Annotated in this window: 40 protein-coding genes, 5 tRNA genes and 3 pseudogenes (2 of these 48 only partly in view); 24 read left to right on the forward strand and 24 right to left on the reverse strand. The window is 41.5% G+C overall.

Annotated elements, in window-relative coordinates:
- A tRNA-Ser gene (locus DXC10_RS16350) sits at positions 1–52 on the forward strand (it extends 78 nt beyond the left edge of the window).
- Between the two features lie 539 nt (positions 53–591).
- On the opposite strand, the gene DXC10_RS11775 is transcribed toward DXC10_RS16350, so the two are convergent.
- On the reverse strand, positions 592–2196 hold the full coding sequence (locus tag DXC10_RS11775) for a RagB/SusD family nutrient uptake outer membrane protein (RefSeq protein WP_101543197.1): 1605 nt from the start codon (positions 2194–2196) through the stop codon (positions 592–594).
- Positions 2197–2218: 22 nt separating this feature from the next.
- A complete protein-coding gene (locus DXC10_RS11780) occupies positions 2219–5254 on the reverse strand; it encodes a TonB-dependent receptor (protein WP_233519927.1) in 3036 nt (1011 codons plus the stop codon).
- 550 nt (positions 5255–5804) lie between these two features.
- Between DXC10_RS11780 and DXC10_RS11785 the strand changes: the two genes are divergently transcribed.
- From DXC10_RS11785 to DXC10_RS11795, 3 genes are all read left to right on the forward strand, one after another.
- Positions 5805–5892, forward strand: a tRNA-Ser gene (locus DXC10_RS11785).
- A 177-nt stretch (positions 5893–6069) separates the two neighbouring features.
- On the forward strand, positions 6070–7407 hold the full coding sequence (locus DXC10_RS11790) for a hypothetical protein (protein ID WP_145998978.1): 1338 nt from the start codon (positions 6070–6072) through the stop codon (positions 7405–7407).
- 81 nt (positions 7408–7488) lie between these two features.
- Positions 7489–8175 carry an MIP family channel protein gene (locus tag DXC10_RS11795; protein ID WP_101543200.1) on the forward strand — a complete coding sequence of 229 codons (687 nt, stop codon included), beginning with the start codon at positions 7489–7491 and terminating at the stop codon, positions 8173–8175.
- Positions 8176–8241: 66 nt separating this feature from the next.
- Here the strand turns inward: DXC10_RS11795 and DXC10_RS11800 are convergent, their stop codons facing one another.
- The 8 genes and pseudogenes from DXC10_RS11800 to DXC10_RS11835 form a co-directional block, all read right to left on the reverse strand.
- Entirely contained in the window at positions 8242–9153 is a 912-nt protein-coding gene (locus DXC10_RS11800) for a DMT family transporter (RefSeq protein WP_101543201.1), read from the reverse strand.
- Between the two features lie 77 nt (positions 9154–9230).
- A complete protein-coding gene (locus DXC10_RS11805) occupies positions 9231–10004 on the reverse strand; it encodes a LytTR family DNA-binding domain-containing protein (RefSeq protein ID WP_101543202.1) in 774 nt (257 codons plus the stop codon).
- Positions 9997–11022: a sensor histidine kinase gene (locus DXC10_RS11810; protein ID WP_101543460.1), complete on the reverse strand. Its 1026-nt coding sequence runs from the start codon at positions 11020–11022 to the stop codon at positions 9997–9999. The genes DXC10_RS11805 and DXC10_RS11810 overlap by 8 nt, the downstream gene beginning before the upstream one ends.
- Positions 11023–11068: 46 nt before the next feature.
- On the reverse strand, positions 11069–12355 hold the full coding sequence (locus DXC10_RS11815; RefSeq protein ID WP_101543203.1) for a TolC family protein: 1287 nt from the start codon (positions 12353–12355) through the stop codon (positions 11069–11071).
- A gap of 2 nt (positions 12356–12357) precedes the next feature.
- The gene (locus tag DXC10_RS11820; protein ID WP_101543204.1) at positions 12358–15390 is read right to left on the reverse strand and encodes an efflux RND transporter permease subunit; all 3033 of its coding nucleotides are present in this window, start codon (positions 15388–15390) and stop codon (positions 12358–12360) included.
- Complete coding sequence (locus DXC10_RS11825) at positions 15387–16439, reverse strand: efflux RND transporter periplasmic adaptor subunit (protein WP_117737919.1); 1053 nt, start codon at positions 16437–16439, stop codon at positions 15387–15389. Before DXC10_RS11825 ends, DXC10_RS11820 begins: the two co-directional genes overlap by 4 nt.
- A gap of 117 nt (positions 16440–16556) precedes the next feature.
- Positions 16557–19676, reverse strand: a pseudogene (locus tag DXC10_RS11830) (ATP-binding protein).
- A 153-nt stretch (positions 19677–19829) separates the two neighbouring features.
- Positions 19830–20534: a NigD-like protein gene (locus tag DXC10_RS11835; RefSeq protein ID WP_101543207.1), complete on the reverse strand. Its 705-nt coding sequence runs from the start codon at positions 20532–20534 to the stop codon at positions 19830–19832.
- Positions 20535–20710: 176 nt separating this feature from the next.
- On the opposite strand from DXC10_RS11835, the gene DXC10_RS11840 reads away from it, so the two are divergent.
- Positions 20711–21259 (forward strand): RNA polymerase sigma factor, encoded by a 549-nt coding sequence (locus DXC10_RS11840; RefSeq protein WP_101543208.1) that lies wholly within the window; start codon positions 20711–20713, stop codon positions 21257–21259.
- The gene (locus tag DXC10_RS11845) at positions 21260–22579 is read left to right on the forward strand and encodes an outer membrane beta-barrel protein (RefSeq protein WP_117737920.1); all 1320 of its coding nucleotides are present in this window, start codon (positions 21260–21262) and stop codon (positions 22577–22579) included.
- Between the two features lie 70 nt (positions 22580–22649).
- Here DXC10_RS11845 and pflA read toward each other — a convergent pair whose 3' ends face one another.
- Together pflA and pflB are read right to left on the reverse strand one after the other, a co-directional pair.
- Positions 22650–23375 carry a pyruvate formate-lyase-activating protein gene (gene pflA / locus DXC10_RS11850; RefSeq protein WP_117737921.1) on the reverse strand — a complete coding sequence of 242 codons (726 nt, stop codon included), beginning with the start codon at positions 23373–23375 and terminating at the stop codon, positions 22650–22652.
- 129 nt (positions 23376–23504) lie between these two features.
- Positions 23505–25733 (reverse strand): formate C-acetyltransferase, encoded by a 2229-nt coding sequence (gene pflB / locus DXC10_RS11855; RefSeq protein ID WP_101543211.1) that lies wholly within the window; start codon positions 25731–25733, stop codon positions 23505–23507.
- 421 nt (positions 25734–26154) lie between these two features.
- Between pflB and DXC10_RS11860 the strand changes: the two genes are divergently transcribed.
- The 12 genes and pseudogenes from DXC10_RS11860 to rhuM form a co-directional block, all read left to right on the forward strand.
- Positions 26155–26239 (forward strand) — tRNA-Ser (locus DXC10_RS11860).
- Between the two features lie 274 nt (positions 26240–26513).
- A pseudogene (locus DXC10_RS11865) lies at positions 26514–27269 on the forward strand (phage integrase SAM-like domain and Arm DNA-binding domain-containing protein); the annotation flags it as partial.
- A gap of 621 nt (positions 27270–27890) precedes the next feature.
- Positions 27891–28250 (forward strand): hypothetical protein, encoded by a 360-nt coding sequence (locus tag DXC10_RS11870; RefSeq protein ID WP_101543212.1) that lies wholly within the window; start codon positions 27891–27893, stop codon positions 28248–28250.
- Between the two features lie 3 nt (positions 28251–28253).
- Entirely contained in the window at positions 28254–28466 is a 213-nt protein-coding gene (locus DXC10_RS16245; RefSeq protein ID WP_145998979.1) for a hypothetical protein, read from the forward strand.
- Complete coding sequence (locus DXC10_RS11875; RefSeq protein WP_101543213.1) at positions 28450–28995, forward strand: RNA polymerase sigma factor; 546 nt, start codon at positions 28450–28452, stop codon at positions 28993–28995. The genes DXC10_RS16245 and DXC10_RS11875 overlap by 17 nt, the downstream gene beginning before the upstream one ends.
- 4 nt (positions 28996–28999) lie before the next feature.
- A complete protein-coding gene (locus tag DXC10_RS11880) occupies positions 29000–29329 on the forward strand; it encodes a hypothetical protein (RefSeq protein WP_101543214.1) in 330 nt (109 codons plus the stop codon).
- A gap of 21 nt (positions 29330–29350) precedes the next feature.
- Complete coding sequence (locus tag DXC10_RS11885) at positions 29351–29794, forward strand: hypothetical protein (protein WP_101543215.1); 444 nt, start codon at positions 29351–29353, stop codon at positions 29792–29794.
- Positions 29795–29803: 9 nt separating this feature from the next.
- Entirely contained in the window at positions 29804–31225 is a 1422-nt protein-coding gene (locus DXC10_RS11890; RefSeq protein WP_233519935.1) for an SUMF1/EgtB/PvdO family nonheme iron enzyme, read from the forward strand.
- A gap of 22 nt (positions 31226–31247) precedes the next feature.
- Entirely contained in the window at positions 31248–32612 is a 1365-nt protein-coding gene (locus DXC10_RS11895; protein WP_101543217.1) for an SUMF1/EgtB/PvdO family nonheme iron enzyme, read from the forward strand.
- A gap of 36 nt (positions 32613–32648) precedes the next feature.
- Complete coding sequence (locus DXC10_RS11900; RefSeq protein ID WP_101543218.1) at positions 32649–32996, forward strand: Spy/CpxP family protein refolding chaperone; 348 nt, start codon at positions 32649–32651, stop codon at positions 32994–32996.
- A 106-nt stretch (positions 32997–33102) separates the two neighbouring features.
- Positions 33103–34098 carry an esterase family protein gene (locus DXC10_RS11905; RefSeq protein ID WP_158557852.1) on the forward strand — a complete coding sequence of 332 codons (996 nt, stop codon included), beginning with the start codon at positions 33103–33105 and terminating at the stop codon, positions 34096–34098.
- Between the two features lie 50 nt (positions 34099–34148).
- Positions 34149–34369: pseudogene (gene rhuM, locus DXC10_RS11910) on the forward strand (RhuM family protein); the annotation flags it as partial.
- 306 nt (positions 34370–34675) lie between these two features.
- On the opposite strand, the gene DXC10_RS11915 reads toward rhuM, so the two are convergent.
- The 8 genes from DXC10_RS11915 to rho all read right to left on the reverse strand — a co-directional run bounded on the left by DXC10_RS11915 (position 34676) and on the right by rho (position 46221).
- Positions 34676–36319: a B12-binding domain-containing radical SAM protein gene (locus DXC10_RS11915; RefSeq protein ID WP_101543220.1), complete on the reverse strand. Its 1644-nt coding sequence runs from the start codon at positions 36317–36319 to the stop codon at positions 34676–34678.
- Between the two features lie 246 nt (positions 36320–36565).
- Positions 36566–36639, reverse strand: a tRNA-His gene (locus tag DXC10_RS11920).
- 90 nt (positions 36640–36729) lie between these two features.
- Positions 36730–37872, reverse strand: a complete 1143-nt coding sequence (locus DXC10_RS11925; protein ID WP_117737922.1) for a CapA family protein — start codon at positions 37870–37872, stop codon at positions 36730–36732.
- Entirely contained in the window at positions 37869–38762 is an 894-nt protein-coding gene (gene folD / locus DXC10_RS11930) for a bifunctional methylenetetrahydrofolate dehydrogenase/methenyltetrahydrofolate cyclohydrolase FolD (RefSeq protein WP_101543222.1), read from the reverse strand. The genes DXC10_RS11925 and folD overlap by 4 nt, the downstream gene beginning before the upstream one ends.
- A 153-nt stretch (positions 38763–38915) precedes the next feature.
- Positions 38916–40238, reverse strand: a complete 1323-nt coding sequence (gene ffh, locus DXC10_RS11935; RefSeq protein WP_101543223.1) for a signal recognition particle protein — start codon at positions 40236–40238, stop codon at positions 38916–38918.
- 94 nt (positions 40239–40332) lie between these two features.
- Positions 40333–42288 (reverse strand): HAMP domain-containing sensor histidine kinase, encoded by a 1956-nt coding sequence (locus DXC10_RS11940; RefSeq protein ID WP_117737923.1) that lies wholly within the window; start codon positions 42286–42288, stop codon positions 40333–40335.
- Positions 42285–44102 carry a HAMP domain-containing sensor histidine kinase gene (locus DXC10_RS11945; protein ID WP_233519946.1) on the reverse strand — a complete coding sequence of 606 codons (1818 nt, stop codon included), beginning with the start codon at positions 44100–44102 and terminating at the stop codon, positions 42285–42287. Before DXC10_RS11945 ends, DXC10_RS11940 begins: the two co-directional genes overlap by 4 nt.
- A gap of 151 nt (positions 44103–44253) precedes the next feature.
- Positions 44254–46221 carry a transcription termination factor Rho gene (rho, locus tag DXC10_RS11950; RefSeq protein ID WP_101543226.1) on the reverse strand — a complete coding sequence of 656 codons (1968 nt, stop codon included), beginning with the start codon at positions 46219–46221 and terminating at the stop codon, positions 44254–44256.
- A 234-nt stretch (positions 46222–46455) separates the two neighbouring features.
- Here rho and DXC10_RS11955 point away from each other — a divergent pair, with 234 nt between their 5' ends.
- Positions 46456–47289 carry a 4Fe-4S binding protein gene (locus tag DXC10_RS11955; protein ID WP_101543227.1) on the forward strand — a complete coding sequence of 278 codons (834 nt, stop codon included), beginning with the start codon at positions 46456–46458 and terminating at the stop codon, positions 47287–47289.
- Positions 47290–47453: 164 nt separating this feature from the next.
- Here DXC10_RS11955 and tilS read toward each other — a convergent pair whose 3' ends face one another.
- Complete coding sequence (tilS, locus tag DXC10_RS11960; protein WP_117737924.1) at positions 47454–48734, reverse strand: tRNA lysidine(34) synthetase TilS; 1281 nt, start codon at positions 48732–48734, stop codon at positions 47454–47456.
- Positions 48735–48881: 147 nt separating this feature from the next.
- Here tilS and feoB point away from each other — a divergent pair, with 147 nt between their 5' ends.
- The 3 genes from feoB (at position 48882) to DXC10_RS11975 (ending at position 51688) form a co-directional block, all read left to right on the forward strand.
- Entirely contained in the window at positions 48882–51353 is a 2472-nt protein-coding gene (feoB, locus tag DXC10_RS11965) for a ferrous iron transport protein B (protein ID WP_101543229.1), read from the forward strand.
- A complete protein-coding gene (locus DXC10_RS16575) occupies positions 51350–51565 on the forward strand; it encodes a hypothetical protein (RefSeq protein WP_101543230.1) in 216 nt (71 codons plus the stop codon). Before feoB ends, DXC10_RS16575 begins: the two co-directional genes overlap by 4 nt.
- Positions 51566–51616: 51 nt before the next feature.
- A tRNA-Cys gene (locus DXC10_RS11975) sits at positions 51617–51688 on the forward strand.
- 80 nt (positions 51689–51768) lie between these two features.
- Here the strand turns inward: DXC10_RS11975 and DXC10_RS11980 are convergent.
- Genes DXC10_RS11980 through DXC10_RS11990 form a run of 3 tightly spaced genes read right to left on the reverse strand, consistent with a single transcriptional unit; the run spans position 51769 to position 55386 of the window.
- On the reverse strand, positions 51769–52953 hold the full coding sequence (locus tag DXC10_RS11980) for a porin (RefSeq protein ID WP_117737952.1): 1185 nt from the start codon (positions 52951–52953) through the stop codon (positions 51769–51771).
- A gap of 18 nt (positions 52954–52971) precedes the next feature.
- Positions 52972–54033 (reverse strand): L-asparaginase 2, encoded by a 1062-nt coding sequence (gene ansB, locus DXC10_RS11985; protein ID WP_117737925.1) that lies wholly within the window; start codon positions 54031–54033, stop codon positions 52972–52974.
- 42 nt (positions 54034–54075) lie between these two features.
- On the reverse strand, positions 54076–55386 hold the full coding sequence (locus DXC10_RS11990) for an anaerobic C4-dicarboxylate transporter family protein (protein WP_101543232.1): 1311 nt from the start codon (positions 55384–55386) through the stop codon (positions 54076–54078).
- Positions 55387–55722: 336 nt separating this feature from the next.
- Here DXC10_RS11990 and DXC10_RS11995 point away from each other — a divergent pair, with 336 nt between their 5' ends.
- Together DXC10_RS11995 and DXC10_RS12000 are read left to right on the forward strand one after the other, a co-directional pair.
- Positions 55723–57156, forward strand: a complete 1434-nt coding sequence (locus tag DXC10_RS11995; RefSeq protein WP_101543233.1) for an aspartate ammonia-lyase — start codon at positions 55723–55725, stop codon at positions 57154–57156.
- A 190-nt stretch (positions 57157–57346) separates the two neighbouring features.
- A protein-coding gene (locus DXC10_RS12000; protein WP_101543234.1) for a TlpA disulfide reductase family protein crosses the window boundary here: on the forward strand, positions 57347–57671 show its 5' portion. Its footprint extends 203 nt past the window's final position; the window shows 325 of its 528 coding nt (coding positions 1–325); the start codon lies at positions 57347–57349; its stop codon lies off the right edge, out of view.

A 57671-nucleotide genomic window follows, 5' to 3' on the forward strand; every position in this document is an offset into this window, starting at 1 on the left:
TTGAAAACCGTTGTGCTGCGAGGCACCCGGGGTTCGAATCCCTGTCTCTCCGCTGAAACCTAAAGACATTAGGTAGCCAATCTAAGACAAGTCCCGTAAAATCAATGTTTTACGGGACTTTTTCTATTTGGTCGGCAGACAACCGAAAGACATGAAAATGCCCACTTTTGACAAAGTTCCGTTACTAAATCGTTACTGAAAAACAACCCATGAAAATAGTCATAATATAAGCAAAAATAAGTAAATGAGAGAAATAAAACTCTGCATTTTTTGCATTTATAAAATTTCACATCTATTCTTCATCCATTGCCACCGCCAATACAAATAGCAGCTACACCCTCTTTTAAATAGCAGTTACAAGCCAACTTCATACCTTTTGAGGTTTCCGGAACAAGCGGTTTCGGGCAGACAATCACAACACGGTCATCCGTGGACGGATTTTTGCCGCCATTCTCCGTTTTATACTGTCCTATCTGTTTCGGAATACGATATGAAGCATTGATTTTATGGGTAAATAACCGGATCTCAATAATTTGAAGTACCGGAAGAAGAGGCTTAACAGCCTCTTCTTCCGGCGTGGGGATGTTGGGTTTACAAATTGGGGTTCAGTATAGAATCTTCGTAGGGGTAGGGTGAATACATACGGCTATCATCCCATGTACCACTGACAGATACAGCTTCGTTTCGCATAATGCCGGGAGCCACTTCGATCATCGGGTTTTCTTTACGGTATTCAAAATGATCTTTGAAACGGTACATGCGGAACATGTCACGTGCACGGGTGGCCAGTCCGGCCCAGTAGTATCCTGCTATCTCCCAACCATGTTCGTTATAAGCAGCTTCGGCAAGCTCATCGGGAGTCATGGAGATACTGTAAAGATTGGATAATTGGCCGTCGGCACGGTTACGCACATGATTTAACACATCTACCGCCTTAGAGGTGACTTGTCCCGAACGGCCGATAGCTTCGGCATACCAGCAGTAAACTTGTGAAAGGCGGATCACTTGGATGGTCTTTTCGCCAAACTGTGGCAGAGGGGTAGGATTGGTATAGTCAAACTCTGTACCTCGTTCTGTACCTTCCACGGTTTTCATAAATACCGGCGCCACTACTTCGCGTGAAGGAGGATCGGTGTCGTACCACCAATCGTGTAGTTCACCATCGGCCAACATAATTTTAGGAAAATAAGTGGCATCTTTGCGGGGACCTTCGGGGAACTCTTTCCAGAATTTGATCTCTCCATTAGTATCACCCCAACCTGCTTGTTTCTGGTCTAACAAGAAGTCGGCCAACGGAGTCATCTGTGGGGTACGGTCGCGGTTATAGTAGATACCGAGCAATACTTCAGGATTGGCTGCGCTCCACTGAACGGAGTATACTTGGTTGTATTCGTCCAACAGGCGGTAATAGTAAGTCCCATTCTCTACACCATTTATTACCTCTTCGGCTTTATCCGCTGCCAGTTTATAGTATTCGGCTCCTTTGTTGAGTGGCCATCCGGCCATACACATATACACATAAGCCATAGTAGCTTTCACCGCTGCTTGGCTGACAGCGATATTCACTCCGTTCCGTGCATAAGGTTCGGAATCATACATTACAGGACAACCGGCTTCGGCGATTTTCAGGTCGGACAGAATAAGTTTGTATACCTCCTCAACCGGAGTAAGAGTGGCATTGTAATTGATTTCTTCTTCCAACATTACAGGTACGGCTCCCCATGTAGTTACCAGATAAAAATAGGAATAGGCGCGCCAATAGTGTGCCTGGGCAATGGCGCGGGTAATTTCTTCCTTACTGGTGTCTGGGGTACGGTCAGCATTATTAATAATAAAGTTAGCAGCTTTGATTACTAAGTATCGCTGTTCCCACATACTGACGAGCCATGAATTGTTGTCCGTCACGTTATATTGATCATGTTCACGCAAAGGCTGTTTGTTACTGGCGGGATGAGTAGACAGATCGTCACCTGCCAAGAAGTTTGTGCCACAATAATTATTCTGGGCTTGTGAGGTAGCTACCACAGAGTAGAGTGCGTTGAGAGAGGCAGCCAAATCTTCTTTATTACTGAAGAAACCTTCGGTAGTAAGCTGTCCGTATGGCTTTTCGTTGAAAAAGTCCTCGCAGGCTGTCAGACTAAAAGCTACAGCAGTTGCCAGTAGGGTGGCTTTAATATGATGAAAATTTGTTTTCATGTCTGTATGCTATTATAGGTTATTAAAATCTAAGTTTTACAGCGAAGGTAAAAGTACGTGGTACAGGGTAGGCACCATAATCCAAGCCATCGTAGCCGGTATAAACTTCAGGATCCATACCCTTATATTTAGTCAGGGTAAATACATCCTGTGCGCTGACTGTTAGTTGGATACCGGCAATTTTGGTCGCGCGGCGCGGGATGTTATAAGACAGGCTGATGTTTTTCAGCTTCACGAATGAGGCATCTTCCAGCCAGAAGTCGGAATTGGCATAGCTTTTATTATCAGTGTTACTGATACTGGGGTAGAGCGCTTCGGCTTTATTATCTACATAATCCCAACCCCGGAAGTAAGCGTCACGAAGACTGATGAAGCGTGACACACCACTCATTGAAGCAGTGGTGAAACGGCTTATATTTAATCGGTTATATCCTGTAGCTGCATTGAAGAATATATTCAGTGTCCAGTTTTTCCACGATAAAGTGTTGTTCCATCCCAATGTCCATTTCGGACTGGATTGCCCTTTGATAACAAGGTCGGCTGAAGTAGGGGTTGTGGTCAACGAACCGTCCGCTTTCTGATAGAGGTTAGCTCCGTTTTCATCAAATCCTTTCCATTGGTACACGTAGAATGATCCCAATGGATAACCCGGTTTCATGATTTGCATGGCTCCGCCCAGATCACTATAATTGGCACTCAGTACGAAGTCGTTACCTGCCAGGTCTATTACTTCGTTCTTTATATATGAAGCATTGAAAGAAGTCTCCCATACCAGAGTACTCTTGACAGGAAAAGTGCTGAACGAAAATTCCACACCGGTATTGTTCAGTTTGCCCTGGTTCACCCAATACGATCCGCCACCATTGTAACGAGGTACTTGTTTTTGGAAAAGTAGATCTACTGTGCGCTTTTTAAACCAGTCTACTGTAATGTCTATGCCCAGTAGGCTTACGTCCAGACCTATGTCATATTGATATGTCTTTTCCCATGTCAGTTCGGGAGTGGCAAACTGGTTACCCCAGTAACCTGTATAGCCGGTGGTGGTACCCCATCCATAGCTAGTACCCGACAACATTCCCAACGTACTATATGCCGAAATGGCCTCGTTACCCGTTACACCATAACTGGCGCGTAATTTCAGTTGTTTTAGTATTTTTTGATTAGCCATAAATTTTTCTTTGGCTACATCCCATGCCACGGCAGCCGAAGGGAACCATCCCCAGCGGTGGTCTTTTTGGAACTTTGACGAACCGTCGGCACGGAGAGCGGCGGTCAAGAAGTAACGTTTCTTATAGTCATAACTGGCACGTATGATACCCGATGCAAGCGAAGCTTCTGTATATGAGTTGCTTTCACTTCGTACAGCGGCATTGCTTATATTCCAGTAACCTACACTTTCATTATTCAGGTTCGAACCACTGGCACTCAGACCGGTATCTATGGTACGGCTGATCTCCCACACTCCCGTGGCAGTCAGCGAATGGTCACCCCACTGTCCTTGGTAAGTCAAGTTGTTGGTGTTTTGCCAGTAACGGTGCAGGCTGCTACTGTTACTCATACTGTTGATGGCTCCGGGGGCTATCAACTTGGAACTGAAAGAGTAAGAGGGACTATGATCGTAGTCGTAACCTCCCTGTATGTTGAATGTCAATCCTTTAGCAATTTTAAAGAGTAGATTTAGGTTGGCGTTTACATTATAACTATACGAATCGCTGTAATTTTCCATTGCCACACCGTAAGGATTATTTCCCGTACCGATATTGTAGGGGTCGTTGTTATAAATACCTGTTTCAGGATCACGTAATTCCATGGTGGGTGAAAAATTCAGTACGTGGAACCAGCTGGGTGCACCGTTTTCTTGATGGATAATGGCTGTATTCAGACGGGCGGACAAAGAGAGCCACGGACGAATGTCGGCGTTTATATTGGCGCGGAAACCATAACGCTTGTATTTGGAGTTGATGGTGACGGCCTGTTGGTCCAGCACATTACCCGAAAGGAGGTACTTCACCTTTTCCGTTCCACCGGATATGCCTACATTATAGTCTTGGCTTAAGGCAGTACGGGTCATTAAATCTAGCCAGTTGATACCTTTTGTACCATTGCGGTAGGCTTCCATATCTTCTGGAGAGATGGTCTGCGAACCACGGATGTCATTTAATGCCTGGGCGTACTCGTATGCATTGAGTAAATCATAGTCTTTCCGTACTGATGACAATCCTATCTTAGCGTCGAAAGTCACTCTGGCCCGTCCTTCCTCTCCACTTCGGGTAGTGACGAGGATGACACCATTGGCTCCGCGCGAACCATAAATGGCTGTGGACGAAGCATCTTTCAGGATTTCCATGGACTGGATGTCCTGAGGATTTAGTCCGTCCAGCCCACTAGACGAAATAATTCCGTCGATTACATACAACGGATCACTACTTTTGTTGATAGATGTGGTACCACGGATACGTACTTTGGCTCCTGAACCGGGCATGCCGCTGGTGGAAGTAACTTCTACGCCAGATGTACGTCCCTGTAAGATTTGTGAGACATTGGTCACAGGCTGACTTTCAAAACTACGCGTACCGACAGTGGATACGGATCCGGTCAGGTCACTTTTTTTCACTGTACCATAACCCACCACTACCACTTCTTCCAATAGTTGGTTATCCTCTTTTAGAATGATATTATAGAACGGAGTTTTACGGCTTACACGCGTCTCTTGTGGATTGTATCCGATGTATGAGATGACAAGAATACTTCGGGGTTCCACTTCCAGTGTGAATTTTCCATCTACATCGGTTACAGTACCTGTTTCAGGATGCCCTTTCACCACTACTGTGGCACCAATGATACTTTCACCATGTTCATCACTGACGAAACCTTTTACAATTTTTTTACCATCTGGAGTTAACTCGCCCCCCGTATCGATGGTAGCAGCACTTTCGATGGTTGTTTCTACATTCCCTTGTAAGGGTGACGCCATTTGTGCGGATAGGGGGGTAGATAAGAATAATAGAATATAGATACCCGTTACCCATATCCTTTTTCTTTGTGTTCTTTCTCTCATATTAGTAATATTTTAAAACAAAATCTGTATGAGAAAAAAGCAAGAACTGTGCCGAAAGTAGGTATTATGTATATATGATATTGATTAATAGTGTTTTATCCTGTTAGGGCATATAGGGATGTTGTGGAAAAGTGTGGAAAAAAGTGTGGAAGTTGTGGAAGAGAGTGTGGAATAATCTGGAGACTTGTGTGGAATTGGTCATAGAAGTCGTATTTAAGAGATATCGGATAGGTATCAAATAAGGCTGGGGTGTGGTTGTTCATAGATTTAAACGATTATCATTATGTTTTCTGAACTTAAAACTTTATACTTGCCACTTAAAACATCCGGGTGTTTTACCTTACAACATGGGGATGTTTTCGTCAACAACATCCGGATGTTTTGGGGCAATACATCCGGGTGTTTTAAATGTCGGATCATAATAAGTTGACTGTTGAGGCTTAGTTCTTTCTGTACTGTTTTATGGGAAAAGCCTGACTTTTATTAGGAAAAAAGGAGTGATGATTTGGATATCTCAAAAAGATGTCTTACTTTCGCGCTCCGAAAACAAGGAGAGATGCTCGAGTGGTTGAAGAGGCACGCCTGGAAAGCGTGTATACCCCTAAAGGGTATCCGGGGTTCGAATCCCCGTCTCTCCGCAAAATAAATCTGATAAAATTGAGACAAGAAACTGTAATAAAGGTTCTTGTCTCTTTTTTTTTAGGCTTAAGATAGATTTTGATGAAGAAAAATTGTACTTTTGTATATAGATGAAGAGTATATACATAAATGCTCTTATGGATTTCGGAAATAAAACACATAAAAATAATCATCCAATGAAAAACATTCTTTTCTTTTTGTTTTTGGGCATGTCATTTTGGGCTCCACAAATTGTATGTGCCGGAGATAATTCTTCTCTGAGAAATCAGGTTATACCTATTGCACCTGAAGTATGGCAATGTAAATCACCTCAAGATACTTTTTCCAAAGAGGTGAAATATCTTTTGCGGCAAAATAATAAGTATTTGTTGAATATGTGGTATAATGATGTAAAACATTTCAACGATCAGAAGGGGCAATATTTGGATTTTGGAGGAAATACCGAACATTTCATTCGTCCTATCTCTCATGCTGCCTTTACGTTGGCTGTATGCATAAAACTTAAAGTTTATGATGCGAAAGTAATAGGAGTGACTGAAAAGGGAGCGTTGGATATACTTTGTCGTCTGGTTCGTTCTGTTGCTTACAGGCATAAGGCGAATTCTAATGAAAAAGGATGGGGAGATCAATGGCAAAGTGCATTATGGGCTTCTCAGGTGGCCGAAGCAGCTTGGATGGTTTGGGATAAGCTGTCTGATGACGATCGTGAATTGGTATGCCGTATGATGGTGCATGAAGCTGATCGTTTCTTGAACTATGATATTCCTTATTATCGCGATAAAGCTGGAAATATTATTTTTAAGGGTGATACAAAAGCAGAAGAAAACGCGTGGAATTCAAACATACTTACTATAGCTACAGCTATGATGCCTAAAGCGGCAAATTATAATCGGTGGATGAAAAAGAATATAGAGCTTCAACTTTCGGCTTATGCTACACCTGACGATATTCATCGGGATACAGTGATAGATGGTATTAAGTTGAATGATTTTCTACAAGGCAGTAATGTAAATCCTGATGGAACGGTGATCAACCATTCTATTATTCATCCCGATTATATGGTTGCTTTTATGCACAATGCTACAAATACTTGGGTTTATAATCTGGCACGTTGTAAGCCTTTACAGTCTTCTGTTTATAATGGAGAACTTCTTTATCATACTCTTACCGAGCGATTGTTCAATGGTAAAACTATCTATCAAAAGACCGATGATGGGCATGCATCTTCTCTCATGTACTATCCTGAAGGTAATGATTGGGGAACAGGACGGCAAGAAAATTACTGGTTGATGGATATTATGGCTCATATTTTTAGCTGGGATACCGGTCTTTCAGTCAAAGCTATGGATTGGGCTAAGGCCAGAAATCAGCGAATGTTGGAAATGATGCAACGCAGTACTACCGGAAAGTTCTATCAAGAAAAGACTGAAAATAGTTTTGCATCACGCGAGGAATGGTTTGGTGCACAGATAGCCTGGGGATACTTGGGATGGTGGCTTTATAATTGTATGTAGCGGTATCAAGATTGTTTTCTTGTTTTTATCCTTTTCATTATCTATATTTGTAATATCTTGTTTAATTAAAATACTAATAATATGAAAAAGTACATTGCGGAAATGGTTGGAACCATGGTTCTGGTATTGATGGGATGTGGTAGTGCGGTATTTGCAGGTAGTGCGGCAGGGGCGGTAAGTGCAGGGGTAGGTACTCTGGGAGTTGCTTTCGCTTTTGGTTTGTCTGTAGTAGCTATGGCGTATGCCATTGGTGGAATTTCTGGTTGTCATATTAATCCGGCTATCACATTGGGCGTTTTCTTGTCAGGGAGAATGACAGGAAAAGATGCGGCTATGTATATGATATTTCAGGTAATTGGAGCAATCATCGGTTCGGCCATTCTTTTTGCGTTAGTTTCAACCGGAGGTCATGGAGGGCCTACTGCTACAGGTTCTAATGGCTTTACTGATGGAATGATGTTGCAGGCTTTTATTGCGGAGGCTGTATTTACATTTATTTTTGTGTTAGTGGTTCTTGGTTCAACGGATGAAAAGAAAGGTGCAGGCGCTTTTGCTGGTTTAGCGATAGGTTTGACTCTGGTATTGGTGCACATAGTCTGTATTCCTATTACAGGAACTTCTGTTAATCCTGCACGTAGTATTGGCCCGGCATTGTTTCAGGGAGGTACAGCTCTTTCTCAATTGTGGTTATTCATTGTAGCTCCGTTTGTTGGTGCTGCCTTAAGCGCTATTGTGTGGAAAATACTGGCAGGAGTGGAGAAAAAGTAGAAAAAGTATATTTTCATAATTTAGGAGTAAAATCCGCTCCTAAATTATGAAAGTATTAGAAACGTTTTATTTTTTTGTAGCGAAATGTCTCACTATATCCGTTCCTTTGAAATAAATAATCAGTGAGCAAACGATAATTATCATACCTGTCACGGTACTGAAAGTGGGATGTTCGTCCGCCAGCATCATCCAGCTTAATATAGCGCCGAGTATCGGATTGATAAGACGGCACATGTTGATATCGCTGACTTTAGCTCCTTTGCTTTGGAGTGCCATGAACCAGAAACTAAAGGCAAACACGGATATAAATACCAGGATGCCGAGACTGATATAGAAACCGATAGGTTTTCCGATAAAAGTGTGATAACCTTCTGTGCTGAGTCCGACAACATAGATAAGGACACCGCCAAAGAACATTTGTACGGCGTTCAGGAAGATGGGATTTACTTTCCCTTTCTCTTCGGACACGGAGATGGCGGAATATCCTTGAAAAACAATACTCAGAAGTAACAGGACAATACCTGTGATACCTTTCCAATCCAAAGGCTTACCGTCACTTCCCATTCCTACGATGAGTAGTAACCCTACGAGACTGACGATGAGGCTGACTATCTTGTGACCGTTCAATTTATCATCACTTGCCAAAAGGTGGGCTAACAGAACATTGATGAGTGGGGTCATGCCCATGATGATGGAGGATATGGCTCCACTGACGAAATCTACACCGAAATAAAAAGCGGTGTAACCCATAAACATGTTAATGAAGATCAGGTTGAGGAACAGTTTTTTATGTTGCTTGATTTCCTGCCACATCCCTTTGTGCCAGGTATAGGCGAACAACAAAATGCCTACGCTGATGAAACGGATACCTGCGAAGTTCATCGGGGTAAAATCATAACTTAGTCCTTGCTTGATAAACGGGTTGACAATAGCCCATAATATAGACGCCAGTATAGCGTATAAAAGTCCTTTTTTCATATTTATTGATAGTAGTTTTGCAAAATGAGTTGCAAAGATACGTCTTTCTCATGAAAAAGGTGCTCTTTCTCATTAAATTAGAAATTAAGCCACCGTTTGAAGGCGGAAAGTTTTTCTTCGCTAATGGTTATCTTACCCTTGAATGGTGGACGGACGGTGACGGACAGTTTTCCATTGAAATATGGTTCTGCATGGTCTATAGCATCAATACAAAGGATGATTTGCCGATTGGCACGGAAAAAGCGGTCGGGATCGAGCTGCTCCATCAATTTGTTGAGTGAAAGCTCGATGATGTGTTCCTGATTACTGTGGGTAACGGCGAAAGTCACTTTATTTTCCGAATAAAAATAGGCGATGTCACTGACTTGTAAAGACCAGAAACGATCTATGCCATAGATAAGAAAGCGAGTACGGTATTGTTTCTCTCTGGATTGAAGAGCTTCCAGAAGGATAGGCAGGTATTCATCGGGACGGATGCAGCTTTTTTCTTGCTGACTTTCGTATTTCAAGATGGCATCAGATAGGCGTTGTTCATCTACGGGCTTCAGTATATAATCGATACTGTTGACAGTAAAAGCACGGACGGCATACAGATCGTATGCGGTAGTGAAAATAATGGCAGAAGTAGGATGTGCCGCAGAGAGGAAATCAAACGAATTCCCGTCGGCAAGCTGGATATCCAGAAATATAAGGTCGGGGTGGGGATGAGCGGCAAACCAGTCGATGGCTTCTTCCACGCTACCCGGCAAAGTGGTAATGTTCCACTCCGGACGCAAACGGGTAATCATGGAGTGTAACAGGCGTGCTGCGGGTATTTCGTCTTCAATGATGACTATATTCTGTTTATTCATATAATAAAGGTACTTTTACGGTAAATATTCCGTCTTTGTTTTCGATTATGATATCTTTACCAGATATCAACTTACATCGCTTGGCAAGGTTTTTCAGACCTACACCTGAAGAGACTACACTCTTTTTGGGATGTATGGAATTACTGACTATCAGGTATTTGTTTTCGATATGGATAGTGATAGTCATCGGTTTACTTTGTGTGATAGAATTATGTTTGATGACATTTTCTACCAACAGTTGTAAAGTGAGGGGAGGTAATGCGCTATCCGTATATTGGGCAGGAATATCGCTTTGACAAATAAGGCAATTACCTAAACGAACTTCGTGCAGAAAAAGGTAAGAACGCATAAATTCCATTTCTTCGGTGAGAGTAACTGAATTTTTATCTTGGCATTGCAATACGTAGCGGTAAACACTGGACAGGTGTTTAGTGAAATGTACTGCATTAGCGGGATTGTATTCTATTTCGGCAATAAGCGTGTTCAGGCTATTGAACAAAAAATGCGGGTTCAGTTGGTTTTGTAGGGCAGTGTATCGAGCAGTGTCGTTTTCGGATTGTAACAAGGCTGTCTTTTTTTGTAATCGTAGAGTGCTCTGGATGGAACGGTTGGCAAGTAATAATCCTAGTATAACCAACTCTACCAACCAGACTACTATCAATAGTCGCCACCCGTTGTTGGGAAAGAGAAAAGGCTCTGATACTCCGGCCAGTATCTTGGCGCACACAAGCAGGCTGTAATTCAGTAACAGGAACAATAGCATTACCACTAAATAAATAACGGGTATTTTCCACCGGGAACGGAGGTTTACGGCATATTGTGTGTTGACCCATGAACTGAGACGGAGCATGGCATACCCCAATACATTGAAAGCCAGGATAAAGAAAATGAATGCACCACGCGAGTAAAGTGCATCGGCTATACGAGGGGTCAGGTTGGTGTAGTTCACCAACAGGAAATAGGAGAAAGCTCCCAATCCTGAAAACAGAATACCGTATATCAAATTACTCCATTTCATATTCATTCTTCTTTTTCCTGACAAATCTATAATATTTTGCGGGATATCAATACTTATGCAAAGCTTTTATTAGGTCGGAATAGTATCCTTGTGCAGAAACTTTGGCTTGTACATAGTTTATTTGTGATGCCTGGCGGTAGGTTTGCGCCTCGATGACATCGATGACGGATGTTTTTCCTTCTTCATAACGTTCCAGGGCTTTCCGTTCGTTTTCACGGGCTTTTTCCAGTGAATTACCTGTAAGAGATACTTGTGATATGGCTTGTAATAAGGAAGTATGAGCTGTTTGTACTTCCAGATTAACGTTATCGGTTATTTTATTCAGGTAATCATTAGCCATACCTACTTTCCAGGAAGAAGCACGTTTCTCATTACGGCGTTTCCCCCATTCGAAAAGAGGAACAGATAGCTTGGCATAAATGGCATAGTTGGGATCGAGATCACTTTTGAAATTATAACCCGGGGAGGAATAAGTACCATCCGCACCGATGTAGAGTTGAGGTTTGTATTTGGAGTCTGTGAGCTTACCGGTGCTTTCAGCTATCCTTATTTGGTCATGGGCTATCCTTATTTCGGGACGGTTACTGCCATCTGTAAGTAATAAGTCCTCGGATAGAGAGATGTTGGGAACAGTATCTTCTATCTGGGTTTCAGCTTTGAGCTCAACTCCTATCAGTGAGTTGAGTGCCATGCGTCCGGTATCGAAATTGCTTTGTGCCTGTAATACTTGGTATTGGGCTTCATTTAATTTGACTTCTGCCATAAGCAGGTCTTGCGGGTCTGCAAGGCCGACCTCTACACGTTCGCGGATGGTTTTTACCAGTGAAGCTACGGAATTACGGTATTCTGTGGCGATGCGGATTAGCTCAAAGCGGGCTACGGCATTCCAATATTGCATATCTGTTTGGTAACAAACAGATGATTGGAGTAGTTCTGCCTGATGTACGTTCATGGACTGTTGATACTTTGCCAGACGAATCGTTTCGAGGATACGTCCACCGGTATAAAGGGGTTGCATCAGTGAGAGAGAAGCACCGTATTTCATGTCGCGCCCTTCAAAAGTGAGAGGGTGCCCGGTTTGAGGGAGATTCAAGGTCAATTCTATGGGATTTCCGGTATATTGGAAATTGGCCTCACCGGAAAGCTTAGGCTTTAAGTCGGCTTTGGCAGATTTAATCAGCTCCATACTGGAGGCGATATTCTTGTCTGCTGCTTGTAAATCGTGATTATACTCCAGTGCCATAGTCCGATATTTCTCCAGCAAAGAATTTTGCTGGGAAAATACGGACGGGACACACAAGAAGAAAAAGAGTAAAATATATATATGTTTCATACCTATTTTATTTTTACTTTATAGAATAAGACGTATAATGCCGGAGTGACGAATAGGGTCAGTAGTGTGGCAAATGTGAGACCGAATATGATGGTAGCCGCCATACCACCGAAGGCGATATCGAAGAGTAGAGGTATCATGCCCAGAATGGTGGTGGTAGCTGCCATCAATACCGGACGCGTACGCGAAACAGTGGCTTCTATCACTGCTTTATAGGGCACTATTCCTTCACGACGTTGTACATTGATTTCGTCTATCAGTACAATCACGTTTTTGATAATCATGCCGAGCAATCCTAGCCATCCGGCTATGGGGAAGAAACCGAAATCAAAACCGGTGAGTAGCATGCCTATGGCAACACCGATAAGTGACAGCGGCAAGACGCACAGGATAATGACCGGTTCTCGGAAGTTACCGAACAAAGCTACCAATATTACGATGAGCATGAGAAATGCCAGCGGAAAAAATTTGGCAATAGCCTGCATTGCTTCTGCTTGGTCCTTGAACTGAGAATCCCAGAAAAAAGTATAACCTTCGGGTAAAGCCATGGTTTCAATTTCCTTACGGATTTCTCCATGTACCTCTGCCATGGTATGTCCGGGTTTTACGCCGCACATAGCTGCCATACTGAGCTGGCGGTTATAGGTACGTATCTGTGGAAATTCCCAACTCGTCTCAAGACGTTCCGTTACTTGTGACAACGGAGCGGAACGTTCACCGTTCCATACGGAGAAGTCGCCGAGGGAAGTGGCATCCGTGATATCATATCCTTCGGATTTCAACAGGACAGGTACTTTCTTCTCGTTGTCACGGTAAATACCGATTACCGTTCCGTCACTGATGGATTTGACGGACTGCATCATTTGGGCTTTGGTGATACCCAGTTCTCCGGCTTTTACGGGATCGTAAACCGGGCGCAGCATCAATGACATATTACCCCATTCATTGCGGGCGTCCGCCACTTTGGGATTACGTCGCATGATCTCAATGGCCTGTCCTACTAGAGAGTCCAGTACGGCAGGATCGGGTCCCAGGAAACGGGCTTCGATGACAGCTTCCGTCAAAGGACTCAATTCGAATTTGTTTACCTTGATGAGTGGTTCGGGGAATTTCAAACGGATGGAATCTTGCAACATCGCATTGAGCTGGCGTGACTGTTTGGAAGTGTGGCACTTCACCAAAAGTTGTGCATAGTTGGATTGTGGCCCGAATGAGACATTGGACAAGTAGTAACGGGGAGGGGTTCTGCCTACATAGGTAGATACCATTTCCGTTTGTCCGTGTTGACGGATATACTCTGCCATCTCTTCGGCCAACTTGTCGGTTTCATTGATATTGGTACCCTCGGGAAGCCATACGTCTAAGGTGAAATATTGCTTATCCAACGCCGGTACGAACACTTTCGGGATGAATTTGAAACTCCATGCGGAAAGTATCAGTAATAGTATCAGGCAGCCTACAGTGGCGTAGCGATACTTGATGACCTTATGTAACGTGCGGCGGAACATATTGTAGTATTTCCCGTCAAAAAGTGCGGTTTTCAGTTCTTCGGGGCGGGGACGACGTACAAACTCCTGAATGAAGAAAGGGGTTTGCGTCAATGCGAACACCCAACTGAACATTAGGGAAACCCCGATAACTACTACTAATGAAGATAATAATTCGCCTGTGATGTGAGGAGAATAATAAATAGGCAGGAAGGTGAGTATGGCGATAACCGTTGCTGCCAGTAGCGGTAGTGCCGTAGAGGAACAAGCGCGCATGATGGCGACACGCTTCCTCATGCCCCGTTGCATATTGACTAAGGCGGAATCGGAGACGACAATCGCATTATCGACCAACATACCCATGGCGATGATTATGGCGGCAAGAGACATACGCTGTAAAGCAATGTCTGTACAAAGCATTACAATCAAAGTGGCAAAGATGGAGAATACCAGGCCACTACCTATCAGAAGCCCGTTCTTGAACCCGATGAAGAATAAAAGAATGGCGACAACGGTCAGGACGGAAATGATAAGATTTAGAATAAAACCTTGGTTGGCTACTGCCGATTCATAACCCTGATCGTAAATGGAAACCAGTTCGTAACCTTCGGGCATATCTTTGGATAATTGGCCGATGCGTATTTTGACGGCTTCTGCCATATCCACAACATTACCGGTGGGCACGGTTGAAATTGCTATGCCTATGGCAGGCTGTCCGTTGATACGCATCAGGTTGGAAGCAGGAATCTGGTAACTTTCTTCAATCTGCGTGATGTCTGCCAGACGGAAATGTTCGCCTGTATGTGATACGATAGTCAGGTTCCGGATATCATCCAATGAATAGAAACTTCCCGTAGACTCTATACGGACACGATTAGGACCCACATCTATTCCTCCGGCATCCACCACTTTGTTTTGAGCTTCGAAAGCATGGATGATATCAGCTGTAGTGATGCCACTGCGTGCCATGACAGAGGGACTGATGGAGATATCTATTGTAGGGGTTTGTGTTCCATATATTTCAACTTTCGCAACATCTTTGATTTTCAGAAGTTCGTTTTTGATAATTTTAGCATGGTCTTCCAGTTCACGATAGGTGTGTCCATTACCTGTCAGCCCGTAGAATACGCCCAATACGTCACCAAAGTCATCATTGACAACGGATGGACCTGCTCCGGCAGGTAATTTACTTTGTACATCGTTTACCTTCCGGCGCAGTTTATCCCACAGTTGCTGCATTTCGTCGGCACGGATTTCTTTCTTTACAAAGACGGTAATCTTTGACAATCCGGCACGATTTTCTGTTTTGAGATAATAGAGCTCGCCCATAGATTGGATGGACTCTTCGATTACATCCGTTACCTGTGACTGTACTTCGGAAGGGGAAGCACCCGGATATGGAGTCAGTACCAATGCTTGCTTGATGGTGAAAGGGGCGTCTTCCAATTTCCCCATTTTGATGTACGAAAACAGTCCACCTGCCAAGACCAATATCAATAGCAGGGTGGTGACTGCTTTCTTCTGTAGAAAATATTTAACCGGTTTCATGAGTTTTTCTGTTTAGTAAGGATGGTTACTTTTGTACCGTCTGATAAGAAGCGGAGTCCACTTGTAGCGATAGTCTCCCCTTCGTTCAGGCCGGTTGAAATTTTAGCCTTACCTTCCGGCAAAAGTTTATCGATGGTTACTTTTCTACGCTCGGCTTGTGCGGTAGAGGTAATTACCCAAACGTAATTACCTATTGAAGGACGGTGGCAGAGTGCTTCCTGGGGGATGCAGACCCCGGTAGCACCCTCTGTTTGCGGCATGCTCAGCATCGCTTTGCCGGACATGCCTGCCAGCAGTTCACCGTTTTCATTGGGTAACATAGCCGTAAGCAGATATGAAAGATTATTACGGGTAGTTCCTTTGGATATTTCAATGATTTTTGCACGGTAGATTTTATCGGGCAGAGCATCGAAACGGATTTGTACGTTGTCCAGTGACCGTGTGGCGTAAGCAATCTCTTGAGGTACATAAATCTCTATTCTCAACTGATGGATATCTATTAGGGAAAGTATAGGTTGAGCGGCTTTGACGTCTTGGAATTTCTCAATGTAGACTTCGCTTACATATCCGTTGAACGGAGCTGTCAGACGGGTATCTTCCAATTCATTGACTGCCGTTTCAAAAGCCATTTTAGCTGAAATATAATCAGCTTTGGCTTTCTCATAGGCACTGGCTGAGATATTTTCTTTTTGATAGAGTACTTGAATACGCTCAAATTCAGCTTTGGCTTGATTATAGACTGCTTCTGCCTGTTCTTTTCTGATCTTGAAATCACGTGGGTCTATTTCAGCGATAATACTGCCCCGGTTGTATCGGTTACCGGCATATACATCGAAATGGTCGATGGGGCCGCTAACTCTGAATGATAATTCAGACGTTCGGAACGGTTGGGCAATAAATGGAAATTCTTTTTGGCTCTCCTGTACGGAGGCAATGGCTTTTGTTGTATAAACTTGTAGGTCTTGTTCATTTTTCGTATCCTTACCATTGCAGGCACTAAATACAAGGACAAGACTGGACAGTAGAATGAAATGTTTTTTTGTTTTCATATCCCATTTTGATTTTCGCCAAAATTAGAGAGACTATCGAAACCTTATCGGAAAAAAATCTCTGAACCCGGAAAATAGAAAACCTAGAAAGGTGAAACGGGATATGAAATACAAATGTTACATAAAGATGATGTGCCGTTTCAACATATTTGTTACTTGATTTTTCAGTTGGTTGGCATTGATAGGTTTTGCCATGTAGGCGTCAAAACCATTTTCCATAACCTTTTGCTCGTCTGAAGCATATGCAAAAGCTGTGACGGCGATGATAGGTATTTGAGTGGAGTACTTACGTATCTCTTTGGTTGCTTCATATCCATCCATCACCGGCATGTTGATATCCATTAAGATGAGTTGTGGATCATATTCTCTGAATAGTTCTACCGCTTCTTGTCCATTCCAAGCATGTACCAGATCATAATCTTTCTTTAGAATCGATTCTATCAGGCGATAATTACTATTATGGTCTTCGGCGACGAGAATAGTGATTTTTTGTTTCTTTATTTTTATCGGTTCGACTTTTAACTCTTCCTGTTGATAATCGGTGACCGGGACATAAGGGAGAGTAAACCAGAAGGTAGATCCTTCATCAGGTTTGGAATTCACCCCGATATCACCACCCATGTTTTGGACAAGGGTTTTACAGATGGAAAGTCCCAATCCGGTACCTTGGGCAAAGGTATTCAGTTTGACAAAGCGGTCGAAGATGTCTTCCTGCTTCCCTTCGGGTATTCCACACCCTGTATCGGAGACATAAAAGAAGAGAGTATTGTTATCCCGTTTTTCGTAACCGAAACGGATACTACCTTTTTCGGTAAACTTGATAGCGTTGGTTACTAAGTTGATGATGAGTTGTGACAAGCGATTTCGCTCGGCATGAATATGTAATTCCGGTATTTTGGTTTCAAAGGAGAGGGTTACTTCTTTTTCGGCAGATAGTTTCAGGCGGAGTGAACTTTCCAATTCTATCATTACTTTGTTCAATTCAAAATCAGAATAAACAAACTCCATAGTACCTGCCTCTATTTTAGAGAGATCAAGAATGTCACTGATGAGTTGCAATAACAGAGTATTGTTGTTTTCAATGATACTGATATATTCTTGTTTTTCTTCTTCAGCTTCTGTGGATGCCAAGATACCGGAAAAACCCACGATAGCATTAAGTGGTGTACGGATTTCGTGGCTCATATTGGCAAGGAAAGCGGATTTGAGCCGATTGGACTCTTCTGCACGGGTTTTAGCTGAAATCAAGTCCGTCTCCATTTTCTTCCGTTCGTTGATGATTAAGGAAGATCCTACTAAAGTCAAAGGGTTACCTTTTTCATCATAGCTTTCTATGGCAGCCTGAGCTTCTACCCAGTCAACATGTTTGATGCCGTTGAGGCGGTTAATCACACGATATTCTTCTTTCACTTTAGAGATACGCCCGGCTATCAAGTCGGCATAGGCTTTTTTTACTTTAGGAAGATCTTCTTTGTATATTTTGGAGAAATATTGGCTGTCATCCACTGAAAGTTGTTCTTCATTAATTTCTACATTGGCATTACTCAGTTCAATCGGTTTGTTTACATCGCAAAGAATAGTGTGGTTCTGTATATTCCACTTCCAAGGAACGATATTGGCTACTTCGAGGGCCATTGAGAGTTTATGGTTGATAGAACGAAGTTGCTTTTGAGTATTGTGGAGTTCTGTACTATCCAGACAAAATACATCCATAAAACGCCCGTTTCCGTTGGCATTGACTACTATATCGTAGAAGATGTCAATATCTTTGTAATAATAGGAGAATGTGATGGAACGTTTTTCCTGCAGGGCTATATTCATAAAATGCAAGAATTGCGGCATGGAATCGGGGAACATCTCACTTCCCCGTCTGCCGATGATATCTTTACGTTTGAAGAATTTTTCTTCAAAATGTTTGTTTACATCAGTACATTTGGTATCAATAATTTTACCTTCTTCATTTTTTATCAGTTCTTCGGATATATAAAGAATGGGCATATTATTGATAAGGCCATAATATTTTGTGGTAGTTTGCAATTCTTTTTGCTGGATACGCTTCATCCTTTCAAGTACGCGGAGACGATGATATTGGAAAATAAGCAGCAAAAGTATGATGATGCATGTGGCTCCTATTATTATATACTCATATTTTTCCCAAAAAGTAGGAGGGGCATTGTAGAAAACCGTATTTGGGGGGCAGCGTTTGGGGTCTAGATTACGTTGAAGCAGTGATTGGTAATTGAATGTCGGGGCTGCATCAGTGGCATGATAGAAAGGTATTTCACGGGCTTATTTCCCATGTAATATCTCATTGATGGAATTGAGAAGATGATTGATGTAATTTTCTTCATTGTAAATGTATCCACCTACTATTCCTCCTTCTTCGTCAATTCCTATTGTTTTGGAAGAAAATAAGGGTACGGGAGAAGTGGCTATGATACGGTGGGAGTTGGTGGTCATTATTGCATTTCCGTCAAAGTCTTTTTTACGGAGCCAGGATGAAAACAAGACACCGGTAGTTTGGGTGTCTACTTTGTTCAGGATACAGAAAAGGCTGTCTGTACTGGTTTCCTTGGCTGAAATAAAATTATATTCCAGTGTAGGATATTTCTCACGGATTATTTTTGACAGGTCATAATCATTTTGCTGGCAGATATAGGTCTCGTCTCCAATATATAGAATTTTATTCATTTGGGGAATAAGCTGTTTCATGAGCTTTATATTTTCTTCCAGAAAAATATTGGCGTGTATCATGGTCATATTTAGTTCTCCCTGCATATTGATAAGGGGGATACGTTGTTCTTCGCTGAGAGCGTGTCCCATACCGATAATGTCTCTGGAACCTGTATAATCGCGTTCACCGCATAAAACCATCGGGATATCAGGCCACACCCTGTTCAGGTCATCGCATAAAATGAAACTTGCGCTTCCTATAAATACGATAAGACTCGGAACATGGGTGGAAAGTTCGTTACATATGTTTTCTTCGAAGGATTGTAGTTTGCTCGTATCTTGCGTAAGCATTTTTAAATGCGCTGTGTATATTCCAATCTTGTTATTGCGAGCCACCATGTTGACTATCGGGGTGATGAGATGAGTACTCCATGGATTGGAATCATTATAGGTATTGATGATGAGTATATAATCAATACTATTGTCTGTGTCTTTCCCCTGTGAAAAGGATGTATTTAGTAATAGGCAGAATATAAGAAACGCTACTTTATAGATAACCTTCATGTCGTTCTTTGGTAATTTTGGTGTTTTGAAACAAAGGTATATATAAATAGTCGAACAGGCAAAAGGTTATGGATGTTTATATATCCAAAGCAGGACGATATGTTTTATCGTCCTGCTTTGGGGGAATGTTAGGGAGGAGTGCTTCCCGCCAGTTTACATTTCTTTGTCCTTCAAATTTACTGTGATGTAGCGCTCGCCATCATATAAGCTTCTGACACGGATATTTAGTCCTTTTTTGCCTTCCAGTTGGTTGGCTATCTTGTCTAACTTGAAAGAAACAAGTCCGGTACCCAATAAACGTTGTTCGTCTTTATATGCATTATGGCGGAATTCAAGGGTAATGTAACCCTCTTTATCATTTTTACCATCAGAGGCTTCATTTATGACCAAATTCAGCATGTGCTTTTTCTCCGGATTGTCATTATGAAATAGTTGATACTGAATATTCAGATAGTCTCCCGTAATCCACAAGTTTGTTGCATTGATACGGTCATCACCGATGCTATCGGCTTTTTCTTCCGGCATGGAGTAGATATCTTTAGTCAGTATATTTTCGATGTGGTTTATTTGGGCGTTATAGTCATAACCGTCCATTTTTTCATCTAACAGGTTGAAGTAAATAAATGCACGTTGACCTTCTGTCAATGCGTAATTGTTAATGTACGCAGTATCGCTCGGATACATCTTGCTTCCATCATCCAGGGAGAAATAATAATCCTTCCCTTCAATAATTCTTATTGTACCGATGGTGAGTGATGAACGCTCTCTGTCATCCCAATCATCCAGACATGATTGCAACAAGGGCATTGTAATGACTAAAAGTAGAAATGCGTTAAGAGTTATTTTGAATTTCTTCATAAGTAGAGGTTTTGTTAATTAATTCAGTCTTAATTCTTGTATGAAGAAAATGCAGTCAAAATGTAAATACTGCACAATAGATTGTTAAAGAAACCAAAGTGTGAAATTCTTATCTCTTTGATGCAGTATTTTTGTTCCCGTTGCATTTATAGGATAAACACGTGTTAAAAGGAAGAATGGAAGAACAGGAACTGGCAGAACGGTGTAGGCAAGGAGATAATCTTGCCCGCAAAGAACTGTATGAGCATTATGCAGGGCGTATGTTCGGTGTCTGCCTTCGTTATGCGGGTGATCGTGAAACGGCGCAGGATCTGATGCATGACGGTTTTTTGAAACTTTACGATTCCTTTGATAAATTCACTTGGAGGGGAGAAGGGTCTTTGCGGGCATGGATGGAGCGTGTGATGGTGAATACGGTTTTGCAGTATTTGCGGAAGAATGATGTAATGAATCAGTCGGCTGCGTTGGAAGATGTCCCCGAGGTGTATGAAGAACCTGATGCGTCGTCAATGGACAGTATCCCTCAAAAAGTATTGATGCAGTTTATCAGTGGACTTCCTGCCGGTTACCGTACCGTATTCAACCTATATATTTTTGAAGAGAAATCTCATAAGGAGATAGCCCGATTGTTGGGAATTAATGAGAAATCGTCTGCTTCACAGTTGACACGTGCTAAGGCTGCTTTGGCGGTAAAGGTGAGAGAGTGGATGAAAAAGAATGGATAAATGAAAGAGCGTATGGAAGATGAATTGTGGATGCGAAAGATAAAAGAACGGTTAGAAGACTATTCTGAACCATTACCTGTTTCCGGATGGGAGCGGCTGGAGAAGGAATTGACTGTATCTAAACCTCCTTTGGCAGAGAAAAGGCGTATCATTCCTTTCCGTCGGTGGGCAGTAGCTGCTGCGGCTGTATTATTGGTGGCTGTATCTTCTATCAGTTTATGGTTACTGCAAAGTCCGGTGGGGGATGAGGTGCGCAACGCGGCAGTTCCTTCATTGGCTATGCTTCCTGATAAATTGCCGGAAAATCGGTTGCCGGATGTACAGGCAAATTCATCGGAACCAGCTTTTCACAGCAGTGAAAATAAATCATCGGCAGGTATGGGGCGTCATTCTTTGATGGCACAGCAAGTAAGTGTGGCGGATAAGACGGAGGAAGAAATGGATTTACAGGTCCCGGCAGTAGAAAATATGGTGAAGGCAGATAAAGAAGAGGTAGTAGAAGAGTCTGTTGGCCGGAAAGAAGAGACGGCTATGTCGCAAAGGGAGAAGGGAAGAAAAGAAAAAGTAATGCACCGTAGTCCGTATGGAAAAGATAAGTTATTCTTACCGGTTGAAAAGAAGGGTACTAAATCGCGTGGATGGTCTGTGGGTTTGTCAGTAGGTAATACAGGTGGATTGGCCTTGGGAGACAATGCAATGGGAGAGAATATGCTACAGAATAGTCCCGGTAGTGGTTTTGGTGGAAAAATAGACTTGTCTTCAACGGCTAACGGAGTTTTGGCTATTCCTGAGGGAGAGGAATTGATTTTTAAGGATGGGCTACCATATCTACAGAAACGTGCCACTCGGATAGCCTCTATTGATCATAAGCAACCATTGAGTTTCGGCTTTTCCGTAAGAAAAGGATTGGTGAAAGGTTTTTCTGTGGAAACAGGTTTGACATACACTTATCTTGCTTCGGATATCAAGTATGAGGATAGTTCGGAAAAGGTGAATCAGAAGTTACATTATATCGGTATACCTTTACGGGCAAATTGGAATTTTATAGATAAAAAGTCTTTCACGATGTATGTTGCTGCCGGTGGTGCCATGGAAAAGTGCGTATATGGAAAAATTGGCAGTAAGGATGAAACAGTGAAACCTCTACAATTTTCAGTGATGGGAGCTGTCGGTGCGCAATATAACATAAGTAATAGAGTGGGTTTGTATGTAGAACCGGGAGTGGCTTACTTTTTTGATGACGGTTCGCAAGTACAGACGATACGAAAAGACAATCCGTGTAACTTTACGTTGCAGGGAGGAATAAGATTGACGTATTGATTCTTTTTGTTATTCTTGTAGGGGGAAAATGATTTTAACAACGTACAGATTGTAATAAATAATTCCCCCTTTAGTTAACAATAACCTTTTCAAAGTATTCTTTGAATAGTTTCTCTGCTTTTTCCAATTGTCCAGGAGTGTTTTCCTTAACTTCTTTTAGTTGGTATTTCCAACCCATTACTTCATATTTGTGTACTCCTAAACGATGATAAGGAAGTATTTCTATCCGTTGTATGTTTTGATACTTTCCAAACTGTTCGCCCAACGCACGGATGTCTTCCTCAAAATCGCTGTATCCCGGTACTAAGACATAACGTATCCAGAAAGGGCGATTGTGTATTTCCAGCCAAGTAGCTGTACGTAACGTTTGCTCGTTACTGCGACCGGTCAATACATGATGACGTTCGGGGTTGAATTCTTTGATGTCAAGTAATACTAGATCTGTCAATTTAAGCAATTCTTCAATTTTTTCGTTCCAGACCCCCCCATTGGTGTCCAGGCAAATATGTATACCATTGGATTGTAAATCTTTGAATAGAGGTATCAGCGCCTCTGCCTGCAAAGTCGGCTCACCACCGGAAAATGTGATCCCTCCCTTCTTTCCGAAAAATGCCTTTTGGCTGATTGCCATTTGTAGTATTTCATCGGCAGGTGTCGGGGTGCCGCCTTTTACATCTATCGTATCCGGATTGGCACAATATAGACAGCGGAAGGGACAACCTTGCAGGAAAACAACAAGTCGCAATCCGGGACCGTCGAAAGTACCCATCGATTCGTATGAATGAACTTTAATCATAATCGTATCATATAAATATGAATGTATTAAAAGAGGACACGGATTACACGGTCTTACTCCGGATGTGTTTATTCAATCCGAGAAATCCGCATGATCCGTGTCCGATGAATTATACTCTCAACTTAATTGTTACATGCTTTCGTGGAAGCTGCGGCTGATAACCTCCAGCTGATGTTCGCGACTCAGTTTCACAAAGTTTACAGCATAACCAGAAACACGGATTGTGAGTTGCGGATACTTTTCAGGATGTTCCATTGCATCTTCCAGCATTTCACGGTTCAACACATTTACATTCAAGTGGTGTGCACCCTTTGTGAAATAACCGTCCATCATCGTTACCAAGTTTTCAACACGATCTTCTGCCGTAGGACCGAGTGATTTCGGGACGATAGAGAACGTGTTGCTGATACCGTCTTGTGAATCACGGTAACGCAGTTTGGCTACTGAACTCAATGAAGCGATAGCACCGTTCTTGTCACGTCCGTGCATCGGATTGGCACCCGGTGCAAAAGCCACGCCTTTGGCACGACCGTCGGGAGTAGCACCGGTTTTCTTGCCGTACATTACATTGGAAGTGATAGTCAGCAATGACAGGGTAGGACGGGCGTTCTTGTATACCGGCAACTTTTTCAGTTCTTCGCTGAAATAGTAAACCAAGTCTACACCGAGATGGTCTACGCGGTCATCATTATTACCGAAACAAGGGAACGAACCTTCGATGTCGAAACCTTCTGTCAAACCGATCTCGTTGCGGCGGGCTGTAACTTTGGCATTCTTGATAGCAGACAGTGAATCGATAGCAATAGAAAGTCCAGCCACACCGTATGCCAGATTGATACGTGGATCAGTATCTATAAATGCCATCTGAGCCTTTTCATAGTAATACTTATCGTGCATATAGTGGATAATATTCATTGCTTCGTTATAGACACGGGCAATTTCTGTCAGCACCTTCTTGTAATTGGCCATTACTTCCTCGAACTTCAATGTATCGCTGGTCAAAACAGGAATACCCTTCACCATTACAGTTCCTGTGTTTTCGCAACGTCCGCCATTGATAGCCAGCAATAGTGCTTTGGCAAGGTTGGCACGTGCACCGAAGAACTGTATTTGTTTGCCGATAGCTTGGTAGGATACGCAACAAGCAATGCCATAGTCATCACAGTTACGTACTTCACGCATCAGGTTGTCGTTTTCGTATTGGATGGAGCTGGTATCTACTGAAACCTTTGCGCAGAAATCTTTGAACCCTTCCGGTAATTCAGGACTCCATAGTACAGTCATGTTAGGCTCGGGCGAAGGACCGAGGTTATATAATGTCTGCAAGAAACGGAAAGAAGTTTTCGTAACTTTCACACGTCCGTCATTGAAACGTCCACCGATAGCTTCAGTTACCCAAGTCGGATCCCCAGCGAAAATATCGTTATACGATTGCATACGTAGATGGCGTACCATACGCAGTTTGATGACGAACTGGTCGATCAATTCCTGAGCGAAAGTTTCATCAATGTTGCCATGAGCTAAGTCGTATTCGATAAAGATGTCGAGGAAGGAAGAAACGTTACCCAAAGACATTGCGGCACCATCTTGTTCCTTTACGGCTGCAAGATATGCCATATATACCCATTGAACGGCTTCTTGGGCAGATGTAGCAGGACGGCTGAGGTCCAGACCGTAATATTCGCCCATTATTTTGATATCCTTCAAAGCTTTGATTTGTTCTGATACTTCTTCGCGCAAGCGGATACGGGCTTCAGTCATCGGACCGGTCAAGTTATGTAAATCTTCCTGTTTTGCTTCGATAAGGCGGTCGATGCCATAAAGAGCCAAACGGCGATAGTCACCAATAATGCGTCCACGAGCATAATTATCGGGAAGTCCTGTAAGGAAGCCTAATGAACGGAAAGAGCGAATTTCTTCAGTATATGCATCAAATACGCCGTCATTGTGCGTCTTGCGATAATGAGTAAAGATTTCTTTTACTTTATCATCTACTTCTACTCCGTTTTCACGGCAAGCCTTCATCACCACATTGATACCACCGAAGGGTTTGATAGCACGTTTTAGCAGTTCATCAGTCTGTAAACCGACGATGAGTTCGTTTTCTTTATCTATATAACCTGCTTTGTGTGATGTGATAGTCGATACAGTAGTATAGTCCAATGAACGGACACCGTTGTTTGCAGTTTCTTCTGCCAAAGCTTTTACACAGAGATCCCAAATACATTTGGTACGCTCAGTAGGCCCTTGTAAAAAGGAAGCGTCGCCAGTGTAGGGTGCGATGTTTTTACTGACGAAATCACTGACGTTGATTTCTTTACTCCAAAGCCCGTCGATAAAGGTTTTGTTCAATTCCATAATATTCTTTTTTTGATGGTGGTTAGATAATGTTATCCTTAGAAGGTGCAAAATTACGGAAAAATTTCCGTAATTACATAGTGATAATACTCATTTTTATGTTGAACAGCATAAAATAACTAATATTAGGTAACAAATACTGTGAAAGATAACTTTTCTGGAGGTTATCAATTAATATAGTATTACTAACAATTAATAGTTTTCTCACTAATATTTATTCGTTTGAAGTGTTTTTTTCTTCCTCCAATATCTGACAGCTGAAAATGTAAATTATAGTAATAAAAGGAATAATATCTTCTTGTCTATAATTTACTTATCGAGGTGCTTCAGGAATATTTTATTCCAAATTATTTGTGAATTAAAAAAGAAATACTACCTTTGCACCGCTTTCAACGGAAAGCCTTCTTGAGAAGGAAGTTTTGGAGAGGTGGCAGAGTGGTCGATTGCGGCGGTCTTGAAAACCGTTGTGCTGCGAGGCACCCGGGGTTCGAATCCCTGTCTCTCCGCAGAACCTACTGGACAAAACAAGACAGTAAGTGGACAAAAACCTACAAATCAGCGATTTGTAGGTTTTTTTATTGCCTATAAGTCTTGTTTCCAAGACAACAAAAGGACTTGAAAAGACATAGTTTCGTTACTAAATCGTTACCTATTCCCTACCGGACAAAAACGGTAACGATTTGTCCGAAAATGACCGCAGAAAGTCCGAACTTGTCCACCGTCTAAATATCTCACATTTAAAGCGTTATCATTGGTTTTGCAACTTAAAAATGTGAGGTTATGAAGAGTACATTTAAAGTCCTTTTCTATTTAAAGAAAGGCTCTGAAAAAAAGAACGGTGAAGTTATGATTATGGCAAGAATTACCATTGACGGTAAACTTTGCCAGTTCAGCACAAAACAAAGCATTTTGCCTGATAGCTGGAATATCGCAGCAGGAAAAGCCAAAGGTAAGGATACAGGTAAAATCAATGCTTTATTAGATGATATAAAAGCATCCTTAAGCAATATCTACCACGAACAACAACGGCGTGACAATTATGTAACAGCCGAAAAGGTGAAGAATGAATTTTTGGGACACAGTGAGAAATACGAAACCGTCCTTACCCTTTTCAAAAAGAACAATGACGATGTTAAGCAGTTAGTCGGTATATCCAAGACGATTGCTACCTATCGTAAATATGAAGTGACCCGCCGCCATCTTGCCGAGTTCATCCAAAGCAAATATAACGTATCGGATTTTGCGATAAATGAAATAACACCGATGTTCATTACAGACTTCGAGTTATATTTGCGTACTACCTGTAAATGTGGTTATAACACGACCGCTAAGTTCATGCAGTTTTTCAAACGTATTATCCTGATTGCCCGTAATAATGGCATCTTGATAGGCGACCCATTCGCCAGTTATAAAATACGTTTGGAAAAAGTGGATAGGGGTTACTTGTCAGAGGATGAAATAAAAATCATCCTTAAAAAGAAGATGGTTTCTGAACGGTTGGAAAACGTCAGGAACTTGTTTATTTTTTCCTGCTTCATGTTGCAAGACATTTGACTTCTTCTTTCTGATTGATATACAAAGAATTAGAGAATACCTATTCTTGAATAGGTAACGATTTAGAAACGAGCAAACTGCACATATTCGCCATGTTTTGCATTAAGTCTAAAGAACGCTTTATCACTCTGCAAAGAGTGAGTTTTTTGTTTGTCTGCTATTTTTTCTTGCCGTAATTTTAATAGTTAGTTCCTATAAACTTTATAGTTGTCGAATTTTATTTTTACTAATTATCATAATAAATGACAGATTCTAGTCTGAGTTATTCTCTGGCTGAAACATTGAGCAAACAGAACCTGTTCAGCAACTTCACATAGGGCAAATGAACTACAATATGCTGTGAAAAATGTTTTACTATGACATGATTGAAAGTCATGAGTAATTTCTGAATTAAGAAATAACTTAAGTCAATCCGATAAAAATCTCATTTTACAAGAAGTAATATCATTTGTTTTTATCAAAACTATGATTTTTTTCAAAGAAAAACACTGACTCAATTTTACTTTTATTTCTTTGCAAGGTCTTTTATATAGAACGCCCATTCGAATGAGTTCATAAAAAGGTTCGTGGAACATGAATGTATAACGAAATAATACAATAACTATGTGTACAACGAGAAAATGGAAAACAGGAATACTGTTAATCGCGATGATATTGGTTTGCGGAGCTGCAAATGCACAACATTGGCATCGGCATTATCGTCCCAACCGGGTTGTCACTGTTGTAGTTCAACCTGACGTGATATCCCATGTAAGTAACCGTTTCAACCCAAAGGAGCGATTGGCGATGGCTATAGCTTATCTGGAAACGCATGAACACCTTACTATCAGGCAATATGCAAAAATGACACACCTTAGCATGGCATCGGCGGAAGCTGAACTTGACGCTTTTGTCATGGATAAGAAAAAGCCCATACGGCTTGTAATCAGAGGAAAAAAGAAAGTGTACATCAAAAGGCAATAGGATATGAAGAAGAATTGGAAACTACTGATATTGGGAATGACCGCTATGTGTTTGCTACAATCTTGTGTAACCGTGCGCAAGGCCCGCCCTCACCATCATCACCATCACAGACATTGTATGCTTCTTTACCAACAGCCTACAGGTACGGATTCGTTGAATGTACCTGATACTTATATAGCAATAGAAAACCCGATAAATTATGAACGTAAAGGATGACAAGGAACTTGTGTGGCTGACAGCTAAAGATCCGGAGAAAGGCTTCCGTTATCTGATGGCGAAATACAAGGAAGCAGTTTACTGGCATATCCGAAGACTGGTCGTAGCTCATGAAGACGCACAGGATGCAACGCAGGAAACGTTCGTCAGGGTGTTCCGGTCTTTATCCGATTTCAAAGGTGAATGTACTTTTCGCTCTTGGGTATATCGGATTGCTACTAACGAAGCCTTACGTCTGCTTGGGAAATATAAGAAAGAAGAACTGGTGTCATTGGATGACTCTTTCAGCGAACTAAGCAGCCTGATGGCTGATGAATATGTCGATTACAGTGATTTGGAAACCGTCAAGCTGCAAAAAGCCATTTTGTCCTTGCCTACCAAGCAACAGCTGGCTTTTAACCTGCGATACTATAATGAATTGGGATATGACGAGATTGCCGGAATCATCGGTTCAACAGTAGATGGAGCAAAATCCAACTACCATATCGCCAAAGATAAGATTGTCAAATATATGAATGTTAACAATTAGATGTATGAAAAGAGATTTTGATTTCGACCGCATAGGTAAACGTCTTCCCTATACCGCGCCCGATGGCTTTCTGGATGATATGGAAAACAACGTATGGGAAACTGTAAGACAGGAGATGTTACCTTCCAAACCCAAACATCATTTTCGTCTTTGGTATTCTTTGACAGGAGGACTTGTGGCAGCAAGTATTGCACTATTGGTTGTCTTCAATTTATTGCCTGATAATTCAAGAAGTGATTTTGAAGATGTTGAAAAGGCTTTTTCCAATCTGAGCAGTAGTGATCAGGATTACCTGTTTGCAACTTATCAGGATGACTTATTTATGAAATTTTGAACGAGTAAAAAATAAAAAGACATGAAGAATATCATTAAAGTTCTTGCACTTGCAATCGCAATGGTAACTATCAGCACAAGTGCTTATGCCCAAAAGAATGAACGGCAGCGCATGACCAGAGAAGAGTTGGCCGAAACCCAAGCCCGGTTTATAGCCAAAGAGATGGCTATGGATGACGCGACAGCCACGCAGTTTGTGGAGACTTTCTGCCAGTTCCAGAAAGATATTTGGGCACTTGGCTCCCGTCCTAAAAGAGATACCTCTCATCTTTCGGATAAAGAGGCTGAACAGGCAATGAATGAGAGGTTTGCTCATAGCCAAAAGATACTTGACTTGAGGAAAAAGTATTATTTGAAATACTGCAAATTTTTAACACCCAGCCAAATAGAGAGAGTATATGAACTGGAAAGAGGAATGATGAACAGGCTGTTCAACCGTTCCAAAGACAAAGGAAACCATAAATAGGACAAGATTATGAAAATAAAAGTATTTGGCATATTTTGCCTGTCGTTTCTGATGGCGTCAGCCTTGTCTTCATGTGACAGTGAAGAGATTATAGACCAACAGGAAGAGGTGTCCGGCAATGAAAATCCAACCATGACCGTTCTTGCCGAACAAGTGGCAGGAAGTGACGGGTATGATGAAAATGGGGTTACTGCGTTGAATTTCCCAAGTTCACAGAATTTGCACAGCATATCCAGTGGCTTGAAACTGAATTCTCAGTTGTCCGGAATCACAAAAATAGAGTTGGAAAGTGTAGATGGTTATGCCTTGGCCGGAACTGTCGGTATCCAATGGGGAGAAACAGCGGAAACACTTGTCGGTGAAGTGGAAAATGCCAACTCCATTTTGGTGTTCAATGCCCCGGATGAAAACGGTCTGACTGCCGGAAAAGACTACTACATTTTTACCTTACCCTGCGACCTTTATGGAGGTTATCGCTTGTCAATCTATCGGGAAGGACTCGTGGCACATTATTTTGGTGTACACCAGACCGTAGAATCAGGTTCGTTCATAAGTCCCGTCGATTTGGAGGAGGATGAACTGGAATTTGACGATCCGGATGCACCGCTCGTGGAAGAAGAACGACCGGAACTGGATGCCACGACAACGGCACTTCTCCGTCAATATCAGCAAAATCCTACGGAAGAAAACAAGCAGGCGTTATTGGATCAGATGGGTATCCGTTACGACAAGGTAGTAGCTCGCAAGAAAGCCAAGCTCCGTGAACTGGAGAGGGAAGCCTTAACTTTGGATGTGGTGGAAGAAATGCAGGAGATTGTGGATGAGATGGTAGAGAACCGTGATATCCGTCTCGAACAGCAGTTACTGCGCCTTATAGACCCCCGGAATGATGACAACCCCAACGATGCGTGGATGGTACTGCGCGGTGCGTCTGCCCCCAATGCCTACATCGGTTATGCCCCTGTAACCAATGCGGAATATGCAGCCTTCAAACCAAATTTTACCTATGAAGCCGGACAGGACAACTATCCGGTAGTGAATATCACGATTGCGGATGCCACGGCTTATTGCGATTGGCTTACGGCACAGGATAATTCGCATAGCTACCGTCTGCCTACCGACGAGGAATGGATTCTCGGTGCAGGGCATATGCCGAAGGACGTTGTAATGAACGCCGACCGTGTGGAGACGGGACTGACACCTGTGGATGCTTACAGTCAGACAACAGGTGCTTGTGGAGGCATTGACTTTTGGGGCAACTGTTGGGAGTGGACTTCATCCACGGATACAAACGGGCAGTATATCATTAAAGGCGGCAGTTGGGATTCTGAACGTGACGATTGCCGTAGCGAGAAATCCGATGTCGTAAGAATTGGTACACAAGGATATGCCAATGTCGGTTTCAGAGTCGTAAGAACTGATTCTATTTAATTCTCCAAAATAATATACGAATATGAAAAATTTGTTTTTAGCAATGGCTGTTGCTATTGTGACGGCCACCGCTGTGTCCGCACAAGACAGCGACAAGGAAGATAAAATCGTGGTTTCAACCCTCCAGACGGATAAAGCGGATGGATACGAGGGAGATCCCTCCAACCGATGCGGTATCAAATTCAATTTCCGGCTTACAGGCGTGATAAAGGTAGAACTGGAAAGTGTGGATGGACTTCCATTGGCGGGTGTAGCAACCATTTGTAAGGATGTTCAAGGAAAAACAGCAATCGGTGATATGGCACATACAAGTACTATCATTACATATAGTGCGAGCAATAAGTCTGGATTTATACCCGGAAAAGACTACTACATTTCCACCTTGCCTTGCGACCTTTACGGAGGATACAGGCTCTCCATTTACCGGGACGGACTTGTGGCCCATTATTTCGGTGTGCATCAGAAAGTGGACTTGGGAGAATTTATCAGTCCCGATGATTGGGTGGAAAGTGAATTGGAGTTCGACAAGCCCGATGCCCCACTCGTGGAAGAGGGACGTCCCAAAATGGATTCCAAGACGCATAACCTGTTCGTCCAATACTGGAAGAATCCGACGGAAGCCAACAAACAGGCGTTACTCGACCAGATGTGTGTGCGCTACGACAAAATAGTGGCAAGAAAGAAAAATAAACTCCGTGAACTGGAACGTGAAGCCCGGACTTACAGCATAGTGGAACACATGCAAGGTATTGTGGACGAGATGGTGCAGAATAGAGATACCCGCATACAACAGCAATTCCTGCGCTTTATAGACCCTCGCAGGGACGAGAACCCGAAGGATGCGTGGATGGTACTGCGCGGTGCATCGGCTCCCAATGCCTATATCGGCTATGTACCGGTAACCAATGCCGAATATGCCGCATTTAATCCTCGATTTGCCTATGATGCAGGTAAAGAAAACTATCCGGTGGTAAATATCACCATTGCCGATGCCACGGCTTATTGCGATTGGCTTACGAAGCAGGATCGGAAGCACATCTACCGTTTGCCAAGCGAAGAAGAATGGATTCTCGGTGCCGGACATATGCCTAAAGATGTGGCTATGAACGCCAACCATATTGAATCAGGATTGACGGCAGTGGATGCTTACAAACAATCCACAGGAGCGTGTGGAGGCATTGACTTTTGGGGAAACTGCTGGGAATGGACTACCTCGACCGATGCCGATGGGCAGTATATCGTCAAAGGAGGAAGTTGGGACTCCAAACGTGACGATTGCCGTAGCGAGAAATCGGATGATGTAAGAGTCGGTACGCAAGGTTATGCCAACGTAGGTTTTCGAATTGTAAGGATAGATGTCTCCAAATCCATGAAATCAAAGTTATAATCAATTTAATAATCAACCCGTAAAAGAAAATTCAGTATGAAAAGAATATTTTTAGTTATGGCCATTGCCATTGTTACAGTCCTTCAAGTGTCTGCACAAGACAACAACCGTCAGATGACCGCACAGCAGCGGACAGAACAGCGTATCAAGCAGATGGATGAAAAATTGAAACTGACCGATGAACAGGAAACAAAAATCCGTGAATTGTATGCAGACTTCAACAAGCAAAAATATCCCCGTGAGAAACGTAGGGAAGTCATGGAGAAATTGACAGCAGACATTTCTCTTCTCTTGACTGCCGAACAGCAAACCATTTACAAACAAATGACGGAACAGGCGATTGCTGAAATGAAGAAAGACAGACGTAACAAGGTTAAAGAATAAAAGTTAGTCATTGTGTGTTTCAAGGTCTGGACTTCTTAGCATAGGGAGTCCGGACTAATGACACAATTCTCATTGAAACCGAAGTATAATGTATCAATTTAGAATAATGATTAAAGTCCTGTTGCTTTGCTTATGTATGGTTGCTTGCAATGATAATGACAAGGGGGATTCTATAATACCTTCGGAGCAAGAACCTGAAGTTGGAGTTTCATCTGATTATACAGAACTCTTGAACAAAACAACACCCGTCCCGTCTGAATATAATCAGGAATTTGCATTAAAAGGGAGTGTTGTGCAAATTGATTATGACACCCAAAATTACGTGAAAGGAAATGGGGAAATGCGCAAGAATACTGCCTACATCTATTTACCGTATGGTTACGAGGAAGTATCTGACCAATGTTATAATGTATTTTATTTTGTACACGGCCATGGCGAAACGGCAGCTTCCTTCTTTCAAAATGAAAATAGGTTGTTATGTAAATTGCTGGATCACATGATAGGCAATGGTGATATGGCTCCGACTATCGTTGTCTCAACAAGCTATGTTTATGGTAATCCTGTTGATTACTATCCTGATGCAGATCCCTATTGCGAGGCTCTACCACAAGAACTGGTAAACGATTTGATTCCGATTGTAGAGAGTCGTTATCACACATATACTGAAAGCACCGATATTGTCGGAATAAAAGCGTCAAGAGAACATCGGGCTATCGGGGGCTTTTCAATGGGGGCTGTAACAACTTGGTATGCATTGGAACACACGCCGGATTGTTTCAAATACTTTATGCCGATAAGTTCTGATAGCTGGTCATTAGGACGTTTTGCAGGAATGGATTATCCGACTGAGACAGCAGAATATTTTGCCAACATTGTTCGTTCCGCCACTTCATCGAAGAATGATTTTTATATATGGGCTTGCAGCGGAACGGATGATGTCGCATACGATAGAATTTGGGCACAAGTTCAGGGTATGGCACAACTCTCGGACGTGTTTTCTGTCAACAATCTGACTTTCCATGAACAAGAAGGGGCTCGGCATGAGTTTCGTTCTTTAGCGGAGTATTTATATAATGCACTACCATTCTTGTTCCCCAATTGATAATATTTGAGGTTATGCTGTCAATGGCAGGCAATATGAAAATAATAATAGCTTTGTCTACAAATCCTATGACGATGAAAGACTGGATAGAGGCTTTAGATAATCAGATTATTGCTCATAAATGGAAAGTTTTGATTGGCAAGGGAAACATTTCGCACAAACAAGCGATTGAAAAAGCAAAAAAGAGTTCGCTATCTATCGCAAACGTGAAATGGATTTATTGGAAAGTGATTTTGATAAGGAAATCAAGAAGTTGAAAGATAATAAATAACGTGTGTCGTATGGGGATGGACATAATTGTTTTTATCAAGGCAACATTGGACAATCTGAATTTTTGCTTACCTTTGTTATTGGCTAATCATTCCACTTCAATTTGAAGCAAGATGAAGAAGGTAGCACGTTACAAATCCATTACCTATACCAAGAAAATGGATTTTTAAATATTTGAAAGATAAGGATATATCTTTAGAAAAAAAATTGTAGCTAAATTGTTACCTATTCCTTACCGGACAAAAACGGTAACGATTTGTTTATAAATAACCTGATAATGACTTAATTAGTTATAGTCCCTAATACTTTATAAAGATAATTTTGAAGCTTTGAATGAAGGTTTTGCTTTCTGTATTTCTGATTCGAAACCGAACCAATAGCCATTTTCTGCTTCTTCATCAGTGGGTAGAAAACAGAGACGAAGACTGTTGTTGTATTCTCCATATATTACATTCCAATTTTCTGGGGGAACTTGATGTTTGGTTTTAACCTTTTCTGCCGGGAGCTTCTTCAGTGACATACCGGCTTCTATCCATGCGATAGTAGCGATCGTTTGGTAACTAGGATAGTTCTGTTTGCAATACTCATAAAGAATAAGACCACGTTTTTCGAGACTCATAGGCTGATCAATGAGATTTGTACGTATCAGATGGTTGAGAAAGTCATATAAGAAATTCTCATCGTGTAATATCAATTCGCGAGTCAGAGTTTGCCAGGCAGCTGTATTATAGAAGCCATCTAGTAAGCGGGAAAGTTGCCGGGCAGTTTGCAATTCGCTGACACTGATTTCTCGTGTTTGTAAAACTTCGTATGGGGGTAGGGGAGAATATTGTATGCCAAGTTCTTCTGCACGTTTTCTCATTTCTGTACCGGGAAGTAGTTTTAGTGATTCCAGTTGTATTTCGCCGGCATTATATCTGGCGAGAGTACGTACATCCTCAAAGATTTCATTGAGATGATACAATGGAAGGCCGGCTATAAGGTCAGCATGGGTTATCATATTGGGTAATGAGCAAAGATATTTCAGTCCCTCTAATGCATCAGATAGCTTACCTATACGACGGCTTTGTTGAAGTACCGGTTCGCGGAGGCTTTGAATACCGGCTTCAAGATGGAGAAGTCCTTTGGGCAGTTGTCTCAATTCTTCTTTTAGCTCGTGGGAGAGAAGTGCAGGATGTATCTCTAAATGAAAACAAATATCAGGGAAATCAAGAAATAACTGAAGTAACTTTTTTGCCCGATGTGAGTTGTAATTAAATGTACGGTCAAGTACCCGTACGTTTTTTATCCCATGTTGATGGATGATTTGGAGCCGTTTACGAATGTTTTCAATAGATAAAGTACGTACTGGTTTTTCTCCTCCGCTGACACAGAAAGCACAAGTGTTGAAACATCCTCGGGTAGTTTCGAGCTGCACAAAAGGTTTGCTCCAATTGAAAAAACGACTTGCTTCGGGGGGGGTAAGATTTGAAAAGTTCGACACACGGGCTATGCCATTATCTTTGTATTTTCTTTCTGAATCAAGATAACAAAGGCCGGGAATGTCGTTCCATAGTTGTGGCTCATTCCAATGGGACAACCATTTTGGGAATGATTCTTCTCCTTCTCCTCTGAATACACAATTAATAAATGGATTTTTATGTAGGAATTCTTCATTATCTCCAAGAAATTCAGGACCTCCTAAAACGAAACAAGATTCGGGTAACAGTACTTTCAGTCTTGAGGTAATATGTAATAGTTGTTCATGGTTAAAAAGCCAAGTTGTTGCGGCGAGGATGTCGGGCTTGTATTGATAGGCTTCTTCTACAATACTACCTATATTTTCATTGATTGTAGCTGATACGACGTTCCATTCAATGGAAGAATCGTCTACCAACTGCGCATGCAATGCGGGGAGAGCTAATGAGGAATGAGCATAGGAACTATTCAGGTCTATCCAGAGAATTTTCATATCCGATTGAGTTATATTTTTGCAAAGATAAAGTATTTTTCTTGATTTGTTTCCTTTCACTTTGATGCTAAAGAAATACTTACCGAGTGCAATGAAAAACAATATATTACACAATAAAAATATGTAACGTAAGGAAGATGTTACGCTACATATCTTCTTTTCTTTTTGGGGCTATGACCTCTATAACGTAAAAGCCTTGTACATAAAAAAAGAGGAAATTCATTTTGAATTTCCTCTTTTTGGGGGGGTGACTGAAGGGACTCGAACCCTCGACATTCAGAACCACAATCTGACGCTCTAACCAACTGAACTACAGTCACCATATTTATGCATTTCTTAAATGCGGTGCAAAGATAGAGATAATCTTTAATATTGCAAAGAATATGGCAAATATTTTTGTTCGTTTTTTGCTATTTGCTATTCTCTATAATTCCGATATTGTATCGTTGTAATAGTTTTCGTGAGTTTTTTAAAAAGATATTCAAGCGGTTACGAACAGTAGATGGTAAACTGTCTGAAGAAAAATTAACAGGATAAAGAATATAATTTTTTTCCCCAGTGAGGTTGGGATGTGCGGTCCAAACTAAATTATATCCGCAATGTATGACCCGAGGGAAGGGAAAAGAGATAAATGAGGATACAAAGGATGGAGAATAACTTTTGTCGGTAAATCTCGGATATGCAGGTGGGGGGAGTGGATATTTTTCAAGTTCCAAGGTAAAGATTAGTCCGCCATCTGTATTCGTCGCGCTCATATTGGAAATGAAATTGCCTAATGAATAGACTATTGCATGTTGTTGAAAACCATTTGTACGTAATTCCATGGGTTGAATAACATGTGGATGTGAACCTATGATATGTGTTACCCCCTGCTGTAATAGCCAGTCGGCAAGTTCTCGTTGTTCTTTATTGGGGAGTGAATGGTATTCTTCTCCCCAATGCATACAGGCAATAATTACATCTGGTTTTCTAGCTTTAGCACTGGAAATATCCTGTTGGATGATTTCTTTATCAATATAGTTTACGATGTTCGGGGAGGAGACTTTTATTCCATTCGTACCATAAGTATAATTAAGTAAAGCTATACAGAAATTTTTCTTATAGATGAAAAGGGGATAATGTTGTTTTCGTTCGGATAGGTTTTTGTAAGTTCCAACATGTAGTACAGAAAGGGAATCAAGCATTCGGATAGTACGTTCCAGTCCTTTCTTACCACGGTCTAGGCAATGATTATTGGCAGTGAGAAAAATATCGAAACCGGCATCTTTGGCTGTCTTTAGAAACTCATCAGGAGCACTAAAGGAGGGATATCCATGATAAGGTTTCCCTCCGAGTGTTACTTCGAGGTTGGCAATAGCGATATCTGCTCTTGAAATTTGTTCTTTTACCTGCGAGAAACAAGGGGAATAGTCATACTTTCCATCAGAAGTACGTGCTGCATCTATTTGAGCTTGATGTTGCATTAAGTCACCGACAAATAATAGCGTAATCCTTTCCTGCGCAAAAAGGGTTACGCTATATAATAGAGTAATAAAAACGACAAGCGCTTTCATTGCTTCTGTGATTGGTAAATTGCTTTCTTACCTGCCAATAAAGTATTTTTCATTAATGAAACAATGGTCATTGGTCCTACACCACCCGGTACAGGAGTAATGAATGAGCATTTGTGAGCGACTTCATCAAACTTGACATCACCTGTCAGCTTAAAGCCAGACTTTTTTGTTGCATCCGGTACACGTGTAGTACCAACATCGATAACCACAGCACCTTCTTTTACCATTTCTGCCTTTACGAAGTTGGGTTGCCCTAAGGCGGCAATAATAATATCTGCTTCTTGGCACTCTTTTACCAGATCTTTGCTACGACTATGGCAAACGGTTACGGTTGCATCTCCCGGGTAAGCTTTTTGCATCATCAAGGCAGCCATAGGTTTACCCACAATATTACTACGTCCCAGTACTACGCATTTTTTGCCGGAGGTCTCTATCTTATATCTTTTCAAGAGTTCGAGGATACCATTGGGGGTGGCGGATACATAACAAGGTAGTCCGATAGACATACGACCCACATTGATAGGATGGAAACCATCAACATCCTTGCGGTAATCAATTGTCTCGATCACTTTCTGTTCTGAAATATGTTGGGGCAGAGGTAATTGCACAATGAAACCGTCAATGTCGGGATCTTCATTAAGTTCGCGTACTTTAGACAAAAGCTCTTCTTCCGTCACATCAGATTCGTAACGAATGAGCGAAGACTTAAATCCACATACTTCGCAAGCCTTTACTTTGGCTGCAACATAAGTTTCACTGCCTCCATCGTGTCCTACAAGGATTGCGGCCAGATGGGGGCGTTTGCCACCTTTAGCTACGATTTCGGCAACTTCAGCAGCGATTTCCTGCTTTACCTGTTCTGAAATTGTTTTTCCGTCTATTAGTTGCATACTATTTTCTATTATTTATTTGTCATTATTTCTGTTACAGTTTGAATCATATTTTGTGATTGAAATAACAAATGTAATACAATTCATCCAAGTAGCATAATAAAAAAAGGAGAAAGTTTACATGCTTTCTCCTTTATTATCTATAAAAAGATATTATCTCTTCATCTTCGGCATCATTTTTCCCATCTTACTACCTGTAACCATCTTCATCATCTTACGAGTTTGGTCGAACTGTTTCAGCAGACGGTTCACTTCCTGAATATTCGTTCCACTACCTTTGGCGATGCGCTGACGGCGTGAACCGTTTAATATTGCAGGATTACTACGTTCTTCGGGAGTCATAGAGTGGATAATGGCTTCAATACTCTTGAAGGCATTATCGTCTATGTCAATATCTTTGATCGCTTTACCCACACCCGGTATCATTGAAGCAAGTTCTTTTAGATTACCCATTTTTTTGATTTGGGCAATCTGACTTAAGAAATCGTTGAAATCAAACTGATTTTTAGCAATTTTCTTTTGCAGGCGTTTAGCCTCTTCTTCGTCATATTGCTCTTGTGCACGTTCTACCAAAGAAACAATATCACCCATACCCAAAATACGGTCGGCCATACGTGAGGGATGGAACTGATCGATAGCATCTAACTTTTCACCAGTACCCACGAATTTAATGGGTTTATTGACCACTGAACGGATGGAAAGAGCAGCACCACCACGCGTATCACCATCCAACTTTGTCAATACGACACCATTGAAATCCAGTCGTTCATTAAATTCCTTTGCCGTATTTACGGCATCCTGGCCAGTCATGGAGTCTACGACAAATAGAATTTCATTCGGATTGATCGCTTTTTTAATAGCCGCAATTTCGTTCATCATCTCTTCATCTACAGCCAGACGACCGGCGGTATCGACGATTACGAGGTCATAACCTTTAGCTTTTGCCTCCTGGATGGCATTTTGTGCAATAGCCACCGGGTCTTTACTATCAGGTTCGGAGTACATAGGTACTTCAATTTGTTCGGCCAGTACACGTAATTGTTCGATTGCAGCAGGACGATATACGTCACAAGCTACCAATAAAGGCTTCCGGTTCTTTTTACTTTTCAGCATACGAGCTAACTTTCCGGAGAAAGTTGTTTTACCTGAACCTTGCAAACCGGACATCAAAATGACTGCAGGTTTGGTATCAATATTAATTTCAGCAGTTTCACCGCCCATGAGTAGAGTCAGTTCATCATGTACAATTTTCACCATTAACTGACTGGGCTTAACGGCAGTAAGTACGTTCTGCCCCAAAGCCTTTTCCTTTACTGTATCTGTAAAACTTTTGGCTACTTTATAATTTACGTCAGCATCCAAAAGGGCTTTACGTACATCTTTCAGCGTTTCTGCTACGTTGATTTCGGTAATTTTACCTTCACCTTTAAGAATTTTAAACGACCTCTCAAGTCTTTCGCTTAAATTATCGAACATAGTATCTAATTACAATTACTAAATTACAAATTACTCTTATTGAGCCGCAAAAGTACAAAAAATCCCCGTATTAGCTTTCTTTTGAAGCAGAATATTATTGTAGATTTAGAACCGGATAAGTAAAAAGAAGGGTAGGACCTGCCGATGCGTCTGCAATAATCTGATAACTTCCTCCAAAATGTTTTAATAGTAATCGATTAATGTCATGGCGTATAGAAACCTCCTGTCCGGAATATTGCTTGTCGGCCAGCGGACTGTTGATTACTTTGAAACAAAGCCTTTCGCAATTTTTGTCTAAGATAAAGTTTATGTTCCGTTCTTCGTTGTATGTAGTCGATGGGCCGGTAAGTATACTGATTATCATCTGGATTATCCGATTACAGTCAGTCTGTATGATACATTCTTTCACATTACTTTGGAAATTGACATGGAGTTTTGGATTTTGCATTTGTACACTATCTATAACATCGTGGCAGAGTTGTACAATATCATAATCTGTCAGTTGATATTTCATCATATCAGCTTCCAGACGCGAAAGATCTAAAACGTTATTAACCAATAACATCAACTTCTCTGTGTTTTCTTGGATAATACCGGAATATTCTCTACGGTTTTCTTCACTGATATTTGTATCGGTAACCATTAGTTGGGAAAAACCTACTACACTGTTAAGAGGAACACGAATAGCGTGACTCATATTAGAAAGAAAACGACTTTTCATTTCATTTGCTTCTTCCGATTTATGGGTAGCATTTTTAGTCTCTTTCTCCGAAAGACGGAGTTCTTTGTGTATACGATTGATACGTAACATATAGATGATGCATAATATAAGAACCACACCTACCACTACAAGGATGATAGTCTGTACATAACTTCTTAGTTTTCCTCGCTCTAATATCAACAGGTTCAGATGGTAGCTATCTTTGATCTCTTCCAGTTGCTTGTTGGATATTACTGTATTTATAGAGTCTTCAATCTGTATGGCTCTTTCATAAAGTGGTAATGCTTCAGTATATCGCCCCATAGCTGTTAGTACATTTGCTTTATAGCCAATCTCTTTAGCGTAATCAGATTCTTCGAACCCGTTTTGTTTCATCAAATGGATAACACTGTCGGCCAATACAAGGGCGGTATTATAATCTTTCATGTAGAGACAATAATCAATGGACATATTTTGGAAAGTCGCATGGTAGGGAAGGAAAGTATGTGGGGTAACATAAGTTTGCGCTTTTTTATAATGTTTTTCTGCAAGAGTGGGGTGGTTTGTCGCTATATAGAAATGGGTATAAAATATTTCCAAAAATAAGTACTGATCATACAGACTTTGTTGCATTTCAGGATTAACACGTATCATTTCATCTAATACTTTCTTTGTGTCATCCAGATATGTTTTCATATCAGTATAATTTTTTCTTTGATTACTGAAGTTGACTAGTTGGCACAGAATGTTGACCTGCGTACCAGAATGTGTAATCTGAGGTAATAGTTCATAGATTTTTTTGAGTATTTTTCCTTCTTCTGTCCACTGATTAGTTTCATGATATATGTTTACCATACATTGATAGGCAGCTACTTCTCCATCCACATTCTTAATATTTTGAGCTTTCTCCAGCATTTTAGACGCTTCATTAAACGCATATTCGTATTGTTTATTGTATATATAAGTGTTTATAAGAAGCTTCTGGGAATTGAAATAAACTTTCCAATACTGAATGCTTTGAGCTATCGGTTGTATGATACTGACCCATTTGGCAATACTGTCTTGCTCTTCATTATTATTGTAATAATAGAGGATATGAAAATAGGCACCGTTACAAAGGTAATGTTTATTATTCTGCAATTTAGCCTCTTTGTATAATTCGCTGGCGAATTTTAAGGATTGCGGTGTACTCTGCATAGTAAGAGTCAATTGCTCCAACGCCTGTAAGCGTATGCTATCGTGAGACATTGTTGGCAATGATTCGATCAGGCTGTCGGTAACCAACTGATAATCGGCTAATCCGAACAATGTTTGCAGAATAAAGAGAATTATAAATATTATCCTTTTCATGATATAGTCTCCTCTTTTTTCTCATTGAGGTGGATGGGATGGATAAATACAAAGCGTGCCCCGTCTTTGTACTCTTTATCAATCCAAATTTTACCTCCAAAATGTTCCACTATCAGTTGACAGATAGACAGTCCCAATCCGCTACCTTGAGCATTCTCATCCAATTTTTCAAAGCGATTGAAGATTTTATCTTGTTTTTCAGCGGCTATACCACATCCGGTATCGGTTATGGAGAACTGTGCCATATCATTGTTACCAATTTCCAATGCAAGGGTAATACTACCTTCTGTTGTGAACTTGGTGGCATTAATAAGCAGGTTAATTAACAATTGTTGTAAGCGTGCTTCGTCTGTATGGAGTTCTAACTTTTCTAACGATGTCTGAAAGACAACAGTGGCGGAAGTCTGCTTTATCTTTTCTACAGTATCAATAACATTACGGCAGAGCGATACAGCGTCATATATACCAAGACGAAATTGTATTTTTCCTCTTTCAAGGCTTGATAGGTCTACTACATCATCTATCAGCTTTAGGAGTAAAGCTGAATTTTGCTGAATAATGTCATTACATTGCTGCCGGGTCTCTTTATCTATATTATTATCTGTCAATATGGATGAAAAACCTGATAATGCATTTAACGGTGTACGTATTTCATGGCTCATATTAGAGAGAAACAAGCTTTTGGTACGTATTGAATTTTCTGCATTCTTTCGTGCCTCGTTCAACTTTAACCTTGAAGTGGCAAGCTGGTTATTGGCTCTTCTTATATAAATAACGAATATGATGAAGACAACCAAAATCAATATACTACCTATGATTAGATAGAATAACAGGCGGTTACGTTGATTTTGGTTTGCTACTCCTAAACGGTCTACCTGGTATACTGTACGTAGCAAGTTGATTTGTGAAGTATAGTAGTGGTCATTGATAGAGTCACGTGTAGCGTTGATAACTTGATAAATTTCACAAGCTTCTTTGTAATGTCCTAATTCTTTGTATATTTTAGCAGCTGATTTTCTGAGATTTATATAGTTATTATAAACGTTTATACTATTTGTTTTTTCTGCTAAACTTGTATATAGTTGTATCGCTTTCTCATAATTTCCTGTCTTTTGGGCATATTCGGCCTGCATGTATTTCAATATGGACGAATGGAAATAAAAAGGATTTTTGTTGTTGGCTTTCTTTGCATCTATGATATGTTCATGGGCTTTACTCAAGTCTTCTGTTTGTAGGTAATAATATGCCTGATATATATAATGTATAAATGGATTTGACTGTTTATCAGTATATAATCTTCCCATATTTTGCAGATACGCTTCCGCTTCATTCATTCGTTTTAATTTGATAAGAGTAGGTATCAGTTGGATGAATATTCTTTCCTGTAGTTTTTCTGACTGGGGAGTTTTATACAATATATTTATGGCGTTTTCATATTCTTCTACAGCTTCCGGAGCCATACTGGCATGAAGATAAGTATCTCCTAGTGCAAAATGGGAAAGTGCGATACCGATATCATAATTCATCAGTTTGGATTCTGTCATCATGACATTGGCTTTTTTCAACGCCTCGGTAATTTTACCTTGGAAACCGTAGGCATAAACTACCATTTGTTTCATAATGAACATACGTTCATAATCTTTTTCTTTCTGGAAGATAGATACTATTTCATTTTCCCATTTAATGATATCATCGGAAGATACTTTCCGTGAATATCCCAGATTATTATCTATTAATTCCGCCACAAGGTTAAGGTGACTGCTACCCGTTGCTTTTTCCTGAGAAAAGATCCATGAGGGTGTTCCAAGTAGCACTAAGATAAGAATTATATTTGTTTTTATTATTTTCACCTTGCTATCTTTTCTTGTCTGTAAAGGAAAATATTATAATAGTGGCAAAAGTAATAAAAAAAGAGCGAAAAGTTATTAACTATTCCGCTCTTTTTTAGGATATTATTTCTATAGTTTAACTGTTCATGCTCATCAGGAACTCGTCGTTGTCTTTTGTCTTTTCTAAACGATCTTTTACGAAGTCCATTGCTTCTATCGGGTTCATATCTGCAAGATACTTGCGGAGAATCCACATACGGTCTAATGTTTGCTTGTCTTGTAGTAAATCGTCACGACGCGTACTGGAAGCAACGATATTAACAGCCGGGAATATACGCTTGTTAGACAAATTACGGTCGAGTTGTAATTCCATGTTGCCCGTACCTTTAAATTCCTCAAAGATAACCTCATCCATTTTAGAACCTGTATCAATCAGGGCAGTAGCCAGAATCGTTAATGAACCACCGCCTTCAATGTTACGTGCCGCACCGAAGAAACGTTTGGGTTTATGCAATGCATTGGCGTCCACACCACCGGAAAGAACTTTACCGGAAGCGGGTGATACCGTGTTGTAAGCACGTGCTAGACGGGTGATAGAATCGAGGAATATAACGACATCATGTCCGCACTCCACCATTCTTTTTGCCTTTTCCAAGACAATACCGGCAATTTTTACGTGGCGTTCAGCAGGCTCGTCAAAAGTAGAGGCGATAACTTCTGCATTAACAGTACGTGCCATGTCGGTAACTTCTTCTGGACGTTCGTCAATAAGCAACATAATCATATAAACTTCCGGATGATTAGCTGCGATGGCATTGGCTATATCTTTCATTAGGATAGTCTTACCGGTTTTGGGTTGGGCCACAATCAGGGCGCGTTGACCTTTACCGATAGGAGCAAAGAGATCTACTACACGTGCAGACAGTGAATCGGAATATCCACCTTTACAGAGTTTGAATTTCTCATCCGGGAAAAGCGGCGTAAGATGTTCAAAGGGTACACGGTCACGGACAAAAGCCGGATCACGTCCATTTATTTTGGATACTTTTACCAACGGGAAATATTTCTCACCTTCCTTGGGCGGACGGATAACGCCTTCTACTACGTCGCCGGTTTTCAATCCGAACAACTTGATTTGTGATTGAGAAACATAAATATCATCCGGAGAAGAAAGGTAGTTATAGTCGGAAGAACGGAGAAAACCGTAACCATCCTGCATAATTTCCAATACACCTGTTCCAGTGAGTATATCATCAAATTCGTATGCTTTTTCACGTTCCACTACCGGTCTGCGTTCGGGCATCGCGTGAGTATCGTTATTGTTTTGCAATACCGGGCGTTGTTGAGCCGGACGCTGGTTATTGTTGTTCCGGTTATTATTGTTGTTGTTATTGTATGAAGCGTTGTTTTCGCGAGGACGAGGGCGGGGACGTTGAGGTTGTACTTCTGTAGGTACAGGTATTTCAGCTTTGGTAGCTTCAAATTTACCGATGAGTTCTGAAGGTAATTCCACTTTCTCGGTGGGGAGCTCTTCGATAGGAATAAAATCATTTTCTATTTCTGCCAGGATAAGACTCTCATCCGGTACGATAATTTTTTCTTCTTTTTTTTCTACGATTTCAGTTTTTGGGTCTTTTTCTATAACTGTCGGAGTCTCTTTTATTGTTTCAACTACTTCGGGCTTGACTTTACGTGGACGTCCCGGTTTACGTTTAGGAACAGCTACCGGTTCTGTTTCTGTTACTACAGAAGTAACAGCCACTGTAGCAGGCTCTACTTTAACTTCGGCTACTTTGGGTTGTTCTTGTGGAGCAGGTGTTTCGGTAGCTTTAGTGAGGTCTCCGTTTTTATTGGCTGAGAATACTTTATCTGCTCCTTCTTTTTTTACAGTTACACGAGAACGCTTTTGTCTTTCCCCTTTGCGTTCTTCTTTCAGTTTGTCGGCTGCTACTTTTTTGGTTGCTCCGGCAATAGCTTGTTCATCGAGTATCTTGTAAACGAGTTCTTCTTTTTTCAATGAGTCTGTTTTTTTGATACCCAATTCTTGGGCAATAGTTTGCAATTCCGACAAATTCTTGTCGTTTAATTGGATGATATTATACATACAGTATATATGTGAATGGTTTTTACTTATTTAGGCAAGTTTACCTTATAAATATGATTTAATAGGGATTATTTATTATTGAACCGGAAATCTGACCTACAACCTCTCACCTCAGTAAGGGAGTAACAGAATGTTTCAATGGCGCAAAGGTAATAAATATTTTTGTTTTCATAAATAAATCGTCATTTTTTTAATTTTAAAAGTTTATCTTTGCTTCATCATCAAGAATACATTATGAATATATACGAAGCTCATTTGATTACTTTTTCGCCTACCCATACTTCTAAACAAGTGGGCGAAACAATTGTTCGCGGTATCGGCTTTTCTAAGGTTACAAGTACTGACTTGACTCTGCATGCTGTTGATAAATTGGAAATCCCTCGGGATACATTGGTTGTAATTACTGTTCCTGTGTATGGCGGAAAGGTAGCTCCATTGGCTTTAGAACGTCTGAAAGAGATACATGCGGCGGGTGCTCCTGCCGTAGTGGTGGTAGTTTATGGTAATCGTGCTTACGAGAAAGCATTGGCAGAATTGGATGCTTTTGTGTCCGAACGTGGTTTTAAAGTGATAGCGGGAGCGACTTTTATAGGTGAGCATTCTTATAGTACCGGAAAAAATCCGGTTGCGGCAGGTCGCCCTGATGTGGATGATTTGAAATATGCCGAAGACTTCGGGAAAAAGATCCGTATCAAAATAGAAGCTGCGGTTGATATGGAGAGATTGTATGCGGTAGATGTGAATCGTATTCAACGTCCCCGCCAACCGTTTTTTCCCCTTTTCCGTTTTCTGCGTAAAGTAATCAAACTAAGAAAAAGCGGTGTACCTTTGCCTCGCATTCCGGCAGTGGATGCGGAACTTTGTACACATTGTGGTTATTGTGTGAAGCATTGTCCTACGGGTGCTATTTTGAAAGGGGATGAATGTAATACGCTTGTCGAGAAATGTATCAAGTGCTGTGCTTGTGTGAAGGGATGTCCGCAAAAGGCACGTACATACGATACTCCGTTTGCTGCACTGCTGTCCGATTGCTTCAAAAAGCCCAAAGAGAACCGGATCATCGTGTAAATACCATTTTGAAAAAGATGTATAAGGATGTTTACGTTTAATGGACGTAGCAGATAGGGGTGTATATTGAATTTTATTTAGTTATATACTGAATATATCCTACGTTGTGTATTGATTACCAATGGTTAAATCATTTTCTTCATACAATGATAAAAGATTATAAATCAGGTGCCGGAACTGATTACTTTTATCACTATCACCCTATGTGTGTTTTCATCTATACGGAAGCGGTTATCCGTTCGTTCGCCTACCAGCCAGATGATATCTTCACCACAACAAAGTACCCATTGCTGTTCTTTTTGCAGGAGAGAGAATTTGTGGTCGGTCAGGTAGTCGCTTATTTTTTTTCGTCCTTTCATGCCGAAAGGGACAAAGGCGTCTCCTTGCTTCCATAATCTGAGCAAAAAAGGAGATAACAGCTTTTCCGCATCAAAGCAAGCTATGTCTTTGTCACGAGGGATTACAAAATCCAGAGTGTAGGGATGTTCTTCTATCTGAAGAATCGGTTGGGTGATTGGTTTGTAAGGTTCAATAAGTAGATAATCACGGTCTTTGACTACACGCCATCCGGGAATGGTGAATGATTTACCCGGTTGTCCGTCTAATGAACGGTAGATATCTTTCACTTGGGCCGGATTAAATCCGAGAGGATACAGTATTTCGAACAGTAATGTTTCCGGTGCGGGTTCTTGTTTTAGGGTTTCGATATGGATACCTTTCAAGTTTTGTACCCGTAACTTTCCTTCTTCTATACCTCTTTTATATATGGTAGCGGTATCGTTCAAGTGTTCCGTCGTAGTGAGAATACTTTCTTTTACTGAAGGATTGATTTCTTGCATTAACGGCAGTATGTTCAGGCGGATTTTATTTCGGGTGTATTCGTCTTGTAAATTCGTGCTGTCTGTTACATAACCTTGTTGGAGGTGTTCCAGATAACCCATGATTTCTTTGCGGTCTGTGCAAAGCAAAGGTCGGACAATACGCTCATTTTTGGGACGTATTCCCTTCAGACCGTTGATGCCTGTTCCACGAATTAAGTTCAAGAGGAAAGTTTCAACACTATCGTCTTGATGATGGGCAACGGCGATAACCGCCGCGTGGCACTCCTTCCTGAGTTTCTCAAACCAATTGTAACGTAATTCGCGTGCCGCCATTTCGATGGAGATATGTCGTTCTTCTGCAATTTTCTTCGTATCAAAATGAATGACGTGTAAATTTACTTGCAATTCTTTACAGAGATGGCGAACAAATGCTTCATCTCTGTCAGACTCTGTACCACGAAGATGGAAATTGCAATGGGCGGCTTCACAGGTATATTCCAGTGATAGTAATAAGCGTAACAAGGCCACAGAGTCTGCTCCTCCACTTAGTGCTACGAGAATTTTATCTCTCTTGTCGAAGAGTCGTTCTTGCTCAATATATTGTGCTACTTTTCTTATTTCCATTTGCTAAAATGTATTTCTATTTTGCAAAGATAAATTATTCTTTCTGATAATCACTTATACTCTCTTATTTAAAAACATTCTAAATTATTTGTTGCGTGCGAACATAATTTTTATCTTTGCGTCCAAAATATAGAAAGGCAGAAAACTATGCGTTTATCCGAATTGAAAACCGGTGAAAAAGGGGTAATTGTAAAAGTGCTAGGACACGGTGGTTTCCGCAAACGTATTGTGGAAATGGGGTTTGTCAAAGGAAAGACCGTGGAGGTTTTGTTGAATGCTCCGTTAAGAGATCCTATCAAATATAGAGTAATGGGATATGAGATATCCCTACGTCGGCAAGAAGCCGAAATGATAGAGATTATAAGTGAGCATGAGATAAAGGAACTGGACCTGCAACTGGATTATCATAAAGGATTAAGTGAAGACATGGTTTTGGGAGAAGATGAATTGAAACGTCTTGCTCTGGGGAAACGCCGTACCATTAATGTAGCTTTGGTTGGAAATCCGAATTGCGGTAAAACATCCCTGTTTAATATTGCTTCCGGTTCACACGAGCATGTGGGCAATTATAGTGGCGTTACTGTAGATGCTAAAGAAGGTTACTTTGACTTTCAGGGTTATCATTTCCGCATTGTCGATCTTCCCGGTACCTATTCTCTTTCAGCCTATTCGCCAGAGGAAATATATGTTCGCCAGCATATCATTAACGAGACGCCGGATATTATCATCAATGTAGTCGATTCTTCTAATCTGGAACGTAATCTTTACCTCACGACTCAATTGATTGATATGAATGTGCGTATGGTGATTGCCCTTAATATGTACGATGAATTGACCGCCAGTGGCAATACGTTGGATTATGTAAAGTTGGGACAACTGTTCGGGGTTCCGATGTTGCCTACCGTCAGTCGTACCGGAAAGGGGATTGAGCAGTTGTTCCATGCAATTATCGGTATTTACGAAGGGGGCGACTTCCTTGACAAGAAAGGGAAGGTACGCGCTGAGATATTAAACGATTTACGTAACTGGCATAAAGAATATGTTCCCGACCATGATTTTGGTACTCACAAAGAGGAAGAAGATCATCCGAGGGGCTTTTATCGCCATATCCATATCAATCACGGACCGGAACTGGAACGAAGCATCGATACGGTAAAGCGTGTCATCAGCGTCAACGAGAATATACGTCATAAATACTCCACCCGTTTTCTGGCTATCAAACTTTTGGAGAATGATGAAGATTTGGAGAAGGTGGTACGGGAATTTTCCAATGGAAAAGAAATTCTTGAAGTTCGCGACCGGGAGGAACTGCGTCTCCGTAATGTGATTAATGAAGAGAGTGAGCAGGCTATAACCGATGCCAAATATGGTTTTATATCTGGTGCATTACGTGAGACGTATACCGATAATCATAAAGATACGGCACATGTTACCCGTGTTATAGACTCTATTGTAACGCACCGTGTGTGGGGATATCCTATCTTTTTTCTTTTCCTGTATCTGATGTTTGAAGGAACTTTCATTTTAGGTGATTATCCTATGCAAGGTATTGAATGGTTAGTTGGAGAGTTGGGAGACTTAATCCGTAACAATATGTCCGAAGGACCGTTGAAGGCTTTGTTGGTCGATGGTATTGTAGGTGGTGTAGGTGGTGTTATTGTTTTTTTACCCAACATCTTAATTCTCTATTTCTTTATCTCGCTGATGGAAGATTCGGGATATATGGCTCGTGCTGCCTTTATTATGGACAAGATAATGCATAAGATGGGGTTACATGGTAAATCTTTCATACCGTTGATTATGGGATTTGGTTGTAATGTTCCGGCAATTATGGCATCACGGACTATCGAGAACCGTAAGAGTCGTCTGGTAACTATGCTCATTAATCCATTGATGTCATGCAGTGCCCGTCTGCCTATTTACTTGTTGTTGGTAGGAGCTTTTTTCCCGAACAATGCCAGCCTGGTTTTGTTAACAATTTATGCTATCGGTATTTTGCTGGCTGTGGTTATGGCACGCCTTTTTTGCCGTTTTTTGGTGAAAGGAGACGATACGCCATTTGTTATGGAATTGCCTCCTTATCGTATACCGACTTCTAAGTCTATTTTCAGGCATACATGGGAGAAAGGTGCACAGTATCTGCGTAAGATGGGAGGGATTATAATGGTGGCTTCTGTTGTGATATGGGCTTTGGGTTATTATCCCAATCATGATACCTATGAAGATGTTGCCGAGCAACAGGAAAATTCCTATATAGGTAAGATTGGTAAGGCGGTGGAGCCGGTTATTGAACCTTTGGGGTTCGATTGGAAACTGGGTATTGGCATTCTATCCGGTGTGGGGGCTAAGGAATTGGTGGTAAGTACGCTCGGGGTACTTTATGCCGATGATGCTGAGGTAGACACTGTGAGTTTGGGACAACGTATTCCAATTACCCCTCTGGTCGCTTTTTGCTACATGGTGTTTGTATTGATATATTTTCCATGTATTGCCACGCTGGCGGCTATTAAGGGAGAATCGGGCAGTTGGAAGTGGGCATTGTTTACAGCCGTATATACTACTTTATTGGCGTGGGGAGTATCTTTTACTATTTATCAGATAGGAGGTTTGTTTATATGAGCAATTGGCAAAATTGGGTAGTTGTATTGGTGCTGCTGTTATGCGCTTTTCGGATTGGTCAGAGCATTTATTCTTTTTTTCGGCGGGTAAAGGAAAAACGTAATCCATGCGAGAATTGTGTAACCGGCTGTGAATTAAAGCAATTGTACGATAAAAAACGTGCGGAGTGTAGTGGGAAGCCAAAAGAAACAAAGAAAAATTGCTGTGGATAGTTGGTAGTTTAAAAAAATGTACTACCTTTGCATCCGCAAACAAGAAATACTGGTACCTTGGATGAGTGGCTTAGTCAGCGGTCTGCAAAACCGTGTACGGCAGTTCGAATCTGCCAGGTACCTCGAAAGAATACTCCGGAATAGCTTATTAAGTTATTCCGGAGTTTTTTTATATACATAAACTTGTAAGAAAAGCTGTCCTATTAAAATACAGGTAACTGGTATATAAATCCAACCGATACTCTGTTTGTTGAATAATTCTCTTGTCCCAGTGCCTTGGCACGGGCTGTAAAGTCATATGAACGTCCTACGTAAGTCAGGAAGAAATGCAGGTTGATTTCCATCGGATAAAACTCTACACCGGCAAGGTATCCCCAGGATGTACTGTATTTCCCTTTCTCTAAATCTCCATGTTTCTTGGTAAGAGAGGCGGTTTCGTACATTCCTTTTACAAAGACATTCCATTTAGGTAAAAAGCGATAGTTTAACTTGGTTACCAATGACATATAACCGGCATCGGTAGCATTGTGCCCATCCATTTTACCTGTCATCCTTGTGACAATTCCTTTACGGTCGACCCCTTCTTTGGAATACATGAAATCGAGGAACATATTGAATTTGTCCAGATTTAACTCATTACCCAGCGCATAATAATAGAGGTATTTATCTTTTGCCTCGTTCATGACGGAAGCAGACCAACGTGTTTTGAACACGTCATTAAAGTTACCATTCCAGTTCAGGGTATAGACAAGCGGCAGTTTGCCCGATTCCAGTTGAGGAGTTTCACCTTCTACCGTCTCAACGCCATAGGTACTGTTAAAGGAACCGTTGCGGCTATCCAAAATCTGTAAGTTCAGTTGTTGGCTGGGAGTAATGTCGTAGCCGATATTCAAACCGGTCATGAAGTTACTCATATTCTCGATCATATCGCTATACTCGTATATGTCGATGGGGTTTAAATCGAACTCTATACCTCCGTAGGCAGTGCATTGTTTACCGGCAAAGAGGGAAAATCCTTTGCCTAACTTTATTCCGATACCTGCATAGTCAATAGAGGTAGGTAGGTTGTCTATGTTTCCGCTACCGTCATTCGAACGGTTCAGGCGTTGCCGGTACCGATATGAGAGCCAACTGTTGATATTACCTTTCGCCTCGATACGAAGTTGTCTCATTTTGAAGGCTCCTTGTTCAAAGCCATCGCGGAAATTGGCATCGAAACTTCCCTGCATGTTGAGGAATAAGTTAAACTTATCCTGTTTCTTTTCCACATTAGTAAGTTCTTCAAACAGGGTTTTATTCCCAAGGAACCTGTCACTTTTCTCCGTATCCTGGGCATGTATTCCCTGTATGCAGCCTGCCATCAGGAGTATGAATGTTAGTTTCTTCATCATTTCCGGATATCGATTTTAGTATTCATTAAAATATTCCTGAATTTGCTTCCAGTCATGGGTCTTGGTCAATGCAAGCATCAACAGGACGCGTGATTTCTGGGGATTTAATTCCTGGGATGCTACGAACTGATATTTCGCGTCGTCCACTTCGGCGTCCAGTGAAGTCGGTCCTGTGGGCACTCTTGAAGAACGGACAACGAGGATACCTTTTTTGCGCGCATCCATTAAAACCGGAAATATATTCTTATGAATGTTTCCGTTGCCTACTCCTGCATGAATGATACCTTTATAGCCGTTGCTCAACATAGGTGTAACCATGTCGGCTTCAATATTTGAATAGCTATAGACGATGCCTACTTTGGGAAGTGAGTTCAGATTGGTTACATCGAAAACGGACTGGGTGGTATGTTTCTTTGCGGATGACATATTGTACGTTACCTTACCGTTCAAAACATAACCGAGCGCACCTGCATTAGGAGCCTGGAACGTTTGTACGTCGACGGTATTCATCTTCACCACGTTTGTAGCGCCAAGCACGCTTCCGTTCATAGCTACCAGAATTCCTTTGCCTTTAGACTCTTTTGCTCCCGCCACCACAACGGCATTATATAAGTTGAGGGGGCCGTCGGCGCTAAGGGCTGTAGAGGGACGCATAGCTCCGACCAGAACGACCGGTTTATCACTCTTGACCGTCAGGTTAAGGAAATAAGCGGTTTCTTCCATGGTATCGGTTCCGTGAGTAATAACGATGCCATCGATATCCGAACGTTTCAAGAGTTGGTTAATCTTCTTTGCGAGGATAAGCCAGACTTCATCATTCATGTCTTGAGAACCGATTTTAACGATTTGCTCGCCTGTAACGTTAGCGATATTCTTTATTTCGGGTACGGCGTCCAGCAGTGTCCCGATGGCTACCTGACCGGCTGTATAGTTAGTCGCAGTGGCAGACGTTCCTGTTCCGGCAATTGTTCCACCGGTTGCAAGAATATGGATATTGGGCTTTTGCTGCGCGAAAACTGCCGCTACAGAAAACAGTAGCATTACAGCTACCACACTAAGTCTTTTGAATTTTTTCATAACTTAATTGTTTAAATTAAAAAATAGGTTGAAGTATATTGGTTAGAATATTTGTATGAATAACAATCCCAGAACAATGGCAACTACCGTAGCGACCATGCCCGGCATCATAAAGGAGTGGTTCAGTACGTATTTACCGATCCGGGTTGTTCCGGTACGGTCGAAATTGATGGCAGCCACTACAGTAGGATAGTTCGGGATGAAAAAATATCCGTTTACTGCCGGAAACATGGCTATGAGCATGTATGGTGATATGCCCAGGGCAATGCCCAACGGTACCAACGCGCGTATGGTGGCCGCCTGGCTGTATAACAGGATGGACATCACAAACAGTGCGACCCCAAACAGCCACGGCATTTGGCGTACAATGCCTTCAATCGATGCGGTAAGTTGAGTCATATTGCCGTTCAAGAACGTGTCGCCCATCCAGGCGATACCGAAAATGGCAATGACGGCTTGCATTCCGGCAGGAAACACTGAACCTTGCGTTGCCTTGATACCATCGGTTCTGGTTACCAATAAAATAATGGCTGCCGCCGATAACATGATAATTTCTATAATGGAAGACATGCCCAGAGTGACCACTTTTCCATCAATCAGGAAGGAGGGACGCATGCCTTCGAGTGAGCCGAAAAGGACGATAAAGACGGTAGCGAGGATGAATATAAGTACCGATAACATGGCATGGCGTTTGTTTTTCACATCGTCAATCTTCACTTTCTTACCGTCGAAATATCCTTCTGCCAGACGTTTCTGGTATTCGGGATCATTTACCAGTTCCTTACCTACGCGCATGGAGCACAATGCACCTGCCAGTACGCCGAGTATAGTTGCCGGGATAGTGATTTTCAATATATCGAATAATGTAATGTCGAAGCCTGCCAATAAACCGAGTAACGCAACCGTAGCAGCAGAAATGGGACTTGCCGTAATGGCTTGCTGCGAAGCGATAACCGCAATTCCCAACGGGCGTTCGGGGCGTATTTTGGTTTCCGTCGCCACTTCGGCAATCACCGGAAGAACGGAATAAGCTACATGCCCCGTTCCGGCGACAAAAGTAAACAAGTAAGTTACGATGGGGCTGAGGATGGTGACATGGGATGGATTTTTACGTAGCAGCTTTTCGGCTATCTTCACCATATAGTCAAGTCCTCCGGCTGCCTGCATGCAGGAAGCCGCGGAAATAACGGCGGCAATCATCAGCATCACATCAATTGGCGGTGCTGTGGGTTGCAGGCCGAATACAAAGGTAAGTATCCCCAAACCTACGCCTCCCATCACTCCAAGGCCTATACCTCCCAAACGTGCACCGATGATAATAGCTGTTAGAACGAATAGTAATTGTAATATCATATATTCTTCAAATTAAGATTATACAAAGACAACATTGTTTTTGCGGGTGGCTAAGTTCTGAAATTATCTTTTATATAACAAAAAAAGAAGTTAAAGTGTTTACTGAAATTAGCGTATATTTACTAAATGAAGTCTTTCTTTACAAAAATAAGACCTTGGGAAATTTTAGAGTGTATGTTTCATTTTGTCACAATATATATAGTATAATGTGTATAATTGTTGTACGGTTAAAGTTTATTAACTTATTGATAAGCCGTATCGCTTACAAAACAAATTGTTTTACCTTTGGTTATTATTTAGAAGTACACAATGAATAACTGTTAATTAATATATATTATGGAAGAGAACTTATTAAAAGGAACACGTACAGAGAGTGACTTAATCGGTAGCCGTGAAATACCCGAAGATGCTATGTACGGAGTGCAAACCCTCAGGGGTATCGAAAATTTTCGTATTAGTAAATTTCATCTGAACGAATATCCATTATTTATCAACGCTCTTGCCATCACCAAGATGGGGGCGGCTATGGCAAACTTCGACCTTGGCTTGCTTACCGGTGAGCAAAGGGATGCCATTCTTAAAGCTTGTAAGGAAATACTCGACGGCAAGCATCACGAACAGTTTCCGGTGGACATGGTTCAAGGAGGAGCCGGAACCACTACCAACATGAATGCCAATGAAGTTATTGCCAATCGCGCTCTCGAACTTATGGGACATAAACGTGGTGAGTATCAGTATTGTTCACCCAATGACCATGTAAACCGCTCTCAGTCTACTAATGATGCATATCCCACTGCTATACATATAGGAATGTATTATACTCATCTCAAGTTGATGAAACATTTTGAGGAACTGATCGACGCATTCCAGCGTAAAGCGGAAGAGTTCAAGCATATCATCAAAATGGGGCGTACACAGTTGGAAGATGCCGTGCCGATGACTCTCGGACAGACATTTAACGGATTTGCCAGTATCTTGCGCGATGAAATAAAGAACCTCAATTTTGCGGCAGAGGAGTTTCTTACCGTTAATATGGGAGCTACCGCCATCGGTACAGGAATTACGGCAGAACCCGGATATGCCGAAAAATGCGTGGAGGCTTTGCAGAAGATTACCGGACTGAAGATTAAGTTATCCGGTGATTTGGTGGGGGCCACATCCGATACGTCTTGCCTTGTCGGCTATTCTTCGGCGATGCGAAGGGTGGCGGTGAAGATGAACAAGATATGTAATGACCTTCGCTTGCTTGCATCCGGCCCGCGTTGCGGTTTGGGAGAAATCAATCTTCCCGCCATGCAGCCGGGATCTTCCATTATGCCGGGCAAGGTAAATCCGGTTATCCCTGAAGTAATGAACCAGATAGACTACAAAGTAATCGGAAATGATCTTTGCGTAGCTATGAGTGGTGAAGCGGCGCAAATGGAGCTGAATGCTATGGAACCCGTTATGGCGCAATGTTGTTTTGAGTCGGCCGATCTGTTGATGAACGGTTTCGATACTTTGCGTACTCTTTGCATTGACGGCATCACTGCCAATGAGGAAGTTTGCCGCCGGCATGTACATGACAGTATCGGTGTAGTTACGGCGCTTAATCCTGTTATCGGTTATAAAAACTCTACTAAGATTGCCAAGGAAGCGCTTGAAACCGGCAGAGGGGTTTACGAACTGGTTTTAGAGCATAATATACTTTCAAAAGAAGACCTGGATACAATTCTGAAACCAGAAAATATGATTAAGCCTGTAAAGCTGGATATCAAACCTAATATCTGATTATCTGGGAAGGAGAAAGAGGATGTCAAAAGTTTGAGTAGGCTACTATATTGATAGCGTTATCGGACTTTTGACATCCTCTTTGTAAGTATACAAGTTAAATATTCGCAAAGTGTTTATATCCTATTTGTTTTGTTACCCCTAATTCGTTTCTTTTGCGTTATGAAATAAACCGTTAAAGATTGAGCAAATGAAACAAATCCGATTATTAGTATTCTGCCTGTTTGCATTGTGTAGCATGGCGGTTATGGCCCAGGAGGCGGACGATACTGGTTATATCGTAAAAGTGGGGCAGATGGCTCCCGATTTTACCGTAAAGTTGACCGACGGCAAGACTGTGAAACTCTCCGAGCTTCGTGGAAAAGTGGTGATGTTGCAATTTACTGCCAGTTGGTGTGGCGTCTGCCGGAAAGAGATGCCTTTCATTGAAAAAGATATTTGGCAGAAGCATAAGTCCAACCCTAATTTCGCCTTGATCGGGATTGACCGCGATGAGCCGTTGGATAAAGTGATTG

This window comes from Bacteroides sp. OM08-11 (assembly GCF_003438665.1).
GTDB lineage: Bacteria > Bacteroidota > Bacteroidia > Bacteroidales > Bacteroidaceae > Bacteroides > Bacteroides cutis.

Bases quoted from the DNA above. Each gene is read 5' to 3' on its own strand.
- DXC10_RS11775 (WP_101543197.1), bottom strand. From the start codon at position 2,196: ATGAAAACAAATTTTCATCATATTAAAGCCACCCTACTGGCAACTGCT.
- DXC10_RS11780 (WP_233519927.1), bottom strand. From the start codon at position 5,254: ATGAGAGAAAGAACACAAAGAAAAAGGATATGGGTAACGGGTATCTAT.
- DXC10_RS11790 (WP_145998978.1), top strand. From the start codon at position 6,070: ATGAAAAACATTCTTTTCTTTTTGTTTTTGGGCATGTCATTTTGGGCT.
- DXC10_RS11795 (WP_101543200.1), top strand. From the start codon at position 7,489: ATGAAAAAGTACATTGCGGAAATGGTTGGAACCATGGTTCTGGTATTG.
- DXC10_RS11800 (WP_101543201.1), bottom strand. From the start codon at position 9,153: ATGAAAAAAGGACTTTTATACGCTATACTGGCGTCTATATTATGGGCT.
- DXC10_RS11805 (WP_101543202.1), bottom strand. From the start codon at position 10,004: ATGAATAAACAGAATATAGTCATCATTGAAGACGAAATACCCGCAGCA.
- DXC10_RS11810 (WP_101543460.1), bottom strand. From the start codon at position 11,022: ATGAAATGGAGTAATTTGATATACGGTATTCTGTTTTCAGGATTGGGA.
- DXC10_RS11815 (WP_101543203.1), bottom strand. From the start codon at position 12,355: ATGAAACATATATATATTTTACTCTTTTTCTTCTTGTGTGTCCCGTCC.
- DXC10_RS11820 (WP_101543204.1), bottom strand. From the start codon at position 15,390: ATGAAACCGGTTAAATATTTTCTACAGAAGAAAGCAGTCACCACCCTG.
- DXC10_RS11825 (WP_117737919.1), bottom strand. From the start codon at position 16,439: ATGAAAACAAAAAAACATTTCATTCTACTGTCCAGTCTTGTCCTTGTA.
- DXC10_RS11835 (WP_101543207.1), bottom strand. From the start codon at position 20,534: ATGAAGAAATTCAAAATAACTCTTAACGCATTTCTACTTTTAGTCATT.
- DXC10_RS11840 (WP_101543208.1), top strand. From the start codon at position 20,711: ATGGAAGAACAGGAACTGGCAGAACGGTGTAGGCAAGGAGATAATCTT.
- DXC10_RS11845 (WP_117737920.1), top strand. From the start codon at position 21,260: ATGAAAGAGCGTATGGAAGATGAATTGTGGATGCGAAAGATAAAAGAA.
- pflA (WP_117737921.1), bottom strand. From the start codon at position 23,375: ATGATTAAAGTTCATTCATACGAATCGATGGGTACTTTCGACGGTCCC.
- pflB (WP_101543211.1), bottom strand. From the start codon at position 25,733: ATGGAATTGAACAAAACCTTTATCGACGGGCTTTGGAGTAAAGAAATC.
- DXC10_RS11870 (WP_101543212.1), top strand. From the start codon at position 27,891: ATGTGTACAACGAGAAAATGGAAAACAGGAATACTGTTAATCGCGATG.
- DXC10_RS16245 (WP_145998979.1), top strand. From the start codon at position 28,254: ATGAAGAAGAATTGGAAACTACTGATATTGGGAATGACCGCTATGTGT.
- DXC10_RS11875 (WP_101543213.1), top strand. From the start codon at position 28,450: ATGAACGTAAAGGATGACAAGGAACTTGTGTGGCTGACAGCTAAAGAT.
- DXC10_RS11880 (WP_101543214.1), top strand. From the start codon at position 29,000: ATGAAAAGAGATTTTGATTTCGACCGCATAGGTAAACGTCTTCCCTAT.
- DXC10_RS11885 (WP_101543215.1), top strand. From the start codon at position 29,351: ATGAAGAATATCATTAAAGTTCTTGCACTTGCAATCGCAATGGTAACT.
- DXC10_RS11890 (WP_233519935.1), top strand. From the start codon at position 29,804: ATGAAAATAAAAGTATTTGGCATATTTTGCCTGTCGTTTCTGATGGCG.
- DXC10_RS11895 (WP_101543217.1), top strand. From the start codon at position 31,248: ATGAAAAATTTGTTTTTAGCAATGGCTGTTGCTATTGTGACGGCCACC.
- DXC10_RS11900 (WP_101543218.1), top strand. From the start codon at position 32,649: ATGAAAAGAATATTTTTAGTTATGGCCATTGCCATTGTTACAGTCCTT.
- DXC10_RS11905 (WP_158557852.1), top strand. From the start codon at position 33,103: ATGATTAAAGTCCTGTTGCTTTGCTTATGTATGGTTGCTTGCAATGAT.
- DXC10_RS11915 (WP_101543220.1), bottom strand. From the start codon at position 36,319: ATGAAAATTCTCTGGATAGACCTGAATAGTTCCTATGCTCATTCCTCA.
- DXC10_RS11925 (WP_117737922.1), bottom strand. From the start codon at position 37,872: ATGAAAGCGCTTGTCGTTTTTATTACTCTATTATATAGCGTAACCCTT.
- folD (WP_101543222.1), bottom strand. From the start codon at position 38,762: ATGCAACTAATAGACGGAAAAACAATTTCAGAACAGGTAAAGCAGGAA.
- ffh (WP_101543223.1), bottom strand. From the start codon at position 40,238: ATGTTCGATAATTTAAGCGAAAGACTTGAGAGGTCGTTTAAAATTCTT.
- DXC10_RS11940 (WP_117737923.1), bottom strand. From the start codon at position 42,288: ATGAAAAGGATAATATTTATAATTCTCTTTATTCTGCAAACATTGTTC.
- rho (WP_101543226.1), bottom strand. From the start codon at position 46,221: ATGTATAATATCATCCAATTAAACGACAAGAATTTGTCGGAATTGCAA.
- DXC10_RS11955 (WP_101543227.1), top strand. From the start codon at position 46,456: ATGAATATATACGAAGCTCATTTGATTACTTTTTCGCCTACCCATACT.
- tilS (WP_117737924.1), bottom strand. From the start codon at position 48,734: ATGGAAATAAGAAAAGTAGCACAATATATTGAGCAAGAACGACTCTTC.
- feoB (WP_101543229.1), top strand. From the start codon at position 48,882: ATGCGTTTATCCGAATTGAAAACCGGTGAAAAAGGGGTAATTGTAAAA.
- DXC10_RS16575 (WP_101543230.1), top strand. From the start codon at position 51,350: ATGAGCAATTGGCAAAATTGGGTAGTTGTATTGGTGCTGCTGTTATGC.
- DXC10_RS11980 (WP_117737952.1), bottom strand. From the start codon at position 52,953: ATGAAGAAACTAACATTCATACTCCTGATGGCAGGCTGCATACAGGGA.
- ansB (WP_117737925.1), bottom strand. From the start codon at position 54,033: ATGAAAAAATTCAAAAGACTTAGTGTGGTAGCTGTAATGCTACTGTTT.
- DXC10_RS11990 (WP_101543232.1), bottom strand. From the start codon at position 55,386: ATGATATTACAATTACTATTCGTTCTAACAGCTATTATCATCGGTGCA.
- DXC10_RS11995 (WP_101543233.1), top strand. From the start codon at position 55,723: ATGGAAGAGAACTTATTAAAAGGAACACGTACAGAGAGTGACTTAATC.